The following is a 52,960-nucleotide window of genomic DNA, read 5'->3' on the forward strand; positions in this document are numbered from 1 at the left end:
CTGTCCCTGCAGGCCGTCATCCCCTGGGGTCCCAAAGACGCCGCCTAAGCCACGGGCCAGACCGCTCCGGCGGTCTGGCTCTTTCTCGTTCCGGGGGAACTTGTCCTCGACTGGTGCACTATTGGTGTCCGAAGGATGCGGTATATTTCGGACGCGGACGCCGACGCGGATAGTCAGACTGGATAGTCAGACCGGATAGGTCGCCGACGCGGCTTCGATCTTTCTGTTCAGTGACAGCGCGGATCGCAGGAACCCCAGGCGGAACCGAATGTCAGCATAGAAAACTGGGAGCCTACTGTGCGAGGTAAGCGCACCCCTTCTCTCAGTCGAGCAACCCGTGCCTGGGTCGTCTTGGCGAAGCTCCCTGGGGCGGCGAACTCGCCCTGCGCCGCAGGCAACGAAATCGCAAATCATCGTCATGCATCCCGGGGCAACGTCTCACGTGAGGATCACCGCCGCGCGCCTTTCCGTCGACCTGTTGGCCTTTCAGATCGCTAGCCCGGGGTCGAGCGGTCTGCAACGCCGGGGGCAGGTTTCTGGACGGCTGACGCCTTGAGCGCTGCCGAGGCATCGCTCACAACAACCCCGCCCCCGGCGTGCTCCATTTCATTCCGCCCCGTGCCGGGTGCAGCCCGCTCTCATGCCCCCGGTCTTTTCCACGATCCGTCCAACGACGATCAACGGAAAGGATCACACCATGACACTCGAACAATCCATCGACCTCGCCGAACTGCAAGCCGACATGGCCTTCGAGGACTACCTCGCCGCCTTCGACGAAGACGCCCATCCCGAGACCCTCGACAGCCTCGAGACCGAGGCGCTGATCGCCCGCAGCCGCTACGACGACCTGCGTTCTCTGGGACTGGGTCACTGACCCAGATACCCCTGCGGGTCTTCGGATCCGCAGGGGTCTGACGTCGACTCTCAGAAGCATCGTGACGCTCGCAGACGGTGCGACCCGCGCCATCCAGCGCGGGCCATTTTCGTGTTCCTGGCGCCCGATCCGTGACCGGCTCGAGCGTTTGGTTTGCCTGTCGTCGTGTGCGTCATGAACACAAGTTTCGGAAGCTTTTTCGACCTGGTTGTCCTGCATCGATGAGGGCGGGACCCGTACCATGTCGCGCCGCGCCGCGGGGTCTTGATGGCGTCTATTTCCAGCAAAAAGACACACTATGCAAAACGTAATATTGCGCAATGTGATGTATTGAAGTATAAGCGAAGGGGAGAAGGATGACGTTGGCAGGATATGGCCAATGTTTGCACATTTTGTCCGAGGGGTCTGACCCGTGCCGAGGCCAGCGAAAAACCTGAAGCTAGAAGAGCGCATCGAAGTGGCGCGGCGCTTCACGGCGGGCGAGAGCGCGAAGGAGCTGGCGGCGGCGTTCGGTATCTCTCCGCGCCACGTGAACCGGCTCGCGAAAGAGGAGGCGGGGGAGGGCATCGCGGTGCGCGACCCGAGCGAAACGGTCGCCTTCCGGGCCAGTCAGTCTGAGCTTGCTGTGTTCGATGCCGAGTGGTGCGAACGGGGTTTTGCCAACCGATCCCAGGCGCTCAATGCGGTGCTGCGCGGGCGGTGCGGTTTCCTCGATGTGCCCCGTGATCTGGTCTCGGAATTCTGCGCCGCATGGCGTCAGGCGAAGGACGTGAGCGACGCAGGATTGGTGCTCGCCAAGGCGGTGCATCGCGGTCGGCTGGAGGTTTCGGAGGCGGACCGCGCGGTGCTGATCGAACTCCTTGATCTGGCGCAGTCCATGAGCCGTGAGATGGGCCGGATGAAGGATGCGGCGCAGGCGCTGCGTGCTCAGGAGTGGCCGAAAAAGGAAGAAGGGCAGGGGACAGAGAGCGCGGTTCTGGAGGACGGCTCGCGCACGATCGAACGCGGATTGAGGCTCATCAGGAATGGCTGATCCGCTCGCCCTTTACGTCTCGGTCATGGGGCGGCTCTGGGAGGATGAGCGCATCCGGGGCCAGGCCGCGGCGCGGATCGACGCGCGGCTGGCGGGGCGTCGGCAGGGTCGCAGTTTCGCACGCGTCGGATCCCTGTCGGCGCGTAACGCGCTGAAGGCGGCCTCGGGTCAGAGCCGCGCGGCGGTCTTCAAACGGATCCGGGCAGGGGGCTGCAAGACGCGGGTGTCCCTCGGGGCGCAGATCTCCTACATCAACGACAAGGCGGTCTACACCTATTCGACGATGACCAATGCGCTGACCGACGCGGCGGTGCTTTCTGAAGAGCAGAAAGAGGACATCATCGAGGATTGGGCCGGCACCTGGCGCGGCTCGACCAAGCTCGGGTTCACCTCGCACATGCTGCTGTCGTTCCCGACCGACGTAACGGTCGATCAGGTGCGCGACATCGCCATGGACTGGACGGATCATTTCTTCGAGAGCGGCGAATACGGCGATCAATGGGACTATGTTCTCGCGGTCCATGATGACCGGGCGCACAAGCATGCGCACATCATCCTGAACAATCGCGGCCTCGAAAACGGCACCTGGTTCTCCTGCTGGGCTGAGGGTGTGATGTCGCCGCAGCTCATGCGCGAGAAGCAGGCCGAGATCGCTGAAGGCTATGGCGTCATGCTCGACGCCACCACACGGCTCGAGCGCGGTATTTTTGAGAAGCCCGCCGGGATCGAGGAGATCTACCGCGCCAAGGAAGAGGCTCGCCTGCCGCGCGAGATCGTCATGACCGCCAAGGAATCCGCCATCGCGCAGGCGCAGGTGGTGGGCTTCGCCAAGGACTACAAGAACCTCGCCGACCTGCTGGACCGGATGGACCAGCGCCACATGGCGCGCGCCGTGCGCGTCATGGCGGACGGGCTCGGTTCCGGCACGCCGTGGAACTTCACCGAAAGGACGATAGATATGAAGGACATCAAGACCGTCGGTGATGCGATCGACTATTCCGAGCGCACGATCGAGGCGCTGAGGCTCAAGGCCGAGGAACTGGACCCGGCCGAACGCGCCGCCTTCGAGGCCAAGGCCGCACCAATCATCGCGGACCTTTCGCAGATGGTTCCAGACCCAGAGCTACGGGCGCGGTTTGGCAAGCAGCTCGAGGAACCGTATCCGCCGGGGGCGGGCAGCGAGGTGCTGATCGCCGCGCTGCGGTCCGGCAATGACGAGGGCTTGCGCGATGTGCTCGAGCGCGCCGAAGAGGTGGGCATGGACACCGAGGAGCTGGTGGCCCGGATCGCGGCGGGCGGAACGCGGAACTACGGCATGGCACAGGACTGGGTCGAGCGCGACATGAACGCGGTGCTGGCGAAGGACGGCCTGAGCGTCGAGACCGCGAGTGACGACCAACTCGACGCCGCGCTCGAAAAAGTCGATGGCGTGATGGACGCGCTGATGGAACGGGCGAAGGAGATGGGTGTCGAGATCGGTCGGACTCTCGCGGACGAGGAAGAGGCGACACTGCCCCTCATCGATGAGGACGACCGGACGCCCAATTCCTACCTGCAGGACCTCGCCGACATGCTGCGGGACGGCAAGCTCACCGAGGAACAGGAAGAGACCGTCGAGCGGACCCTGCAGTCCGAGCTCTTCAAGGAGTTGGGCGAGGAGGGCTTGGCCGAGCTTCGTCGCGGCAACTACGAGGTTCTGGATGCGGTCCTGCCGAGCAAGCTCGACCAGATCACGGTCACGCAGGAATTCCTTGAGATGACCTTCGAGGAGACAGGCGACCAGATCTTCACCGACCGCGCCGCCGGGTTGCAGCAGGACAAGGCGACCGAGGTGGCGCGGCTGCGCGGCCAGCAGGAAGAGCTGGGGCGCGACCTTGGCCGCGACCGCGGTCTCGATGACGAGATGGAATTCTGAAGGGGATGACCACCATGACCAAGACACTCCCCCTCTGGGCCGCGCTTCTTTTCGGTGTGATCTGCGGCGCCGTAATCGGCACCATCGTTGCCGCCTTCTACCTGACCCTGGCCCTGAAAACCGGGTTTCAGAGTTTCGACATGCTTGCGCTCTGGAAGGCCAGCACCGGCACCCGCGCCGCACATCCGGATGCCTTCAAGGTAGGGTTTGGCGCTGTCGGCTTCGGAGCCATTGGCCTCGGCGCGCTCGCGCTGGCTTGGACCTGGAAGAAAGAGCGCGACGACTACGGATCGGCCCATTGGCAGACCAAGGCGGAGCTGAAGAAGAACGACATGCTGCAGGCCCCCGGTAAGGGCTTCGTCTGCGGCAAGCTTGGTGCCCCGGCCTCGAAGGCTGAGTTCATCTCCTCGACGACCATCCCGCATGTGATGATGGTGGCCCCGACCCGCGCGGGTAAGGGTGTGGGTTTCGTGATCCCGAACCTTCTGAGCTTTGCTGGCTCGGTCGTGGTGCTCGACGTGAAGGGCGAGAACTTCGAGAAGACCGCGCGGCTCCGGGCACTGAACGGAGACGAGGTCTATCGGTTCAGCCCGTTTGATTGGGCCAATGCTACGCACCGCTACAATCCGCTGGCGCGGATCGCCAAGGCCCGGACGTTCGCGCAGCGCTTCACCGAGGTCTCGATCCTGGCCGACCTCTTCCTCGACAAGGACAACAAGACGCTCGACACCTTCTCCGAGGCGGGCAAGTCGATCTTTGTCGCGGCCTGCCTGCTGGCGATCCAGCGCGGCACGCCGAACCTTGGGGAAGTCAACAAGATCGTCGCCGGGGGCGAGTACAAGAACGCGCAGTACAAGACTTATGCCGACGAGGCCGAGGAAGACATCCTGCGCGAGCTCTGGATCAACGCCGCTTCTGCCTCGTCGCGACTGTTGACCTCGAACATCCAAGCGCTGATGACCGCCGGTCTCAAGCAATGGGACAACCCGGCGGTGCGCTCGGCCACCGAGGCGAGCGACTTTGATTTCTCAACCTTCCGCAAGACCCCGCAGTCGCTCTACATCGCCGTGTCCGAGGATCACATCGCAACCCTCGCCCCGCTCCTGCGCCTGATGTTTGCCGACCTCATCGCCTCGATCCGCCTGAACGAGCCGGGCCCGGACGAGCCCTGGCCCGTTATGATGATGATCGACGAATTCCAGCAGATGGGGGCGATGCCGTATCTCGAACGCGCTATCCATTCGCTGGCGAGCTATGGCGGCCGCGTCGCGATGATCGCGCAGTCGCTTGCCTCGCTTGATCGCATCTACGGGCCCGAGGGCCGCGAAAGTCTCGAGAACGGGGCAGGGCTGAAGCTCTACATCACCCCGCGTGACCAGCGCACGGTGAAGGAGGTTTCCGCCGCGGTCGGCAGCACCACCCGCGAGGCGGTCACCCGGATGTATGGCCGCGACAAGGGTTTCCTCGGCGCAACCTCGACCTCGGCGCGTCTGGAAGAACGGCCGCTGCTTTCCGAGACCGAAGCGCGCCTGATGGACCCCGACGAGGTCATCATCCTCGCCTCGCCCCAGCACCCTATCAAGGCGAGCCGGATCAAGTATTACGACGATCCCTTCTTCAAGCAGATGCTGGCCCGCCAGGAGGGCAAGCCCTTCCCCTATCCACCGAGTGTGCAGGGCGTGGGACCTTGGGGTAGCGTGGATGGTGACGCAGCCCTCGCAGACGAACAGGCGAAACCAGCCGAACGCGCGCCTGTCCGGGATCGCTCGCAGCGTCGCGAAGCGCGCGCGATGAGCGTGATGGCGATGGAGGCTGGGCGCGGGCAACCAGAGCCAGAGACGTTGGAACGGGAAACAGCGGTGCCGAAGGAATGGGAGGCAGCGGTCGATCGGCAAGAGGATTTTATTGAGGAGTTGTTGGGTGGATGACCGAAGCTATCGTGCAAGCGGCTTTGGTTGATCTTCTGTGTTGCGTGAAGCGGATGACTCATTGCAGCCTCCGGTAGCGGCAAGGCCATAGTAAAGCGTACCTGCTAATGACTTCTCCACAGCCGCTGTCTGGCAGAGTTGCTCAACAAACAAAAAGTCTTTCACCCGGTTAAGCAGTCCGAAGCTCACATATCGCGCAAGAGCAAAACAGGAGTCGACAAGTAGAGCTTGGAAATGCGGGCCGTTGAGTTCACCAACAGCGAGGTGGGCGAAGTGTCTATGCTACTTGCATTGCCCACCCAAATCCTTCCCGACCAGGAGATCGGCAATGGTACTGCCGACGGCGTTTATGACACCGGCATGTGCCACGATGCCATCGCTGCTAAGAGAGCCGCCACAGTCTTGTTATCTCGCAGGAGCATCGCGCCCTGGAAGCCGGACACCCCTCGGGCTGGCGCGTTCAACGAATGCCCTCCGCACATCAAGGCGTTTAGGGCGCACGACTTGGACACGAATAAGCGGTTACCAACGCAGAAACCGGGAAGAGATTAAAATGCAATGTGTGACAAAGCTAGGCCAGTAGCTGACTGTACTGGATTTGGATCGCAAGGTCACAGAGTTCAGAATGTTTGTTGCTGTCATGTACGCCTGCGATGCGCTCGGTCTACGTGTCGTTGAATTCGTTGGATATGCCGGTTCAGGGAAGAGGAGCCTCAGCCATCATCCGACTTTAAGCAACCGCACACCTCAAAAAAACATGATCAGTATTCATCAAGCAAGCACGTTAGGCCACACCAACATGCTGCAGACTATTCAGCGGGAAACAGAAGTTTTGCAATAGTATTGTCCAAAAGCTGTGTCTGCACGTTATCAGTTAGTTTGCCATTGGACTGAAAAATGCTGCCTGCTGTGCCCAGGCGAATATTCTGAGAAATAACATTTGCGCCGAGAGTGAGAAACAGCTGTTGAAGAGCGGGATGGCCGCGAACAGACCCCACACCGCGTGAAGAAGCACCGCATATCGCGACTGGCTTGTTGTTAAATGCCGTGCCGCCTAGGCCATCTTCCAGAACAAGCCAAGAAATCAGGTTGCGAAGCACAGACGAATAAGCACCGGTATACTCATCCGAACCGATAATAAAGCCATCTTGTATTCGCAGTAAGTCGCGGAACTTTATGACTTGATGCGGCATCTCGGGCCGTGAGGCATTCGCACCATCAATATTCGGCGCATCAAAATCCATAAGATTAACAAATGTCATTTCAACTTTGCCCGGTTGATGCGATTGACTCAGATCAGCCACGGCCTGCACCAACTTGGAATTGATTGAATCCTTTCGACTGCTCCCTGAAAAGGCCAGTAATTTCATCATATCACATCTCCAACATTCTTAAGCCCGCAACCTAGTGGGGGGCAAGATCGACAATTTTGGACCCAACCAGACTTGTTCATTTACCGAACAAGAATTGAATCGCCTCAACGCTCCCAAGTTGTCCGGTCCACCGTCCATGACATCCTTGCGTCTCTAGAGGTACTTGACACCGAAACGTGCTCATGTAAAGAACAATGTACGATATTCGATCAACGTTCGGTAAGCGAACATATTTGCATGAGGAGATGCGCTGATGGTAGACCCTGAAGAAGTATCGGCTAAACAGCCGACATGGCCCGCTAAAGATGGAGCAACGCGTGTTCCGTATTGGGTTTTTCAGCGCCAAGATGTTCTGGAAGCAGAAAATAAGAAGATTTTTCAGGGCCCTGTTTGGAATTTCCTGTGCCTTGAGGCCGAGCTCGTAGAGGCAGGAGATTTTGTTGCCGTCTTTGCTGGTGAGACTCCTGTCATTGTGACGCGTGACAAAGATGGCCAAATCTACGCATTCGAAAATCGTTGCGCGCATCGTGGTTCATTGTTGGCTCTAGAGGATAGAGGGAACGTTAAAGACTTCACGTGCGTGTATCACGCTTGGACGCACAGCCTTCAGGGGGATCTGATTGGAGTTGCCTTCAAAGATGGCATCAAGGGCTGTGGCGGTATCGCAAGTGACTTTAAAATGGAAAATCAAGGCCCACGCAAAATGCGGGTATCAGTGCTACATGGGCTTGTTTTCGGAAGCTTCGATGAAGATGTGGATGATATCGAAGATTACCTGGGAGAAGCGGTTCTTGAGCGCATTGAGCGCGTTTTGGGAGGGCGGAAACCCGTTGTCCTTGGCAAATTCACACAAATTCTCCCCAACAACTGGAAGCTCTACGTAGAGAATACAAAGGATAGTTATCACGCCAGTATTCTCCACACCTTTTTTACGACTTTTGAATTGAATCGCCTGTCGCAAAAAGGCGGGATCATCGTGAATGAAACCGGTGGATGTCATGTGAGTTATTCTTGCGTCGACCATGGTGGTTCTTTGGACGAAGTTCAAAAAAATGCATATAAAGACGAAAATATCAGATCCGATTCCGATCTGAGTTTGACTGATATGACGCTTTTGGAAAGCTTCAAGGAATACGACGACGATATTACGCTCCAGATTCTGTCTGTTTTTCCAAATTTCGTTTTGCAGCAAATCCAAAATTCAGTTGCTGTTCGTACCGTATTGCCCAAAGGCACAGACAGCATGCATTTGAAGTGGACCTATATCGGGTTCGAAGACGATACTCCAGATCAGCGGAAGGCCCGTCTCAAACTTTCCAACCTAATCGGACCGGGGGGGTATGTCTCCATGGAGGACGGCTGCATTGGTAATTTCGTTCAGCGCGGAACAAAAGGGGCCGCAGAAGAAAGTGCCGTACTTGCGATGGGTGGTTACTCAATCGAAACGAGTGAAGATCGAATTACTGAGGCCGCAATTCGTGGTTTCTGGACCGAGTACCGTGGGAGAATGGGCCTATGAGCAGCATGAAAAAACGAGCTGAATTGACCAATCTTATCGGCATGGCTCAAGCCCAATATGCGTATACGATCGACGATGGTGACTTCTATGACTGGCCAAATTTTTTCGCCGATGATTGCTTTTATCAGATCACATCTGCGGACAATTTTGCGCAAGGCCTTCAGGCTGGCTTGATGTGGCTAGATAGCAAGGCAATGCTTCACGACCGAATTCTGTCGTTATTGGAGGCCAACGTCTACGAACGTCACTCCTACAGGCACATTCTCGGGCAACCGAATATTTCGAGCATAGATGGTGACGAGGTGGAATCAGAAACATCGTTTATGGTTGCACGGATTACCCGCGAAGGTCCGACTGACCTTTTCGCCACGGGCCGATATGTCGACCGTTACAAAGTATCCGAAAACGGCGCAAAAATCATGAAGCGTATTGTTGTTCTCGATAGCAGCTATATTGATACGCTACTTGGGTTTCCGCTGTGAGATTGTCGGACACTAGGTCTGTGCTGCTAACCATCGGCGATCCCAATGGTATTGGACCTGAAATTGCGACGAAAGCTGCAGCCAGCTTGTACCAGGATCCTGTTTGTCGCCCAGTATTGCTGGGCGATGAATACATAATTTCTCCTTTAGCAGATTCTTTGGGATTCGGTGTTCAAACCAACCGATCTAAGTGGGGAAGCGATGAAAAAACGATTGATCTTCATCCAATCGAAGCGATGCCTACAGCGGAGTTCATACCAGGAAAGGTAAGCGCCGCTGCAGGGCGAGCTACAGTTGCCTATGTCGAAGCTGCATTAACATTGTTGTCCGATGGCTTTGGACGAGGAATTGTTGGATGCCCCCATTCGGAAACAGCTGTCAATTTATCGGGGCGAAAGTTCTCGGGGTATCCGAGCCTGTTGGCAGATCTATTGAAAACCGGCCCTGACAGCATCTTTCTGATGCTGGTTGGAGGAGGTCTGCGTATTGTTCATGCCACATTACATGAGGGCATAAGCGGCGCACTGAATCGGATAGATCCAGAACTAGTAGTAAAGGCGGTCGTCGCCGCCGATGCAGCACTACGCGAATTGGGAGTGGACAAGCCGAAAATTGGATTGTTTGGCATCAATCCTCATGCAGGAGAAAATGGACTTTTTGGGGATGAAGATGATCGTATCATTGTCCCCGCAATACAGAAATTGCGTGAACAAGGCATTGATGCACATGGTCCCGAAGGTGCCGATACTATGTTGGCAAGAGATGGATATGATGCATTCGTCGCAATGTATCACGATCAGGGGCATATTCCAGTCAAGCTGCTAGCCGGTAGAAAGTCTACCGCTCTATCAATTGGAGCTAACACCCTGTTTTCAAGCGTAGGACATGGCGCGGCTTTCGACATCGCGGGCAAGAACTGTGCCGATCCTGAAGCAGTCATCAGGGCTGTAAGACTCGTTGGAGGTGCAACATGACCCACAAAATTTCCGTTTTTGGTGAGGATATCAGTTTTGAGTGTGGAGAGAGTGAAACCGTATTAGACGCTGCTGAGCGGGCGGGCTTCTCTATCCCATATTCTTGCCGGAAAGGCGTCTGTTCGTCTTGCGAGGGCGTGATTACATCAGGTGAGGCCGTTGTCCGTGGGCAGGGTGTCTGCGTCGGGCCCGCCAGTGGTGTTCTTTTGTGCCAGGCCAGACCGCGCACAAATCTGGAAATTGTACCGAGAAATATCAAGAAGACAGACCCAGTTTCTCGCAAGATATTCGAGGCGAAAGTCCGGAAAATTGAGCAACCAACGCCAGACGTGTCAGTTATCAATTTGAGATTTCCGATTGGTAACCGTTCCGTCTTTCAGGCGGGCCAATACCTTAGTGTACTAATGCCTGATGGCGATAGCAGAAATTATTCGATGGCTAATCCACCTCATCAGAACGACGGTGCTGAATTGCACATTCGCCATGTTTCCGGCGGGAAGTTCTCACAAACGGTTCTTGCCAATCTTGAAAAGGGATCGATCCTATCTGTTGAGCTTCCATTTGGAAATTTCACATTAAATGAAAACACAGAGGTCCCTGCAATCCTGATCGCAACAGGAACGGGATTTGCGCCGATCAAGTCAATCGTCGAACACCAGATCAGAGAGGGTGGATCGCGTCCATTGCATCTGTATTGGGGAGCAAATACCGAAGCCGACATTTACCTGCGTTCGCTTCCTGAAATGTGGGCGGCGAAGCATGATTGGTTTACATTTACGCCTGTTCTTTCTGAACCTCCGAGTGCCTGGAAGGGCCGTACTGGCTTCGTACATAAGGCCGTTCAATCGGACTTTCCGGATATGTCGGATTTAGAGGTCTATGCATGCGGTGCCCCGATGATGATTGATGCGGCAAGTAAGGATTTCTGTGCGGAGTCCAAGCTGGATAGAGCAGCTTTCTACAGCGATGCGTTTGTGCCGTCGGGCGAACCAGCGGACGACCTACCTGCATAGTCAGAGACAAACATACACGCGTCACAACTGATAAATTCACAAAGGCTAAATTCCAAGGGAGGAGTGCGCCATGAAATTTCAACAGCAATTTGAGAGCAGATCTCACTCATATCCAGTACCAGTTGAAGGAGTGCCTTCGTTCGACTTTGATCCCTACGCATCAGAGGTGCTTCGGGACCCATATCAGTATTACGAGATGCTGCGAGAGGCGGGGCCAATCGTCTGGTTGGAAAGATACGGGGTTTATGCAGTGGCGAGGTACGATAGTGTCCGCAACGTATTGACCGATCCGGAAACATATTGCTCCAGTGCGGGCGTTGGACTTACCAATTTTCATACGGAAGAGCCCTGGCGACAACCGAGCATCATTCTGGAAGTCGATCCGCCTGAACATACAAAGACCAGAGCTGTATTCACGCGTATTCTCTCCCCGCGCGCCTTGAAAAAGTTGACTTCTACCTTCGAAGCACAGGCGGAGTTGATGGTGGATCGGATGATTGAAAAAGGCGTCTGCGACGGCGTTAAGGATTTGGCCGACGCGTTCCCCATCAAAGTTTTCGGAGACGCGGTTGGCGTTCCAGCGGAAGGACGTGAGCATCTACTGCCCTATGGCGATATGGTCTTCAACGCGTTCGGACCCGCCAATGATCGATTCAAAGAATGCCTCGCAAATCTGGGGCCTGCAACAGAGTGGATTACGAAGGCCTGTCAACGCGAAAACCTCACCCCTAACGGATTTGGCGCAGAACTTTATGCCGCAGCTGACGCCGGCGATATTTCCCATGAAGATGCAGGAATGCTCGTGCGCACAACTCTCTCGGCCGGGTTGGACACAACAATTTTCACAATGGGGAACGCACTTGTTAATCTTGGCCGAAATCCAGACCAGTGGGCCCTATTGCGCGATGATCCGACAAGAGCGCGTGCAACAATTGAAGAAGTTTTGCGCTTTGACAGCACGTTCCACTCTTTCTACCGCACTACGACAAGGGAAACCGAATTAGAGGGCGTTCCTTTAAAAAAGGAACAAAAGGTACTGGTCTTCATTGCTTCAGCAAATCGCGACCCTCGCCACTGGGTGGAACCAGATCACTTTGACGTAACGCGCAAAGCCACGGGTAACATGGGTTTCGGAGCAGGGATCCATGGCTGTGCAGGTCAAATGATTGCCCGAATGGAGGGTGAGATCGCGCTGCGGACGCTAGCGTCTAAAGTCGAGTCCATCGAATTGTTGGGAGAACCGGTTCTTCATTTCAACAACACCGTGCGCGGGTATACCAGCATGCCAATGCGCGTAACGGCAAAAAGACACTAACGGAGGGGAACATGCCTACAATCACCTATCTACTCGCCGACGGGACCAAAACCGATATCAAAGTGGATGTCGGAGCAAATGTAATGCGTACCGCAATTGATGCAGACATTCCCGGAATTGTAGCCGAATGCGGTGGCGCGGCTATGTGCGCTACATGCCATGTATATCTTGAACCAGAAACAGAATCGGTTTTCACCGCGATTAGCGACGTTGAGGAAGAAATGCTTGAGTGCGTTGCGGATGATCGTCAACCAGAAAGCCGACTGAGTTGCCAACTCAATGTTCCTGCAGGAGTAGATCGAATTACAGTTCGGTTGCCGAAAACTCAAAGCTGAATGTTCGAAATTCCTGATGAGAATAAGTAGGAAAAATCAATGATCAACAAGAAAAAAGTAGCGATTGTAACCGGTGGCGCTAGCGGTATCGGTTTTGCGTTCACTCAAAGTCTTGCTGCCTCTGGATATGCCGTTGTGATCGCTGACATGGTCGGAGCGGAAGAAGCAGCTAATAGACTTAAAGGCAAAGGCTTTGAAGTGATCGGCGTTAAAACCGATGTCACTAACGTAGACGATACAAACGCGATGGTTTCCGAAGCAGTCAGCCATTTTGGCGGTTTGGATTTGTTGGTGAACAACGCGGGTATATTTACCTCTCTGAAGCTAAAGCCATTCGACCAAATCGAACCCGCTGAATGGATGAAAGTTATGGAGGTCAATACGCTCGGCCCGTTTCTTTGTGCCAAAGCAGCACTTCCAGAACTTCATAAGAGTTCGGCCGGTCGGATCGTGAACATCGCCTCAACTTCTCAGCTTAAAGGTGCTCCGTTTATGCTGCATTACACGTCAAGTAAGGGGGCTGTTGTGGCGTTTACCCGATCGTTGGCGCGCGAGTTGGGCAAAGACAACATCACGGTGAATGCTATTGCGCCCGGATTTACACTCAGCGACGGAGTGCTTGCGACCGGCATGGAAGAAATCATGGGCGAGGTGGTCAGAAAGTCCAGCCGCTCAATCCCGCGTGATCAGGTGCCGAATGACCTTGTTGGTGCCTTGCTTTTTCTTGCAAGTGATGGTGCGGCATTCATCACCGGACAGACTATCGCTGTAGATGGCGGGAGTTTTTTCCTTTGAACTACGCATATTCAGATCTTTGCCTTTATATTGATGGCCGCTTCATTGGCTCCGATGAACGGTCCGGGGAATCGGTTTACAATCCAGCTAATGGCCAGATTCTTGGGCATTTACCTCATGCAACAACCGAAGATCTGGACTTGGCGATTGCTGCAGCGGATCGAGCGTTCCAGAAGTGGCGATGGACTTCACCGATTGAACGCAGCCGTGTATTGCGAAAAGTTGCAAGTTTGATCCGTGAACGATCCGAGGATATTGCTCGTAATCTCACACTTGACCAAGGCAAGCCACTTGCTGAAGCACGCGTGGAGATTTTAGGGGCGGCAGATCATGCGGATTGGCATGCTGAAGAATGTCGTCGGATATACGGCCGCGTCATCCCGTCCCGCGACCCAAGCGTCCGTCAGACAGTTGTTCGTCAGCCTGTTGGTGTTTGCGCATCATTTTCGCCTTGGAATTATCCGCTCAATCAAGCTCTTCGAAAGATCTGTGCTGCCTTAGGATCAGGATGTACCATTGTCCTCAAGGCATCCGAGGATGCGCCAAGTGCCGTCGTAGCGCTGGCGCACATTTTTCACGACGCAGGATTGCCCGCAGGCTGCCTTAATGTCGTTTGGGGCGTGCCGGCTAAGGTTTCAGAGCATCTGATCACGTCGCCTAAGGTTCGTAAAATATCGTTTACAGGGTCAATCCCCGTCGGGAAGCATCTTGCAGCAATGGCTGGCGCACATATGAAACGTGCTACGATGGAACTAGGAGGGCACTCTCCTGTTCTGGTTTTCGATGATGCCGATATCGATAAGGCGGCGACTCTGTTGGCCGGCTACAAAGGACTGAATGCGGGACAAGTGTGCATGTCGCCAAGCCGGTTCTTCGTTCATGAAAAGGTAGCGCAAGAGTTTGGCGAGAAATTTGCTGCAGCATTTGGCTCCCGCGTCGTAGGAGATGGCATGCACAGCGATACCACAATGGGTCCCCTCGCCCATACTCGACGTGTAAGTGCTATGACCGAATTTGTTTCCGACGCCACTGCCAAAGGTGCAAGCATTTTGACAGGAGGTACGGCTATTTCTGGTCCCGGAAATTTCTTTCCACCGACAGTACTGATGCACACTCCTGACACAGCCAAAATCATGATCGAAGAGCCGTTTGGTCCTGTAGCACCCATCTCTACTTTCAGTGAAACGGATGAAGTGCTCTCACGGGCAAATGCTTTGCCTTTCGGACTCGCATCTTATGTCTTTACCAAGTCACTCCGTACATCTCACTATGTGACTTCAAAATTGGAAGCAGGAATGGTGAACGTAAACCATTTCGGAATTGCGTTGCCGGAGACGCCTTTGGGAGGCGTGAAAGACAGCGGCATGGGCAGCGAAGGCGGTAGTGAGACATTTGATGCCTATCTTGCCACCAAGTTCATTTCCGAAGCAACAGAGTAGGAACTTGGAATGGAGAAGCAGATACTCATTGTAGGTGCTGGGCAAGCGGCATGTTCTCTAGCAGGGAAATATCGCCAACTGGATAGTGATGCCGTAATCACAATTGTAGGTGATGAGGAATACTTGCCTTATCAACGACCGCCACTATCAAAAAAATTTGTGACCGGAGAAATGAGCGTTGAGAGTTTGTTCCTTCGTCCCAACGCTTGGTACGAAAGAAACAACATCTCTCTTATCTCAGGCCGCCGCGTCGTTCACATTGATAGAAATTCTAAACAAATCCAACTCGATGACCGGCGTATTCTGCACTATGATATGCTTGCATTGACAACTGGCACGCGTCCCAGAGTCCTGCCAAGTGAAATAGGCGGCGATCTCAAGGGCGTCTATCTAGTTCGTGGCATTGACGATGCTAAAGCTCTTGCAACCGAGATGACGGTGGGGCGGCGCGCCTTGGTAATTGGGGGCGGCTATATCGGACTGGAAGCTGCAGCGGCATTCAGGAGCCAAGGACTTCAGGTTCGAGTCGTTGAGATGGCTGACCGCATCTTGCAGCGTGTTTCTTGCGCCGAAACATCAAATTACTTTCGGAAACTCCACCACGAAAATGGCGTACAGATTTACGAAGGCTTGGGCGTGGAGCGTCTCATCGGTGACAATGGCCGTGTGGTCGCCGCTGAGTTTTCGGACGGTAGCACTATGGAGGTTGACTTCGTCATTGTTGGTGTAGGCGTTGTGGCTAACGACGAACTGGCGTGCGAGGCCGATCTGGAAGTAGATCAAGGGATACTTGTAAACGCTTTTGGTCAAACGAATGACAAGGACATTTTCGCAGCGGGAGATTGCACCCGCTTCAAATACTTAGGTCATATGATAAGGTTAGAGTCGGTGCAGAATGCTGTTGATCAAGCCGAGTCAGTGGCAGCGAATATGGCTGGAGTGGAAACGGCATATTTTCCGTTCCCCTGGTTTTGGTCAGACCAATTCGATGTAAAGCTTCAGATTGCAGGTCTAAATCAAGGCTATACTGATACAGTGGTTCGCAAAGGAGCGAAGCCTAGGAGTATGTCAGTTTGGTATTTCTCTAATGGGAGGCTTATTTCTGTGGATGCGATTAATGATCCTCGGATCTTCATGATTGCCAAGAAAATGCTTTCCTCGAATAGGTTGGCGAGTATTGAGCAATTAAGAGATCATGATTTCGATCCAAAATCGATCTTAGTATCTTAATATATTGGCCTGTTCGAAAGCGTGAGGTCGTAAATGGAGCAGACTACCGTTTTAGAAGTGCGGATCGGCATGGCCATGCCGTTTGGGCACAAAAATGAACCTAGCGCCATCATAAAGAATGCAGTTAAGGGTAAGGTTTGGTTATCCAAATTTGGATTGGTAGGAGATGAACAAGCCGACAAAGTCAAGCATGGTGGTCTAGATAAAGCACTTCATCAATACTGCTCCGATCATTATAAACATTGGCAAAGGGTTGTGCCGTTGGCTGAGAACTTGGCGCCTGGTGCATTCGGGGAAAACATTGTCGCGGATATTCATGATGAAGCCAATGTTTGCCTAGGTGATTGTTTTAGAATTGGTGGAGCCGTCGTACAGGTTTCGCAGCCTAGACAGCCATGCTGGAAACTCAATGTGAGGATCAATAAAAGCGATTTCGCCAAACTCGTACAATCGTCGGGGCTGACTGGATGGTATTATCGAGTCCTCGAAGCCGGCTGGATTTCGTCAGGAGACTCGATTTCCCTGATTCAGAGGCCGAATCCAGATTGGACGATTCAAAACGTTCATCGGGCAGTGTATCTTGAAACAGCAAAATTTGATCACCTCAAGGAGCTGGGGACCATAAAAGAACTATCCGCCTCGTGGAAGAAGTTGATTTTAGCTAGGTTAGAAAATCGTAGCATTGAAAGCTGGTCTTCTCGATTTCGAGACTGAGCGACGCTTCCTAAAATCGAAGCAAACTTACTCTAAATCAACAATTAATTTCTTGGAAGGGGCGAAATTCCTTGATTGAGGTATTCAATTATTTTGGTTTTTTGAGTGTCTCAAGTGCGCAATGAGGTCTTCTTGTTGTGAGTCGGAGTCCCGTATGAGGTCGACTTAATTGCAAGAAACTTCGATCAAGTAACAATTTTCCGTTCTTAAAAAAGAGATTCTCTCGAGATTTGAATGGTTTCGGCACTTCAACATTAATAATTCGCCCACCACCTCCTCCCTGTGGGCGAATTTCGGGCGGTACCGATGTTGTCGGTGCCGCCCTTTTCCGAAAGAGCGATTGAACAGTAAAGAATGTGTACGAGACAGCTCAACCCGTGACTTGGATATCTGCAGGCATCCCATTCCGGCGATCTCGCGCCGCTCTAAGATTTCTACTCTACACCTCTGAATGTAACGTATTTCGCGTGGTGATATTTCGTGCAACGTGTCCGTTTCACGGGCATGAACTTGCGGGACCGTGTTGCACTGAACATTCAAGACTTGAGACGCGCCCGCGGCCTCAGCCAGGAGGAGCTTGCTCATCGGGCCAATGTGAGTCGCGGCCATATGGGCAAGGTCGAGAACGCCAAGTTCGCGGCCTCCCTCGACCTTCTCGAACGCATCGCCCGGGCGCTCAATGTCGACCCCGAAGTACTCTTCGCGAAGCGCTAGTCCGTTTCCTTAGGCTTTGATCCAGTCCCCCAACGCGAGGGACATAACTGCAAGAACGGTACGAGTGGCGCGGGTACATGGCGAAGAGAAAGACAGGCTGGCCTTTCCAGGAAGGGTTTCTGAACGACGGGGAGCAGGAGATCCACCTGTTCACCGATTACCGTTGGAATGATGGCTCGGTGAGCCGCCACTGGCATGTCGATCCGGAACGCTTTGATGCTTGTCTGGCCGAGCTACGCCCAATTTCCCTGAAGCCCAGTGATAGCTCAGATCAGTAAGAAAACCACTCCGAGTGGCCCATGTTGCTCTCGTAGTCGCCGTACTCGACCATGATGCTGCGGGAATAGAAGTGCCAAAGACCGCCACCGCTTGGGTAGGCGATCTCCTGACCGCTTTCCGAGATGAATGTCGCGGGCCAGGGCGTGTGGGAACCGTAGACCCGCTGGATGTAGCGGCAGGTCCGGTTTTCGCGATCGCAGGAACGGATCGACCAGTCCCACTGACGCGGCTCGTCGCGCGGCTCGTAGGAGCGTCCGGTGAACCAGATCACATGGGTCCGGTTCAGCCATTCGTATTCCGGCAGATTGGTATCTAGCTCACCCTCGCCGCCGGGCCCGCCCAACTCGACCGGCACATGGGCAAAGGTGCAGACCCCGAAGGGCGGAAGGCTCGGCCAGGGCGTGATACGGCGGATCATGGTGCGATAGGCGCGAGCACAAACGGCGCTCGGGGGGAAACCACCCGCCATACAAAGCATGATGGCGCAATCGATGTCATAGGCCTGCGCCTTCTCAGGGGCTCCGAACACCGCCATCGCCCCCATCACAGCTGCCATCGCCTGTCGCTTCATGTCGCTCTCCCGCAAAAGTTGAGCAGACTATCGCTCAATATGTAATTTTATGCAATATGGCGTATTGACTCCATATGACTTTATGGCCTTAGTGTCGTGAAGTAGAAGGGCTCTCGTGGGGAGAGTCCGAACATGCCGATAGCGCGCAACCAGATCCTGATCACCATCGATGGTGTCAAAGACTTGTCCGAGAAGGGCATCGCGTACCGCTGCCGGTATGAACTCGTGGGGTTCACGGACGATGGCAAGCCGCGCTACCAGTGCATCTACCTGCGCGAGGGCGAGCCGGAAGCCATTCTGGTCTCGACCCGGATCACCCCGCACGGGCCAGAGCCGCGGTATTTCAACATATGGCCGGGGCTCTTCAAACATCATCTCGAGTTCGGTGACGGGCGCGATCTGCGCTTTGGTCCTGAGTACAGCATCACCCTCGAGGAGCGCGGCTGACGTCATCGCCTTCGGCCGCGACGGGACAGCCCGGACATCCGGCTGGACCTTTCATGGCGAGCGGCCTGTATGGGCGGGGTTGGATGATCGCTCTGAAGCCGAAGTCATTCTGGCCTCATTGGACACCGCGCCGCTGTCCGGTCGCGACGACATCCTCTTCCTGATCCGGACGACTGCTGACCGCCACCAAGGGAACCGTGCCCTGCGCCAGGTTGGTCTGGGTGCCGACGACTGGCAGGTCCTGTTCCACGCCCTGGTCGAAGCTGAAAGCAGCTACAATCCGACTGCCGTGAGCCCCAAGGGTGCCTATGGTCTTGGCCAGCTGATGCCGGACACGGCACGTGCCCTCGGAGTCGATCCGCGCGATCCCTCGCAGAACCTCGACGGCGCGGCGCGCTATCTGCTCGCGCAGCTCGCCACGTTCAAAGACATCGACCTGGCGCTGGCAGCTTACAATTCCGGACCGCACCGGGTGGTCGAATATTCCGGTGTCCCGCCTTTCACCGAGACCCGCGACTACATCGCGCGCATCCACCGGATCCGGTCCCGACTCGCGGGTACACCTGTTTCCGCGCCGAACATCCGCGTCGCTGCCCGGGTGCCTGCGCGCGCTCCGGTCCTCATCGATCTTCAGTAAAATAAGGGAACTTCGCATGCTCAGACATCGCCTCAGCCGCCTCTTGCCTGCCGCCACAACCCTGGCGGCTTTCGCAACGCCCGCTCTCGCGCAGGACTTGTCGCCTATCCAGACCATGCTGGAAACCGTCGAGGCCGCGCTGACGGGTCCGATCGGGATCGCGGTCGCCACGCTCGCGGTCATCGGCACCGGCTTCATGTGCATGATGGGGCGGCTGAACTGGGGCTGGTTCGCCTCGGTCATCATCGGGATCGTGCTGATCTTCTCGGCCGGCACCATCGTCGACGGCTTCTCCTGAGGTTGGCCGATGACTTTTCCGCACACTCGCATCCTCCGGTCGTCTCGAACGCGTTTGCACTGCAAACGCTGCCTCGAGACGTCCTACGGATTCTTCATTTCAGCTAAGCGGGAAAGCATCTAGTTGGCAGAACGATCCCCCCTCTTTCTGGGCCTCGCCCGACCGCCCAAGTATCTGGGTCTCCCTGTCGGATACCTGGTGGTGCTGGCGACCGGGGTCGTTCTGCCGTTCATCTGGACCAAGTCGATGGTGTTTTTCCTGATCGGCCTTGTCGCCTATCCGATCCTCTGGTTCGTCGCCGACCGTGAGCCGCATTTCTTCGAAGTGCTGCGCGTCTCCTTTGGATCAGTGCGCCCGACGAAGAACCGGGCCCTGCACGGAGGCGACAGCTTTGGCGCTTGATGCGGGCACACTTTCCACTCACGGAACTGTTCTCCTTAAAGCGGGCGGCGCGGAGTTCGCGCGGGAGAGCTATCTCGCGGAGCACTTGCCGTATTTCGCGCTCGCGGATGACGATGTGATGGTGCTGCGCGAGGGCGACCTCTTGGCGACCCTGCGCCTTGATGGTCTGAACCCGATGACTAGCGAAGACGCCCGGCTTGATGCGCTGAAGCGCGCGGTCGCCGCCATCGTCGCCCAGACCGGCAACGCCTTCGGTTTCTACATCCACCGGATCTCCGTGCCGCAGGATCTCGGGATGCGCCCCATCGAGGGAGACAGTTTCGCAGCCGCGATCGACGCGCGCTGGCGGGCCCATGTCAAAGACCTCCGCCCCGCCAAGCGCCAGCTCTATCTCAGCGTCATCCGGCGCCCGGACATCTCCGCGCGCATCCCGCTTCTGCGCGCTCTGGCCCGCAAGGCCTGGGTCAAGGATCGCGCGACACGCCTGCAGGAGCTGACCGAGGTCATGGGCTTCTTCGAGGTGGCGCTTGCCTCGGCCAATCCAGTCAGGCTCACGAAGTCGGACGGTGAATGGCTGGGCTATCTCAATACGCTGAACGCAGGCAGCTTCTCCCCCATCGCCTTCGGGCAGAGCGCCCTGCCCCTCTCGCATACCCTGAGCAACTGTCGCGCGACCTTTGATGGCGATGTCGTCACCCTGACCGACGTCGTGACCGGTCAGGTCAAATACGGCGCGCTCTTCTCAATGAAGTCCTATCCGGCGCTGACCGACGTCACGCTGCTCGACGCGCTCGACCTGCCGCTCGACATCGTGCTGACGAACTCCTTCAGCCCGATCCCGAACAACATCATGGCCGAACGCATCCAGCGCATCATCCGCCAGATGCACGCCTCCGACGATGCGGCCGTCTCCTTGCGCGAACAGCTCGGGCAAGCAGCCGACGACCAGGAAGCGGGCCGCATCGCCTTTGGCGACCATCACCTCTCCATCGCGGTCTACGCCCCGGACCGCGATACGCTCGAACGCGCCGCCGCCCAGATCAAACGCGTTGGCCAGGAGATCATGTCGGTGATCGTGCGCGAGAACATGGCGCTGAAAGCCACGTATTTTGCGCAGTCGCCCGGCAATTTCGGCTACCGGGCGCGGAAGACGCCGATTTCCTCGATCAACTTCGCGGATTTCGCGGCCCTGCACGGCAGCGTCGAGGGGCGTGGGCCGGACCAGTCACCCTGGGGCCAGACCATCTCGGTCCTGCCGACGGTTGGCACCTCGGGCTATCGGTTCAATTTCCACGAGGCGGGCAGCCCTGGCAAGGAACCGACCGTTGGCCATACCCTTGTGCTGGGGCGCACTGGCACCGGCAAGACACTGACCACTGCTTTCCTCGCAGCACAAGCGCAGCGGGTCGGCGCGCGGCTCTTTTTCTTCGATAAGGATCGCGGGCTTGAGATGGCCGTCCGCGCCCTTGGTGGACGCTACAACGAAATCCGTGCCGGGGTGCCCACGGGGCTCAACCCACTCGCTACGGAGACCGACGAGCGCGGCCGAGCCTGGCTCTCGGACTGGCTCGCGACCCTTCTCACACGCAATGGAACCCTCTCGGGCGAGCAATCTCGCCATATCCAGAGCGCCGTCGGCCAGAACGCCGATGCGGGCGCGACCTTGCAGCGCTTTGTCAGTTTCGAGACCCTGTTCAAGTCGCTCGATGACGACGGCGAGTTGCAATCCCGCGTCGCCGAATGGGCGCCAGGTGGGCGCTATGGCTGGGTCTTTGACGAGCCCGAGCGCGGCGCAGGCCTCAAGCTCACGGGCGACATCGTTGGGTTTGATATGACCGAGATCCTCGACATGACCTCCGAGCGCATGGCGGTGCTCTCCTACATCTTCCGCCAGATCGAACGCGTGGTCGAGGATCGCCGCCCCACCATCATCGTGCTCGACGAGGCCTGGAAGCTCTTGGACGATACCTATTTCGGGGCGCGGCTGGAAAACTGGCTGGTTACGCTTCGCAAGATGAACTGCGTCGTGATCATGATGACGCAATATCCGAGCCAACTGCGCGACAGCCGCGTCGGCAAAACCATCGTCGAGACGGTGCCGACGCAGATCCTCTTCCCGAACGATCGTGCTGCTGTCTCCGATTACGATTTCCTGCGCGTGAACGCCAAGGAGGCCGCGCTCCTCGTCCAGCCCACCATTGGCCAGCGCATCGCCCTTGTCCGCTCGGCGGGCGACAGCGTCTTCGTCGACGCCGACCTCTCCGCCTTGGGCAACCTCCTTCCCATCCTTGGCGGCGGCGCCACAGGCGAGGCGCGTGTGCCCGCCGATTGGCGCGCCAATCCCGATTTCTGGAGACATGTGATATGAGTTTGAAACCTCTCCTCGTGCTTTGCGCCGCCGCAAGCCTGCTGTCGGCTTGCGAGAAATACACCGAGAAAACCTCGCCCTGCTTCGGACGCAATGGCGAGCCGCAGGTGACGCGGTCCGCGCTTTCCTTCTCGACCATGGGCGCACCGGCTCAGGAGACGGCCAAACCCGACTGCACCTTCGAGCCCCTGCCCCGTCCGGAATGAGCCGCGCCGCGATCATATCCGCCGGGCTTTGCCTTGGCCTCGGCGCCCTGCCCGCACATGCCCAGGGAGTGCCGACACAGGACAATTCCGCGATCGGTCGCGCCATCGCGCGGGTGACGGCGCTGGTCGAAGATCTGGGCGTCCAGCAGGACAAGGATCGGACCGAGTCCACGCTCGCCGATGTCCAGGCCGACCAGTTGCGCGTTCTCGAAGAGATGACGGCAGCGATCACCGGTCCCGGTTTCGATATCCGCGCGCTCGAGGGCAATGCGGATTTCGGGGTGGCGGCGGTCTATCCGAACACCGATCCGAGCCCGATGAACAGCCGCCTCTTCGGCGAAGGCCGTGAGACCGTCGAGATGATGATCGTCGAGGTCGCGGGCGAATTCGCAGGCGCCCCCGGTGTGGCCCGTGCCGGGCTCTCGGCCACCCAGTGGCGCTGCCTCTTCCAGGCCCTGATCAAACAGGAAAGCCGCTTCAACGTCGCCGCCGAAAGCCCGGTCGGGGCCTATGGCTTGACCCAGCTCATGCCCGGCACCGCCTCCGATCTTGGAGTCGACCGCTATGACGTGAAAGACAACCTGCGCGGCGGCGCACGTTATATCACCACCCAGCTCAATCGGTTCGGCAATATCCCGCACGCGCTTGCAGCCTATAACGCAGGCCCGGGCCGGGTCATCGAATATGGCGGCGTGCCACCCTTTGCCGAAACGCAAGGCTACGTGCGCAATATCTCGAAGTTCTACAACGAGTATCTCGCCGTGGTGGGCGGTGCCGATGTGCTTGGCACGCTCTCACCTTCAGACTTTGCGCTCGCCGAATATGCCAGCATCTCCGAGGCCGGCGTCTATTACGCCGCCGACAGCTCCGCCACCACCGAACAGGTCATCAACCGGTTGCGCGCGATCATCTTGCAGATCGATGCGCAGCCCAATGCCAAGGCGGCTTGGGAACTCAACACCTACGCCAAGGCCGAGATCGGCCGCATCCTCAACCTCCGCGTCCGGCTGATGGCCGCCAACCAGCAGCGCGAGGCGGCCTATGCGCAGCACCTCGTGGCCGACCGGCTGGCCGAGCGCGACTTCATGCAGATGGGAGTTCCCGAATGAGACACCTTCTCCTGACCGCCGCGGCGGTCACAACACTCGGGCTCGCTTCGCCCGCTGCTGCCCAAGGCGTCCCAACCTTTGACGGCTCGGCATTGCAGCAGTTCGTGGCCCAGCTCGAGCACATGGCCGAGGACCTGAATGTCCAGATGCAGCAGCTCGCGACCATGCGGCTGGAACTGGAAACCCAGCTGTCGCAGCTGACGAACCTCGAGGCGCAACTGACCTCGCTCATTGAAAGCAGTGGGCTCGGAGAACTCTTCGCCACGGTCGAAGAATTCCGCGCGCTGCGTGGCAAACTGGTGGCCCCGCTCAATACCGCGCAATCGCTGGCGAGCGGCGATTTCCTGAGCGGCTTCAATCCCGGCGCGGAACTGTCGGCCTCGGTCGAACGGGTGCTGTCGGGCAGTGGCTTCACCTCGGAGCGCCTGAGCACGCTCTCAGGCTCCGACCAGCCCGCCGACAACCGCATCGCCACCTCAGCCGGGGCCAGTGCCATGCTGTCGGTCGCAGCGCAAGAAAGCCATGAAGAGGCAGGCCACAGCCTCGAACGGCTCGAGACAATGGTCGGGCTCATCGACGATCAGGACGGGCTGAAAGCCGCCGTCGATCTGAACACTCGTGTCACCGCCGAGCTCGGCATCATTCTAACCCAGATCTGGCGGCTGGAAGCAGCGCAAGGCGTGAGCGCCGGCCAGCTCGGCGTCGTCGATGCCGCAACCTTCGCGGATGAGCGCAAGTTCCGCTCGATGGCGGTGGATCCATGAGAATGTCCATGACCCGCAGGTTGGCGCCAATCCGGTCTCTTGGTCTCGCAGCACTTGTCGTGAGTGCCACACCCAGTGTTGCGTTGGCCCAAACCCCGACCACGCAGCCATCCGGTGACACACCCTTCAGCTCGATGGCCATCGCGCGGGAAGCAGAGGACAATTGCCGCATTCCAAAACCGCCCGCCGATCTGGCCGAGACCGCCTATCTGCGCAACGGCTACCGCGCGATCCTGCGCATCCTTGTTGCTGAAGAAGCCCTCGCCTCGGAAACCTGCACCTGCCTGCTGGATCAGTTCACCTGGGATCAGGCGCTTGACGCCCTGCCCCGGTTCCAGACCTCGGACAATCCGCGCCTGCCTTTCAAGGTACTCGATCTCTACGCTCAGGCCGATGCGCTCGAGGCGCAAGTCGTGGAGGCCTGTGCCGAGTAGATGGGCGTTATTCGCGACATCCTGAGCCAGGTCGACGCCGCGGTGGATACCGTGGCGCAGGACGGCTTTGTCTCCTCGGCGGGTGCCGTCGGCGACGTGATCTCCGCCGGGGCCGCACTCCTTGTCGTGCTCCTCGGGATCAATGCGGTCATGCAACTCCGCCCCCTGCCCTTCGGCACCGGCTTTGCCTTCGGGATGAAGGTGGCACTGGTGGGGATATTCGCGCAAAGCTGGGACAATTTCAGCGTCATCTATGACATCGTCACGCGGGTTCCGGACTCCGTCGGTGCCTCGATCCTGGCGCTCACCGGCTCGGGCGACGAGGCCGGGGTCTATGAAAGCCTCGACAACATGGTTGCCCGCATCACCGCCTATGGCGATACGATCGGCGACCGCGCGGGCTGGGTCTTCGGCGCAGTCTTGGGCGCAATCTTCTTCGTCCTTTCAGCCGTCTTTGCCGCCGTCACCGCCGGGATCATCGCCTTCGCCCGCATCGTCTTCGCGCTGATGATCGTCATCGCCCCCTTCATGATCGTGACCTCGCTCTTCAAGCCGACCCAGTCCCTCTTCGAGGCCTGGACCCGCGCCACCATCGGCTATGCGCTCATGCCGGTCGCGGCCGCCGGGGCCGCGGGCATCATCGTGGCGATCGCCGAGGCCATCGGGGACGCCTCCGCCGATCCCGGTGACGTCGAAACCGTCAGCCTCATCCTGCCCTTCCTCGTGATCCTGATCCTCAGCGCCGGGATCATGGCCTCGGTCCCCTACATCGCCTCCAACCTCACAGGCGTCGTGGGCATTGCGTCCAATGCCGTGGGCCTGACCGGGCTTGCACGTCAGGGCTTTGTAAACACACGCCAGTACGGCACGGGCGCAACCTCGCGCCTCGTCACCGGCAAGTCTCCCCATGAGCTGAACCAGATGGCGAACGCGGGTGTGGTGAAGACCGGCGAGATGATCCGGCAAAGCCCCGGCGCGCTTCTCTCCGCCGCCAAGGCCTTCCGCAAACCCTGATGTGAAAGACGATTGACTTGAAGAAGCTTGTGACCAGTTCCCCCGCGCCCGATCGCGATGCTTTCGAGGCGGATTTCATCTACGGGCCAAGACGGCGCGAACGCTTTGCCTGGTTCGTCGCGGCGGCCGGCGTTTTGGCCGGCGTGGCCGGCATGGTCGCGGGCGCGAGCCTTTTTCCCCTCAAAACGACCGAGACCTTCGTGGTCGTTGTGGACAAGGAAACCGGCGAGATGGATCGGGTCGCCGCCGTCCAGGCGCTGACCCTTTCCGAGAGCGACGCCATTATCCAGGCCAATCTCGTGGCCTATGTCGACGATCGAGAGACCTATGACCTGACCGATGGCGAGCAACGCATCAACTCGGTGCTCGACCGCTCGGATGGCGACGCCGCTCGCACATTGCGCGATCTCTGGTCCTCCACCAACGAGGACTACCCGATCACCGTCTATGGACGCGACGCCAAGATCGAGGTGGTGATCAAGTCGGTCAACCAGATCGAGCGCGGCGTGGCCCAGGTCCGCTTTACCCGCACGCTGCGCCGTCCCCGCGACACCCGCACCGTCACCCGGTCCTATGTCGCCACTGTCGGCTATGACTTCCAACCCGAAACCCGCCAGCGCCTTCAGGATGTCTGGGCCAACCCCTTGGGCTTCGTGGTGACCTCCTACCGCGTCGACGCCGAGACCTTGGAGAACTGACCAAGATGAAATCCCTGCCCGCGCTCCTCCTGGCGCTTGCCATGCCCGTTGCAGCATTCGCCGAGGCCACGCCGCAAGGCGGTCCGCTCGATATCCGCATCCGCACTGCTGTCTACAATGAAAACCAAGTCTACCGGATCGAGACCGATCTTCGGCATTCGACCACGATCCATTTCGGGGCGGGCGAGCGGTTTGAAGCAGTGATTGTCGGCGACACCGAAAGCTTCCAGGTCGATCCAATCCCCGAGCTTGGCAATGTGCTGACCATCAAACCGCATGTGGCCAATGCCTCCACCAACATGACGGTCATCACAAACCGCCGCACCTATTCCTTCCATCTGCGCGAGGGCTCGATTCCGAACCGCACCGGCATGTTCTTCGAGGTGCGCTTCCGCTACCCCGACGAGGAACGCCGCGCGGCGGGTGCAACCCAGCCCAAAGGCTTCGAGGCACCGCGCAACTATAACTACCGCGTCTCGGGCGAGGGGGATTTCCGCCCCAGCCATATCTACGACGACGGGCGCTACACGTATTTTGTCTTCCCGGAGAATGGCCGCCAGCCCGCCCTCTTCAAGGCAGATGACCAGGGCCGCGAGCGCACGGTGAACTGGACCCAACAGGGAAACACGGTCCGGGTGCTCGGGGTGAACACCTACTGGACACTGCGCATCGGCGGCGAGGCAATTTGTGCCTGGCGCGACGAGAGCGCGATCTACGTGAGCAACTGACCATGGCCGATCAAACTCCTCCCGATCTTCAGGACCGCCTTGACCAGTTCAGCCAGCGCGGCAAATCCAAACGCCGCGGCAACAGCCTCGGGGTCGGCGCGCTCGCCGCTGCTCTTGCCCTCGGCGGAGCCGGGGTGGCGTATTTCCTGGCCACTGGTCTGCAGGAAGGCGACAGCGCGCTTGAGACCTCCGATGTCGAGACCTTTCAGGACCGCCGCCCCGGCACCGGCGGGCGGCTGGAGTTTCCGCCTGACGAAACCGAGCAACGGGTCAATGAGGCGCTGATCGCCGTCGAGGAAGCGCTTGATGTGCCTGCGGCCCCTGCCCCGGAACCGAGCGCCGCGGTGCTGGCCGAGATTGCCAAGCTGCGCGAGGCCCTCGCCGCCAGCCAGGCTGCGCGCAACTCGGAAATCCAGTCCGCCGTTGCGGACCTGCGCGAGGCCTTCGACGAACAGAAGGCGGCGCTTGAAGCACTTATTGTGGAGAAAGAGGCCGAGCTTGCCAACCTGCAGCGTCAGACCGAGACTCGCATCGAAGGTTTGCAGGCCATGCTCGATGCCGAACGCGCGCAGCGCGAGGGGCTCGAGGCCGAGCTCGACCGCGAGGGGCTGATCGCCGATCAGCGCCTTCTCGAAGAACGCCGCCGTCAGGAAGAGGAGCAGCGCCTGCGCGAGGCCGAGCGGGTTGCCGAGGAGCTTCTGACCGCGCAGATCAAATCCCCTGCCGTGGTCTACGCCGATGGTCCACGAGGTGGCCAAAGTGGCGCGGCGGTTGCCGATCCTGCTGCCGCTGGCACTGGCGGGCCGGTCCGCTCGGGCAATGAGCAGTTCCTGCAAAGTGCGCGGCCGCTCGAAGTGCAGGAGGCCGCGCGTCTCACCCATCCTGAGCGCACCCTGACCCAAGGGTCCGTCATCCAGGCCGCGCTTCAGACCGCCATCAATAGCGATCTGCCTGGCTCCGTGGTCGCGGTCGTCTCCGAGCCGGTCCCGGCGTTTTCCGGGGACCGGATCCTGATCCCCCGGGGCTCCCGCCTTTTTGGCCAATACCGCTCCGGGATCGAGATGCACCAGAAGCGCATCCTGATCCTTTGGACCCGTGTCCTGACACCGGACGGCACCTCGATGGAAATCGCCGCCGTGGGCGGAGATCAACTCGGTCGCTCGGGGCTTACTGGCCTCGTCGACACCAAGTTCGCCGAGCGCTTCGGCGGTGCGGCGCTGATTTCCGTGATCGGGGCGGCACCGGCCGTGGCGGCGGAGAGTGCTAACAACGAAACCACAAGCATCGTCCTTGGCGATGTCGGCAGCGACCTTCAGGATGCCGTCGGATCGGTCATTGCCGACCAGGTTTCGATCGCACCGACGATCTATGTCGATCAGGGGGCCTCGGTCACCGTGCTCGTGGACCGGGATGTGGTGATTTACTGATGGAGCAGGCATCACCAGCCTCATACCTCGAACGCTATCTCGACCCGTTCCGCGACCTCCTGAAGCGCGACGACGTTGTCGAAATCGCTATCAATCCGGACGGCAAGGTCTGGCTCGAGGTCGCAGGCGACGCCACCATGCGCCACGAAGGTCAGACCGTGGATCGCACCACAGCCCTCAACATGGCCCAGACCATCGTCGGCGACGCCAAGGCCCGCGTCTCTGAAAAGAACCCGCTCGTGTCCGGCAAGGTGGAATATGCAGGCCGGCCCCTCCGGGTCCAGGTCGCCGTGCCGCCCGCCATCGATCGCGGGGCCTCGATCACCATCCGTCTCTTCGCCGCGGGCAACGTCCGGGACTACGCGCCCACCTATCTCTTCGGCAAAGCCGTCTCGCTCGACGCGCTCCGCGCCGAGAAGATGAAGAACATTGCCAGTCTTGCCGAAGAGAACCTCGAGGCTGCCCTACAGACCCTGGTCGAGGCACGGCTCAACGTCCTGATCAGCGGCGGCACCTCGACCGGCAAGACAACCTTTGCTCGGCACCTCCTGACCCATGTGAGCGAGCACGAGCGGCTGATCACCATCGAGGACGCCTTCGAGCTCTTCCCCGGCCAACCCAACACCGTCGCCCTCCTGGCCGACCGCGGTGCCGGGTCGCAACGCAGCGCCAACGCCCTCCTTCAAGCCTCCCTCCGCATGCGCCCCGACCGCATCATCGTTGGCGAGCTGCGCGGCGCCGAGGCCCTGACCTATCTCGAAGCGATCAACACGGGCCATGGCGGATCGGTTTCCACCATCCACGCGGAAACCGCAGAGCTCGCCATCGACCGGTTGGCGATCATGGTGCTGCAGGCTGGGACGCCGCTGACCTTTGCCGAGGTGCGGGAATATATCCGGAAGTCCATCGATGTAATCGTCCAGCTCGGGCGGGTCGAGGGGAGGCGGGGGATTACGGAGTTCTATCTGCCTGGATCGCGAGACGTTCCGACAGAGCGAGCGTAGAGCGAAAATACCCTATTTCGTCTATGACAGGCACAGGTGTTCCCGTAATTTAGGAACATTAGTAAGAGTTGTTAAGGTGTATTGCCTGAAAAGGTTCACGATTTGAAAGGACGAATTGAGGAGCCTTTAGATTACTAGAGGCTTCGCAGCCAAATTTTAAGGCAAGGTAGGCGACATTGGGACCAAAAGTTTCAGCACAAGTTTAAGCGGGATGCGATGCATCAGATTACAGTGCGGGTATTCGGGAATTGAGACCTCGCGACGTTTGGGTGGCGGTACGCACCTCAACCCGATTAGCTTTGGGTTACCGATATTACCTAGATCATGACTTATGAAGGCTTGCTGTACATGTGCGTCGTCAATGACCTGTTCTCACGCCGTGTGGTTCGCTGGGACGCCTGTTGTGTGTGAAAGAACACTGAACTGGCTCTGCAGGCTCTATTGATGGCCGTATAGCGGTGTAAGCCAAACGGTGAAGCCTCGGTAGGCTCGGAGCAAGGCCCGCAATTCACAAGCCGGAAGTGACAGACGTTCTTGTACCAGCGCCGCCTAGACCCGCGCATGAGCCGACCTGGAAACAGCTATTACAACATAGTGGTCGAGAGTTTTTTCCAATCTTTGAGACGAGAGCGGATCAGGCGACGAGTATATCAAACACGCGATGAAGCAAGTCGTTACATGTTAGACAACATCAAGTATTTCATGAACTAAAACGACCGCACACGAGCAACGGAATACTGCCGCCCATTGATTTCGACATCAAGCAGCAGACCTGAACTAAGCAGGTGTATAGAAAACTAGGGGCATCTCGGTTCTTGTAAAGAGTTGCTTAGTTTCCTGTTAGAGTGACTGAGAAAGTCTACTGGCGTGCATTTGCAGAGTTGGTAGGTACTCTTCCTGTAACTTTTGCGTGCTGATCCTCGCGCTGGAGGCGCTCATGCTCATAGCTGCGACTACGTTTCCTTGGTTGTCTAGAACTGGTACAGCCATAGAGACCATTCCCTCTTCAAGTTCATTGACGGTGATTTCGAAGCCAACGTTCTTGACCTTTTTGATTCTCTCGGAAAGCTGATCTTTATTAGTTATTGTTACTGGCGTAAGCTTTTGGAGCTTATTTTTGTTCAAGTATTTGGTTAGAATTTCATTTGACTGTGCCGCTAAGAGGACGCGCCCTGTGGCGGAAGCGTATGCTGGCAGACGTCCACCTAATTTGGCGAGGCTGGAAACTATTCTTTCAGCTTCAGCACGAGCGACAAATACCGCGTAACCTTCCTCGAAAATTGCTAGCGAAATTGATTCGTTCAATTCGTCCCGAGCAGCCTCAAGATGTGCCTCCGCCAATTGGGGCAATGAGGCTGACTCATAGTAGGCTGCGCCGAGGCGAAGCATTCTTGGAGTTGGTCTATATTTGGACCCCTGTCGAAAGAGGTATCCAGCATCAGCAAGTGTGAGCAGGCAGCGCCTAGCGCTCGCCCGTGACAGACCCGCCAACTCTGCTGCACTGGCGACTGTGAGGTGCTCGTGATTCGACCCGAAAGCCTCGATAATTGTTAAGCCTTTGGCCAAGCCTGCCATGCCTTCTGGGGCGCGAGCTTTCGAAGGTGCAGGCTTCTTAAAGTTTGCGCCATCTGTCATTGGAAATTGTTTACCTGCTGTTTTGGTGTGATCAAACCACTATTCCGAATGCGGGGCTAAAGTAAGAAACCCATTGATTACCGGTTGATGCTGATCTCTATTTTTGTTCATAGGCACAGTTCGATTGCACCAATTGGTTGATCGCCGAGGTTACTCTTCCCCGTAAGGACTTATCATATGACTCCAGTGAAGGGCATGCCAAGAGCAATGTAGCCGTTGCTCTGCACGCCAACTCTGGACCACCCGAGGCTGGAGTTTTCGGGGTTTGTTCGCGATGATGGGCTGGTTGCGCCGTCGGGAAAGTGCAATAAGTTCGGGGCGTTGCATCCGATTTCGCAATGCAGTCTGTCGTCGCTTTAGTGTCTACGCCAATTCTCCAGCATTTTACCTGCATCTGCAAGGCTCTTGAACCAGTGGGGGGTGAGATGGTCCCTATTTCCCGGACAGTTTTGCGGCGCTGCTAAGCTTGCCTGTTGATCATGCCGCCGCCTGGAGGTCAGGGCCCTGATGGGCCTCGACCGGTGTTCTGCCGCCGAGCGCGGAATGCGGGCGCTCGGTGTTGTAGAAGTCGATCCACTTGCCGATGCCTGTCCGGGCTGCCGACCCGGTTTCGAATGCGTTCAGATAGACGCATTCGTACTTCAATGACCGCCATAGCCGTTCGATCATGACGTTGTCCATCCAACGACCTCGGCCGTCCATGGAGACTTTCACCGTCGCGTCGTGCAGGATCTGCGTGAAGCGCGGACTGGTGAACTGGCTGCCCTGGTCCGTGTTGAAGATCTCGGGCCTGCCATGCAGCCTGAGCGCATCCTCCAGCGCCTCGATGCAGAACTCGGTATCCATCGTGTTCGACAACCGCCAGGACAGAACCCTGCGCGTGCCCCAGTCCATGATCGCGACCAGATAGAGAAAGCCGCGCCGCATCGGGATTTAAGTTATATCGGCACACCAGACGTGGTTGGGGCGTGTGATCACCAGGTCCCTGAGCAGATACGGATACTTGCGGTGCTCCGGATGCGGCACCGTCGTCTTTGGCTTCTGGTAGACGGCCCGCAGGCCCATCCGCGCCATCAGCCGCCGGACGCGCTTGCGTCCGACGCAATAGCCCTGCTTACGCAGGTGCCTTGCCATCTGACGGCTGCCATAGAACGGCGTCTCCATGAACTGGGCATCGATCAACTTCATCAGCGCCAGGTTCAGCGGCGTCTCCGTCCTGCCCGGGCCATACCATGCCGACCGGCTGATCCTGACCAGAGCGCATTGCCGGGTGATCGACAGCACGAGGTGCCACGGATCGATCATCTCTCGCCTCCGGGCCATGCTCACCGCCCGGAGGCTTTCGCTAAAAAATCCCGTTCCACAACGAGCTGGCCGATTTTGGCGTGCAACTTCTCGATCTCGCCGTCCTTCTCGGCGGCCTTCGCCTCGGCTTTGCCCGAGAAAATCCCGGACATGCCCTCGAGCGCCTGCCGCTTCCAGGTGTCGATCAAGGTCTGATGCACGCCATGCTTTGCCACCAGCTCGGCGACCGTCAGCTCGCCACGGATGGCCTCGAGCGCCACCTTCGCCTTAAACTCGGCTTTCGTTTGTCAGCCACGCTGTTCTTCCTCGTCATCGTTGGCGGCAAGCTTAGCAGTGTGTCCGGTTTTCAGGGACCACCTCACTCAGATCCAGTGCCGGACAGAAGCATGAGTGAATATCGACGACTGTTAGAACCCAGGGCAATGCAACCACACTTGAACCAGGTCTTCATTAAGGCTCGCTCTTGCCCCACGCGGAGCGTTGACAAGCGCGGCTCCAGTCAATATGGTTCGCTAATAGAACGTCGTTCGCTTATCGAACGTACGGAGGGGACTAAAGTTGCCCAAATAAAGGACTGGGTGCTTGGTGCGAAAAAACCGTGGAGGACGCATGAGGAAGATTTCGCTAAAGAAAGCTGTATTTGCAGCTTTTGTGGGAGTAGTTGGGACGTTGACAGTCGGCACCGTCGCGACGGCACAAGAGTTTACTCTGAAACTACATCAGTTTTTGCCTGCCCAGGCTCACGTGCCCAAGAATGTCTTGGACGTATGGGCCGACAATGTGGAGCGCGATTCCGGCGGCCGCATCAAAATTGAACGGTATCCTTCAATGCAACTCGGAGGCAGGCCTCCTGAATTGATCGAGCAAGTCACAGACGGCGCAGTTGATATCATTTGGACTGTAATCGGCTATACCCCTGGTCGTTTCCCGCGCACCGAAGTTTTTGAACTACCCTTCATTCTCCCGAACGCCGAAGTTGGATCTCGCGCCTTCTACGAGATGTTCGAAAACGAAATGAAGGACGAAGAGTTTAAGGATATGCATGTCCTGGGCGTTTGGACTCATGGACCGGGATCCTTTCATTCGTCCAAGCCCATCGTGAACTTGGAAGATCTGAGGGGGATGAAGATTCGCGGTGCGTCTCGCACGGTCAACATGCTTCTCGAAGAACTGGGCGCAACGCCGGTAGGAATGCCAGTTCCGGCCGTTCCTGAATCTTTGTCGAAGGGCGTGATTGATGCAGCGACTCTACCTTGGGAGGTAGTTCTAAGTTTGAAAGTTCCAGAACTTGTACACAATCACACGGAGTTCACAGGAAACGCTCTCTACACTGCCACGTTTGTGTTCGCCATGAATAATGCAACCTATGATGGTCTTCCTGACGATTTGAAGAAAGTGATCGACGACAATTCGGGCTTTGAATTCTCTGCCTGGGCTGGAGTTACTCAAGAAGCCTACGCGTCACCAAGCCGCGAAATTGCTCGAGAGATGGGGAACAGTATCGTAGTTCTGGATGAAGAACAGTCAAAGATCTGGAGAGATGCTGCGCAACCTGTCTACGACAAATGGGCTGCTGACATGGACGAGCGTGGTTTTGACGGCTCCGCTTTGATTGAAGAGGCAGAAAAGCTCATAGCGAAGTATTCTGCTGAGCAAAAATAAAGCGCGAAAAAAATATCTAGGGGTCAGGTGCGTCGAAGTGCCTGGCCCTTGAAGCGATGAATGAAACGGTTCCATGCATTGAGCGCGGCGCTAAAAATAAAATTCCTGTTGGGAGGGCCAGAATTGGCGACATATAGGTTCTTTGAGCAGCTATCAAAAGCTGCGGCAATATTTGGTGGTCTTGTATTGATTGGCATCACCATTTTGACATGTGCGTCTATTGCGGGTCGGGCAATGATTGGCCTAGGCCTAGGTCCAATCAAAGGTGACTTTGAATTGGTTGAGGCTGGTGTAGCAATAGCTGTATGTGCGTTTCTTCCTTGGTGCCAAATGCAGCGAGGACATGCGACCGTCGATCTTTTTACGAATATGCTTCCCATTGATGTAAATCGTTGGATCAATCTGATTTCTGAAGCGCTGATGGCGATGGCGCTGGCTGTGATGACTTGGAAACTGTGGGACGGAATGGCAAATAAATTCGAATATGGCGATACAACTTTTATCCTCGAGATGCCTGTTTGGTGGCCCTACTTGGCTTGTTTCATTGTTTTGGTTCTCGCGTGTGTCGTTGCGGCATATCTTGTATTCGCAAGAGCCGTAGAGGCTTCAACCAAGACCAACATCATTTCTGGCTCGGGAGCGGTCCATTGAGTGTTCTTGAAATAGGAATTTGGTCGTTTCCTGCCCTTCTTGTCCTAATCTTTCTCCGCATTCCCATCGGTCTGTCGATGTTGGTTGCCGGAGTGCTCGGCTCGTATCTAGTCACTGACAGTTGGTTGCCCATCTTGTCGAAAATGAAAAATGAGACTTACTCAACATTTTCAAGCTATTCGCTGTCTATCGTGCCGTTGTTCTTGCTTATGGGCCAGTTTGCAACTTTGGGCGGAATGTCGCAGGCGCTGTTTAACTCAGCCGAAAAATGGGTAGGGCACAAAAGAGGCGGCGTTGCTATGGCCGCTATTGGCGCTTGCGCTGGTTTCGGTTCGATTTGTGGTTCTTCCTTGGCCACGGCTGCTACAATGAGCCAGGTCGCTCTACCGGAACTGCGCCGGCACGGGTATTCTGGACAATTGGCTACAGGCACTCTGGCCGCCGGCGGGACGCTTGGGATTTTGATTCCTCCGTCGTTTGTTCTTGTTATCTATGCCATTCTGACGGAACAGAATATTGCAAAGCTATTTGTTGTGGCGTTTATTCCTGGGCTCCTCGCTGCTTTAGGATATATGATCGCAATTTCAATCTATGTTAGACTATTCCCCGAAACTGCCGGATCGAGGGAGAGAGCTCCCTATTCAGAAAGATTTCGATCGCTGATTGAGGTTTGGCCGGTAGTAGTGATTTTTCTTGCAGTAGTAGGAGGAATCTACTCCGGTTGGTTTACACCGACCGAGGGAGCTGCCGTTGGTGCCGCAGGAACTGGTCTTCTGGCTTTGATCAATGGCGGGCTAACTTGGAAGACACTTGTGTCGTGTCTGCTGTCAACAGCATCCGCAACAGCCATGATTTTCTTCATCGTTTTTGGTGCAAGTATCTACAATGGCTTTTTAGCTTTGAGCCAAGTTCCTGTCGAACTTGCGAATTGGGTAGTAGAGCTAGGGCTGAACCCGTGGGCAGTCTTGGTCTTGATTCTGTTGGTCTACTTAGTTTTGGGGTGCGTCATGGATTCTCTGTCTATGATTTTACTTACGATCCCAATTTTTTTCCCCATAGTCTCTGCGCTTGATTATGGGCTGGGAGCTGAGGAGTTTGCACTCTGGTTTGGGATCATTGTTCTTATCGTAGTGGAGGTGGGGTTAATTACACCACCGGTCGGTATGAACCTTTTCGTTATCAATTCTATGGCAAAGGAAACGCCTCTTTCTGCTACGTTTAGAGGTGTCGTGCCTTTCATTTTGTCCGATTTGATTAGGACTGCGATATTGGTAATGTTCCCCTCAATTACATTGGTGCTTTTGCGAATGCTTTACTGACCGTTGGCGGGATAGACTTCGCCTTTCTCAACTTAGTCTTCTTCCGCCTAAGTCGCACTTAATCTCGCAGAGCAGTGAAGTGAATGAAAATTCGGAGATTAACAGGTTAGCCGGAGTATGGAGCCCACATTACTTTGTGGGCTCCATACAAAATCCGAAGTCGATGTTGAGTAGCAGCTTAGGTTACTTCGCAAAAATTCAGGCATCCTGCCGTTGCCTAACTTTGCTAGGTAGCGGCGTACGACCTTCGGCAATGAAAAGTTGAAAGATGATCGACTCGAACGATGCCTTAGCCGTTTTCGAGGAATTTGGAATACCAAAGGAGGAATTATGCCTAAACGTACCTTTGTTTTGGTGCCGGGAGCCTGGTTTGGTGGCTGGGTTTGGCGCGATCTGGCTGAGCGACTGCGTATGCAGGGGTGTATCGTCACTACCCCAACACTAACCGGTCTAGGTGAGCGCTGTCATACTAATTCCAATTCTGCCGATCTGACCCTTCATATTGAGGATGTAGTTTCGCACATTCAAATGGAAGGGCTAGACAATGTTGATCTATTGGGGTGGAGCTACGGAGGTATGGTTATCTCCGGGGTGCACTCCAGAATCCCTGAAAAAATTAGATCTCTAATATTTTTCGATGCATTTATGCCTGATAACGGTATGTCGCTGGTAGATATGATAGATATCGATAAGCGGGAATTGTACGATACGGCACGAGGCGCAGACCAAAAAATTCCTCCCATTTCTATGAAGGCTTTCGGCGTTAACGATCCAACAGTACTTGAATTTGTAGAGCCGCGGACGTGCTTGCAGCCTTGGCGTACGTTTTTTGAGCCAGTTAGTGTTTCGCCTGACATCGGTCTAGTTTCGCAGTCTTATATACTTTGCACCAAATGGGGAATAGTTTCGCCTATGACTCGTTTTCTGCCTTTGGCGCTTACGCGCAAGGCGAATGTAATTAAAGTCAAAGGTAGTCATCTGGCAATGCTGACCGAACCAGATGAAACACTTGCTGCCGTACTATCCACTCCTTAAGGCGCCCTAAACCGATTCATCACATACATTTAGATTTGCTCAGATGTACCGCAGAAATCTCATATTATAGATGGCACAGTTTGCGGGCTAGCGCTGTAATTGATGGGCTACCGCTTCCGCGCAAGATGCCGATCTTTTGTGGGGGCAGTCAGTATCAGTTATAGAATCGCAAATTTCGTTTTCAGCGTGTGAATGCTCTGGAGGAGTGCCAAATTCATTCGGCTAACATTCTAGGGTGGAGATTTTCCTCCGAATTGTTGTTGTGAGGTACGTGAAAACAATGCAAATGGTTGCTCGCCAAAGATGGCTATCTAGAGCCTCATCCATTCTGCTGCTCGGTGGAACCGTTTTCACTCTCGCAGATTTGTTAAGTGAAAATCACTTGTTTGCAGGAGCTGCGATGGTGTTGATCGTGTCTCACATTCTATTGTGCTGGCATTCCGTGCGATCGAACTCCAAAATTATGTTCCTACTCGCCATCCTATCTGGGTTGTTATTGATTCTTGCCGGGGGCGAGGTGGAAAGCCTTGCCCTTGCTGCGAGCCGCGCGCTCTACCTTCCAGCGCTGCTGACCGTCATGGCGATTCTGCGGGTGGCTGCGACACGTTCGAAAATCGTTAGCACCGCTGCGCACTTCCTGGTCACCCAGTCACCTTCACGGAGGTTTGCGCTTTTGGCAAGCGGAAGTCATATCTTTGGCATCTTGCTGAACCTTGGTGGTATCCAGCTTCTGTTAACGATTGCGTTGGCGCAGCGTAACCGTCTCGCGCCAACGCACGATATTGGAGAAGTACAGGGCCAGAGAATTACAAATGCAGTACTCCGCGGATTCGGAGCGACGATTCTTTGGTCGCCTATGGGCCTCGCGATCAACATGCTCATCCCAATGATGCCGAGCATCGATTACATTTCCTATTTGCCATATGGTCTCGGTCTAACTGTGATATTCTTCGTCCTAGGTTGGATCTTTGATCGCCTGGAAAACACGGTTCACCCTACATTTGTGCCACCGACTCATGAAGGCGCTGGTTTGGCGATGGTCGCGCTTCTCGGATTAGTTCTCTCTATCACGGGGTTATCGGCTGTTTCGGAGGCGCTGATCGGAATTCCATTACGTGCGGCAATTCTAATTGTTATTCCCTTAGTAGCGGTCCTTTGGGTGCTACTAACTGAAAGGCAACCCTTCTCTAATAGCCTGACATCCCTCGCCCGCGAAGGTTTCAAAGCGCTCCCGGATTCCACCAGTGAAATTTGCCTGATTGGGGCCAGTGCCTTTCTTGGTTTTACTGTTGTTGAAATACTACCAGACGATCATCTTCGAAAGCTGTTTGAGAGTGTTTCAATTAGTCCTGGCGCAGTGGGATGCATTGTTATTCTTCTTATGACAGCGGCTGGCCAACTTGGTTTATCGCCGATGGTAAGTGCGTTGGTTTGTACCGGTGCAATAATCTCATCAGGAATTGATGTGCCCGATCTGATATTGATGATAGCTGTCATGTGTGGCTGGTCTGGTACCATGCTCATTTCTCCATTTGCATCACCATTGGCGATCGCCGTGGCCTTGACTGGCAAGCCCGCTCATGAGGTTGGGCTGAAATGGAACGGCAGCTTTGTGGTGTGCTATTATTTGGTAATAATGATAGTACTTTTGATCGCAGGCGCGATGACCTGAGCTAATGGGATGAACAGCCTTCCCACCAACCCGCTGCTAGAGTGTCGGACTAGGTGGAGAGAGGAGAATCTGATGGCCATGCTTTCCTCTTTACTTTTTAATGTCTGGCGTAAGACCTGGGAGGCTACGCCGCATCTAAAGCGCTCTATAGCTAGTGGAAGCTTTGAAGTTACAAAGGTCTTTTTGCGCGGATAATGGCCGGCGTCGTTCAAGGACACGACGAGGACAAGACCTCAAAGTTCGCTGTAACCTACCTGAAGATGCTCCGTTGCGCGACCGGTAGGGTCTTTAAAAGAGGGAGCGATGCCACCTTATCTGTCGCACTAAGGGCGGCGTGGACACAAAACTTAATTCCAAACCCAAAGCAACGGACAGCCTGCGCGAAGTACAACCAGCGCCGCAATTGGGCCGAAAGCACGTTCGGCAGGCTCAAGGATTGGAGGTGTGTGGCGACGCGCCATGACCGAAGTCACAAGGTTTTCCTCTCCGCTATCGTTCTCGCACTAGTCGTCATCTACTGGTTTTGGATTTTGACACTAAGCCAAGAACTGAAAGTGTCACTTGAGAAAGTCCGAGAAAGGGAAGCCCGGGTGCCGGGCTTGAAAGGATAGAGAGAGCCTCATCCGGGTCCGGCATGACAAGGACCCTGATCATGGCCAAGACCACAACTCGCCCGAAACCCGCCACCTCCAAGAAGACCGAAGCATCCGGATCGGCCGCGCCTGACGGCGCCGCCGACATCCGAATGATCCCGCTCGATCAGTTGGAGCCGAGCCCGCTCAACGTCCGCAAAGTCGCGGCAAGCGCCAGCGATGATGCAGAACTCCTCGCGAGCATCCGCGAGACGGGCATCAAACAGAACCTGGTGGTTCATGCGTTGTCAGAGACACGTTTTGCGGTAGATGCCGGCGGTCGCCGCCTCAAGGCGCTGAAACAACTCGCCGAGAACGGTGTGATCCCCGCAGACCACCCGGTGCCCTGCCTCGTCGAAGATGAGCGCAACGCTGTCCTCACCTCCGCCACGGAAAACCTCCAGCGCGCTGCCATGCACCCGGCAGACCAGTTCGAAGCTTTCGACAAGATGATCGCTGAAGGCCGCAGCGAGGACGAGATTGCGCTGAAATTCGGCGTCTCCGTCGACCTGGTGCGCCGCCGTTTGAAACTCGCTCGTGTCGCGCCCGAGATCATCGAGCAGTTCCGCGCAGGCGATCTGACCCTCGAATGCGTCATGGCGTTCACGCTGACCGACGATCATGATCGTCAACTGGCGGTCTGGAACGCGGTGAAGGGTAGCTATCACATCCATCCTCAAAGCATCAAACGCCAGCTGACCGAGACGGCGCATTCGGCGAACTCGGCCTTGGGGCGTTTTGTCGGTATCGAGGCCTATGAGGCGGCGGGTGGTGTTCTGCTGCGTGATCTCTTCGATGATCGTGCCTGCGCCCATATGGAAAACCCCGACCTCCTCGAGCGCCTCGCTATCGAAAAGTTGCAGGCTGCGGCCAAACCCTTCGAGGCCGACTGGAAATGGGTCGAGGTGCATCTCTCGGTGGATTATGGCGCGTTTCGCAGTTTCGGGCGGGTCTATCCGCAGGATATCGACCCCGATCCGGACCTGCTTGCCGAGGAAGAGCGTCTCATCGCGCGCGAGGAAGAACTGGCGGCGCAGAATGACGGTGAGGATTGGACTGACGCCGAAACCGAGGAATATTACGCCATTGAGCCGCGCCTGCGTGAGATCGAGGCCCTTCAGCGCGAACGGCAACCCTATGCGGACGAAGATCGCGCTATTGCCGGTGTCGTTCTGACCATCGGTCATGACGGGGCGCTTCGGGTCGAGAAAGGCCTCGTGCGACCGGAGGATATTCCGGCCGCGCCCGAGCCCGACGATACCACCAAAAATGCGGATGGCGCCCCCTCCCCTGCCCGGCCACAGGTGACGCCGCCGACCTCCTCCACGCCGGTGCCGAGCTCCGACCCGGCCGCGACGTTGCGCAAAGCCGATGGGATTTCGGCGAGCTTGGCCGATGATCTGCGCGCAACGCGCCAGCATATCCTCAGGGCACATCTCGCGGCGGATTTCGAGGTGGCGTTCGATGCGATGCTCTACGCGCTCTGCGAACAGGCTTTGGGGCGGTCCTACAACAACGAGGCGCTCGACATCTCGATCCGTCCCTTCCAGGTGCAGAACCGCGAGGTGCTGCATGCAGATACTGTTGCCCAAAAGATGCTCGAGGCGCTGGAACAGGATCTCGCTACTGACTGGATGACGCTGGAGAAACCCCAGGACTTCCGGGCGATGTCGGCGCTGCCCATCGCGGACAAGCAGGCGCTGTTCGCCTGGGCAACGGGTTTGGCGGTCAAACCGCAGCTGTCCTCCGACAATCGCCCCTCCCCGATCATCGAAGAGATTGGTGCGCGGCTTGATGTCGACGTCGCGGCTTGCTGGCGCCCGACGGCGCAGAATTACTGGGGTCGGGTCAACAAGGGCCATGCGGTTGCCACGTCGCGCAAGTTGATTGGTGACGACTACGCCGAGGATCGCAATCGCGAGCGCAAGGGCGATATCTCCGCCGCGATGGAGCGGGCTTTCGCGGAAACCGCCAGCGAGACGGAAGGTTTCGACGCCGCGACGGTTGCAAAGACGACGCGCTGGCTGCCCGACGGGATGGTGTTTGCCGGTGCGACTGAGGCCGACGCCAAAATGATTGGCGATGCGTCCGAGGCGGAGGAAGGCGACGTGCCCGCCGCAGACGTACTGGCCGAGGCGGAGAGTGAGGAACCGTCGTCCTTGCCCGCCTTTCTCAGCGGGGACGCGGCCTGACGACGCGAACACCGATCTGATTACCACATGAACTTTGGGCCGTCCTCACATCGAGGGCGGCCCTTTCCGGCTGGCGGGTTGCCTACAGCCGATATCGGATCGGCTGGCCCGTCCCCGGAGACATCCCATGACCACCACCCTTGACCTCGATCCCGTTCGGGAAGCAGCACTGATCGCCACGCAGAATGATGCGTTTCGACGTTCCATCCTCGGAAACACTACTGTTGCCGATGCCCCGCAGGGCCAGTTCGTGATGACACGCGGCGTCGCGGCGCTTGGGCCTGACGCCCAACTGGAGCTCACCCGCCGTGTTGCCGCGTTTGACGGGTTCGATGCCGACAGCGACCCGCAGGGCTGGCATGAGATGGGGGTCATCGAGTTTGAGGACATGACGGTCTGGTTCAAGATCGACTTGTATGACGTCGATTATCAGTACGGTTCGCCCGAGCCCTCCGATCCCGAACAGACGCGTCGCGTGCTGACCCTGCTTCTGCCGTCGGAATACTGAACGCTCACCGCATCTCCAACAGTGTCCCGGAACGCCCTCACCTCGAGGGCGGTCCTTTCGTGCTGCCGGGTTCCAAGGGGCGCGATGCCCGCGTTCCGCCCGCCGCAGGAGACCAGAAATGGCCAAGACACTCGATTACCAGATCACCCTCTATCCCGCGCATCGCGATGGCGCCTTTGTTGTTACCCAGTTCCAGATGCTGGGGAGCTACCCCGAAAAGCGCATCCAGGCCGCTGGCATGGATGACCTGATCGACAAGGTGACGCAGTTCGCGATGGAGCATGGCGAGAGTTGCAGCGCTTCGGTGCGCTGCCTCGCCCCGCGCAAACCGCCTGGGTTCAAGCGCGCGACCGAGAACCTTTATTTCAACCTGGTTGACCGGACAGCTGAAAACCGCGGCGACGCGGCGGCCTGAAGCCCGCTTGAGGAAACCACCAGGGCGGCCTGGCTGAGCGGTCGCCCTCCCCTCTCCCAATTCCAAAGGACCAAAGACATGACACAAGCGACTGATTTCTACGCGCAGATGCTCGAATCTCAGAGACCGGCTGCTGAACAGCGGGTCGAGACCCGTGCGGCGCTTCTCTCCGAGTTGCGCACCCTCGGTGCGACGAGCATCGAGGTGCAATACGAAGGCTACGGAGATTCCGGCAACGTTGAGGATGTCGTGGTGACGCCTGATGCGATCACCCTGACGGAGGAGTTGCGGCGCCGGGTCGAAGACTTCGGTTGGGATTTTGCCTATGCTCTGAGCCCAGGCTTCGAGAACAACGAGGGCGGCTACGGCGAACTGACCTGGTCGCTCGAGGCGGACAAGATCGATGTCAGCCACTCGAACCGCTATATCGCGTCTGCGACCACCGAACACGAGGGACTTTAACACATGGCACATCCCCTCCATCACGCCGAAAGTTCGGCCCGAAAGTTCGGTGGAGTTCCAGATGATTACCAGCATGTGCATGACTGGTTTGACTCATCCAAAGAGCACCTGGCCCTCTTTGTCCACCGAGCCTACCGCCATCATACGGCCGGAATCTATGATGCCCAACGGATCTTCGGACACAGCCTGACCAACAGCGCGGGCCGGGTCGTCCCGATCCGCTGGATTGGCGAGCAGCATGTGCGCGAAGACTGCCAGGGGCGCATCCCGTCGTTGGCGGACTGGCTCGCCCGCATTCAGCCGGAGCCGTGGATGGCCAATGGCCGGATAGACAACGATCCGACGCAGATCGGCAGCGATCCGCGCGCGGTCTGGATCGCGGCGGTGGCCAATCACCAGACCATTCTCGGGTTTGAGGATTGGCTTCTCAAGGTCTCGGTCGAGCACGTCCAGCATCGCCTGAACCGCGACGCCGCCTGATCCGTCGAGCGGCAAACTCACCAACCACCTGACCACGTCGCAATCGACCCGCTCGAGCCCCAACCGGCTCGGCGGGTCGATTGCGTTTCAAGAAAGGATAACGACATGCACGACCCTGTCTACGAGGAGGCCTACCAAGGCCACACCGTCAAGATCTACCATGACACCGACGCCGAAAGCCCGCGTCAGTGGTCCAACCTCGGCACATTGATCTGCTGGCATCGGCGCTATCGGCTGGGTGACAGCCACCAGTTCGACGGTCCCGAGGCGTTCCTACGCGATCTCGCTGGTGTCTCAGACCAGAGCGACCTCTCGATGGACCAGCTGCGCGACCGCGCCGAGTCCAAGTCAGTGCTACTGCCTGTGTTCCTCTATGACCATTCCGGTCTCGCGATGAACACCATCGGGTTCCACTGCCCGTGGGACTCCGGCCAGGTTGGCTATGTCTATGTGACGCTTGAGGCGGTCCGGACGGAGTTCGGTGTGAAACGCGTCACCAAGGCGCTGCATGAAAAGGCTGAAGATATCCTGCGCGCAGAGATCGTCAGCTACGACGCCTATCTCAGCGGCCGGGTCTACGGCTATGTCATCGAGCGCGATGGCGAGGAAGTCGACGCCTCCTGGGGGTTCGTCGGCGACTATGAGACGGGCTGTTTGCCCGAGGCGCGACACGCTGTGCCAGTACCGTCGCCGGGTCAAACACCCCAGTCCGCTGCCGCTCAAGCGCAGGCTCTCCCTTAGAGGCGGGCAAAGGTAACACACAGTCCATTTATTGCGAGAGTCCCAAGTGACCTCGCATTGCTGCAATGCAGAAATGTCATGGCCCGGCTATTGTGCGGTCGCAGCATGACCACTATGCTTCTAATGTGATTGGTTCTCTCCTCCTCCCTGAGCCGATCTAAGCTAAACGGCGGCATACACCTCCTCCCGGATGCCGCCTTTTTCTTTTTCAGAGCTCTTCCTGAAGGTTGTCCGGATACGTACGGCCGCCGATCGGTCGACGACGGACCTGTTTCGGATGCGCAGGCCGCAAACCGCCCAAGACTTAGGCGAGCTGGCAATGCCTCAAGCTGACAAGGGCTTACGCGGCAGCGCCCACAGACCCATCCCCAGATTCTGGGGACAAGTTTCCGCTGCAGGGCGGAGATCAGCAATCCCATGAAAGAGCGAGAGGCAGGGCGGGAGGGGTGACCCCTCCCGGGCGAGAGAGTGCGCACGGAGCTTGGGGCCAACCCTCAACCCCGGAGATTGCCGATGAACGCTCACCCCCATTCCGTCCCGCTTGCCGCCGAGCCCGAAGCCCCTGCCCTGTGCGAGGCTACAGGCTTTGCCCAACATCTCATGCAGGCTGCGACAGCCCTCGTTCCCCTGTTCGAAGCGGGAAGGTCTCTCGACGCCGCTGCCCTGCGCACCGCGATGGAGGATGCCTTCCGCGCCAGCGACACGAGCGGCGCCTGGGTCTGGAAAGACGCCTATGAGGCCGCCGAGATCGCCCAGATCTATATGCTCTCGCGCTACGGCGCATTGATGCAGCGCCAGGCGGCCTCGCCGCAGGCCTTCCTCACAATGATCGAACGTCTCGCCGGCCTGGCCCCGTCGCACACGCGGCGCTCGGAAGACAGTATCCGTCTGCAACAATTCTCGACCCCTCTGCCCCTTGCGGCCATTGTTGCGCAGGCGGCGGGGGTTCGGGCCGACGACCTGGTCCTCGAGCCATCCTCTGGCACCGGCATGCTGGCAATCTTCGCACGGATATCTGGCGCTCGCTTGGCGCTGAATGAACTTGCGGAGACCCGCCGCGCCTTGTTGGGACTGCTGTTTCCCGATGCCGCATTGTCAAACCACGACGCCGCTTCAATCGACGACCGCCTCGACCGGTCCATCGTGCCCTCGGTCATCGTGATGAACCCGCCGTTTTCTGCGGCCAACCATGTCGAGGGCAAGTTCTTGCAGGCCACCAGCCAGCATGTGCTCTCCGCACTAGCACGCCTCGCGCCGGGCGGACGTCTTGTCATCATCACTGGCGAGAGCTTCCGCCCCTCCACGAGATCTTTCCAGTCAACTTTACATCGGATCGCACAAAGCGCAGACGTGGTGTTTTCCGCCGCGATCGACGGCAAGGTTTTCGCGCGGCACGGCACCACGATCGACACGCGGCTCACAGTGATCGACAAACGCCCGGCTGGCGCTGAAGAAACTGAGCCGGTCGCCATCGAGGCCGCCTATCATCCGATCTGCGCGACCACGGGCGATCTCCTCTCCGCAGTGCTCGCGCATTGCCCGGAGCGGTGCAGCCCTCCGCCCTGCCCCACCAGCGCGGCCTTGGCGGTGCCGAAACCCGCGGCGCGGACCAACCTGAACGCCCTGCGCAACGCCGCCCGCCAGGAAACCCGTGCCCTTGCCGAAGAACGTGCGAGGCATCCATTTGACGACATCGCGACGGCACCGCTCGACTATCTGCCGAAAGCCTGGAGCGAACCCGACGGCGCGCTGCAGGACACGGTCTACGAGGCCTATGACCTGCAGGCGATCCGGATCGACGGAGCGGCGGAACATCCGACAGCACTCGTGCAATCCGCAGCCATGGCCTCGGTGCCGCCGCCCGTGCCGAGCTACCACCCGCTCCTGCCAAAGAGCCTCGTCGAGGATGGCCTTCTCTCCGCGCCGCAGCTCGAAAGCGTCATCTACGCAGGCAATGCGCACCAGACGCATCTCAAAGGCTGGTTCAAGCGCGGCGAGATCGAAGGCCAGCTGATGGCGGCGGCCGAGGGTGACGAAGGCGTCTTCCGCCTGCGCAAAGGCTGGTTTCTCGGCGATGGCACGGGCTGCGGCAAGGGGCGGCAGATCGCGGGCATCATCCTCGACAACTGGCTGCAGGGGCGCCGCCGGGCAGTCTGGGTCTCGAAGAGCGACAAGCTCATCGAGGATGCGCGGCGCGACTGGATGGCGCTCGGTGGCCGCGAAAGCGATATCGTGCCGCTCTCGAAATACCGCCAGGGGAGCGACATCCTTCTCCCTGAGGGCATCCTCTTCGTCACCTATGCAACGCTGCGCTCTGCGACACGCGAGGGTAAAGCCTCCCGCCTCGACCAGGTCACGTCCTGGCTGGGCGAAGGGTTCGACGGGGTCATCGCTTTCGATGAAAGCCACGCAATGGCCAATGCTGCGGGAGAAAAGTCCAACCGCGGCGACAAGAAGGCGTCCCAACAAGGTCTTGCGGGGCTCGCACTGCAGAACGCTGTGCCTGATGCGCGCGTCGTCTATGTCTCTGCCACCGGTGCGACGGTCGTCGGCAATCTCGCTTATGCCTCCCGGCTCGGGCTCTGGGGCACCGGTGATTTCCCCTTCGTGACACGGGCCGAATTCGTTGCTGCGATGGAGGCCGGCGGCATTGCCGCCATGGAGATGATCTCGCGCGACCTGAAGGCACTCGGGCTTTATCTCGCGCGGTCCCTCTCCTATGCCGGGGTCGAATACGAGATGCTGGTGCATGAGCTGACGTCCGCGCAGATCGCGATCTATGACAGCTACGCCGATGCCTATCAGATCATCCACAACAACCTTGAAGCCGCGCTTCAGGCCTCGGGCATTTCCTCCGAGACGGGCACCTTGAACGCCCAGGCGAAATCCGCCGCGCGCTCGGTCTTCGAGAGCAACAAGCAGCGTTTCTTCAACCACCTCATCACCGCCATGAAGTGCCCCTCCCTGATCCGTTCGATCGAGGCGGATCTGGCAGCGGGTCATTCGGCGGTGATCCAGGTGGTCTCGACCAGCGAGGCTGTGATGGAACGTCGGCTCGAGGAGATCCCGACGTCGGAGTGGGAGGACCTGCAGGTCGATTTTACCCCGCGCGAGAATATCATGGATTACCTGATGCACTCCTTCCCGACGCAGCTTTTTGAGCCCTACACCGACGAGAATGGCGATCTGCGCTCGCGCCCCGCCCGCGATGGCGATGGCAATCCGATTATCTGCCGCGAGGCGGAGCGGCGCCGCGATGATCTGATCGAGCATCTTGGGGCGCTCGCTCCGGTGCAGGGCGCGCTCGACCAGATCCTCTGGCATTTTGGCGCGGACGCCGTGGCCGAGGTCACGGGCCGCAAGCGGCGTATCGTGAAAACACGCGAAGGACGCCTCAAGGTCGAGAACCGACCCGCCTCCTCAAACCTCGGCGAAACCCAGGCCTTCATGGACGACGCCAAACGCATCCTGATCTTCTCCGATGCGGGCGGCACAGGGCGCAGCTATCATGCGGATCTTGGATCCAAGAACCAGCGCCTGCGGGTGCATTACCTGCTGGAGCCGGGCTGGAAGGCCGACAATGCGATCCAAGGGCTCGGGCGCACCAACCGCACCAACCAGGCGCAGCCGCCGCTTTTCCGGCCTGTGGCGACCAATGTCAAAGGTGAGAAGCGGTTTCTCTCCACCATCGCGCGCCGTCTCGACACGCTTGGGGCCATCACGAAGGGGCAACGCGAGACCGGAGGTCAGAACATGTTCCGCGCCGAGGACAACCTCGAGAGCCCCTACGCGCGCGCTGCGCTGCGGCACTTCTTCTACAAGCTGCGCGCGGGCAAGATCGACGCCTGTTCTTACGCGAAGTTCGAGGAGATGACCGGGCTGACGCTCGATGAGGCGGATGGCACCATGAAAGAAAACCTGCCGCCGATCCAGCAATTCCTGAATCGCTGTCTCGCGCTCCGCATCGACATGCAGGACGCGATTTTTGAGGCCTTCGGCGGGTTTCTTTCGGCGATCATCGAGGACGCGCGCCAGGCCGGCACGCTCGATGTGGGCCTGGAGACCCTGCGCGCCGAGAAGTTCGAAATTGTCGACCGCAAGGTCATCTTCGAGCATGAGGCGACCGGGGCGACGGCCACCGCCTTGACCGTGGAGCGCACCGATCGCAACGATCCGCTGACCTTGCCTCGTGTCAAACAGATCTGCTCTGAGTCGATGGGCGCGACGCTGTGCTGGAACTCCTTCTCGAAACGCGCGGCGCTGATGGTGAATGCACCTGCCTTCATGGATGAGGACGGTGTGCCAATCCTTCGGGTGAAGCTCCTGCGTCCCATGGCGGCCGAGATCCTTGCCCTGACCGAGTTCTCGAAATCGCACTGGGAAGAGATCGAAGATGCGATGTTCGAGCAGCTCTGGCGGGCCGAGGTTGAGGCGGTGCCCGAGTTTACCACCTCGAAGATCACGCTGATCTGTGGGTTGCTCCTGCCAATCTGGGACCGGCTGCCCGCTGACAACATGCGCATCTACCGCCTGCAGACCGAGGATGGCGAACGCTCCATCGGCCGCTTGGTCAGTCAGGAGCAGCTTCTGAACGTCTACGCGCGGCTCGGGCTCGACTGCCAGATCGAAATGACGCCTCAGGAAGTGCTCAGCGCGGTCATGGAGGCGAAGACGACACTCAGCCTCCTTGGCGGCTACCAGCTGCGCCGGTCGCTGGTCATGGGACAGCCGAGGCTCGAACTCATTGGGGCGTCAAGCACGGCCCTGACCGCACTGAAGGCGATGGGCTGTTTCACCGAGGTAATCCAGTGGAAGACACGGGTGTTCATCCCCGTCGACGGCATCGAGGTTCTGGCACGGGTACTCGCCGCGCATCCGGTTGGCGCAAGCGCCGCGGAGGCCACTGCATGAGCGCGCGACGCAGTATTGCAGAGCTCTCGACCGATCTCTCCAATCATACCGAGAGTTTCTGCCGCCAGTATTTCCCCGAGGGGCGCAAGCAGGGCAATTATTGGCAGGTTGGCGACACCTCGGGCGAAAAGGGTCAAAGCCTTGTCGTCCGGCTCCAGGCCCAGGGTGGGCGCAAAGCCGGATCCTGGACCGATTTCGCGACGGGGGAATATGGCGATCTGATCGATCTCCTGCAGCAAAGGCTTGGGTCGGCCACGCTCAAAGAAACGCTGAGGGAGGCCCGGGCCTTCTTGGGAGAGACCCCCTGCCCTGCCGTGCCTCGTGAACCCGGAAGGGCGGAGCGCCCGGATGCAGCCTCCAGCAAACGCATCACGCGGGCATGCAAACTCTTCGCCGCCGGCAAGCCGGTGCTTGGCACTTTGGCCGCCAGCTATCTGCAGGGGCGCGACATTGCGCGCTTCGGTCCTGCGCTGCGCTATCACCCGCGGGTCTTTCTGGGCCCCGGCGCGGACGACCCCGATCTGCCGCAAAGGGCCCCTGCCCTGCTCGCGAAGATCACCGACAATCGCGGGCAGATCACCGGATGCGCACGCTTCTATCTCGACCCGTCCACCGGCAGTTTGGCCGAGATCGAGAGCCCCAAGCGGATCCTGGGGAAGCTTCACGGCCATGCCATCCGCTTCTGGTCCGGCTCACCTCGCAGCGATCTCATCGTCGGCGAAGGTCTCGAGACCACCCTCTCGGTCGGTACGGCTCTCCCGGAGTTCGACCTCGCCTCCTGTCTCACCGCCACCCATCTCGGTCTCTTCATCCCGTCGTCAGGCGTCAAGCGTATCTGGATCGCGCGGGATAAGGACGAAGCTGGACGTAACGCATCATCGAGATTGCGTAACCAACTGGAAACGCTTGGAATTGCCTGTGGTGATCTCGTGCCGACGATGGGGGATTTCAACGACGATCTGCGGGCATTTGGCAGTGATGCGCTGCGCCGGTCCCTGCTCGAGGCCATGAAAGCTCAAGGTTTGGAGATCAAGGACGGGTGACCGCCAACCTCACCGGGGATGTCCGACCGGGCAAAGGTTCCGACGGTTCGATCTGATCCCGTTTGGATAAGGGGAGCGATGGGCCAGCGGGTCGGGGCTGAGTGCCCCTCGCCCGGGCAGCAATGCGCCGCGCACCAGAAAATTCCCCTGCCCCTTCGGGCCATTCCTCGCGGGACAATTTTCCGGCCCGTGGCGCATTCTCCGCTTTGCTCCGATCCTGACGGATGCGGCCCGGTCGCCGCCGGTCCAGGTATCGCCCCATCCAAATCGGGTCAGATCAAACAGAGGAACCTGACAATGCCCCATCAGACAGACATCCAAGAGGAAACCGGCGTGACCTCCGCCATCCTCGACCACCTCGCACTTCATGGCGCAACGCCCGGGCCCGGCGAGACCGATCATCGCCCCCTCCCCCAGCCCAACGAGGTCGAGCTCGCTATGGCGACGCTCTTTGACACCACCATCGGCCTCCTCACCGGCAGCCAGTTGGAAGACAATCTCGAAGAGATGCTCTGGTCCCTGACCTCGATCTTCCATCGCCGGCTCACCCATATCCAGAAGCTTCACGATGACAATGAATTCGAGGTCCGGGAAAGTCTGGCAATCCAGGACGGCTCCGAGGTCGCCTCGGTCGAGCTTGAGCGCCTCCAGATGATCGGGCTCAAACTCTGGGACCATCGCGACGCCTTCGAGCAGATGCGCGATCTGGCCGTGGACCATTTCTCGGCCGCCACCGGTTCGCCCTGGCTGCCCCGCACCGGATCCAAGGTCTCGCATCGCGGCCTCACCTCCGCCGTGGTCGACAGCCGGGCCTATCTCTCGGCCAAGCGCCGTAAGGAGACCGAAGTACACTGCCCCGAAGGCACGCGGATCGCTTTCTCGGGTGGGGATTATCAGGCCTATGATCTGATCTGGTCCGTCCTCGACGCCACGCACGCCAAATACCCCGACATGGTGCTCCTGCACGGGGGGACGCCCAAGGGTGCCGAGATGATCGCGGCCCGCTGGGCAGATACCCGAGGTGTAACCCAGGTGGTCTTCAAGCCCGACTGGAAGAGCCACGGCAAGGCCGCCCCCTTCAAGCGCAACGACAAGATGCTCGAGACCATGCCGCAGGGTCTGATCGCCACGCCCGGTTCGGGGATCACCGAGAACATCGTCGACAAAGCCCGCAAGCTCGGGATCCGCATCAAGAGGATCGGGGCTTAGGCCCCGGTTAACGTGCCGCGTAATAGATCCTGCACGACAGAAGGCTTCTTTGCGATCAATGCCAGCAGAACCTGAGCCGGGCCTGTCGGGTGTCGGCGCCCGTGTTCCCAGTTCAGCAGCGTGCCTTTCGCGACGCCAATGCTCTTGGCGAACTCCGCCTGGGACAGGCCAGTCCGTTGCCGAACTTGGGCGACATCGACCTCAGCAACGGAAACTTCATGGACCTTCGCGCCGGCCAATTCGCCATCTGCGAAGGCCAGCGCCTCTCCCAGTCCCTTGGACACGGATTCAAATGCACTCATGTTGTGTCTCCATATTTCGCGACAAGCGCTTTGCTCATCTCTACCGCCGCGGCCTGCTCAGACTTCGACAGGTTGGCTTTCTCATTCTTGGCAAAGACCGTAATCAGAAAGATCGGCATATGGGTCCCGCCAAAGACATACACCGTCCTGAAGCCGCCGCTCCTTCCGCCCCCCCTCTCTCGGGATTCGGACCTTCCGAAGTCCGCCGCCAAGAGAGATGCCCGCTTCCGGATTGGCGGCGATGAAGTCGATCGCGGCCTCTCGCTCCTGGTCCGACATGATTGCCTTGGCGCGCCTCTGAAATTCGGGCAGTTCGACCACTGTTTGCAATCGTGTCATCTCTTGTCCCATATAGGTTTTCGCGGCGTATGTGTCAATGACGTATAGTATGCGCACTGGAAGGGCAAGTGGGCAACTGATGCTAGAGCTAGGCAGCAGTATGCTCTGTCCGTTGGTTGCGGCGGCCCTTGACGAAATATCTTGTCGCATTTTCTGACCGAACCAACTAGCCGGGCTGTCATTTGGGGTTATTGGATGGTTGCGGTGTCTCGTGGCGACCCGTCCTTTCGTTCCACGCTCTGTTCGCCTGCAGCACTCCTCCGCATCGTGGGCGCTTCAGCAAAGACAATCGGCGCGGTAGTGATCCTGACGGACGCGGTTTTGACATCTGCACTGTGTCTTACCTCCGGTGAGTTCGAAGGGAGCCAGGGCCCACGCGGCATCTCCCTCGGCTGTTCCCCTACCTTC

The 52,960-nt window shown here is 58.0% G+C and carries 49 protein-coding genes and 1 pseudogene; 44 read left to right on the forward strand and 6 right to left on the reverse strand.

Annotated elements, in window-relative coordinates; translation table 11 throughout:
- The first annotated feature begins 697 nt into the window (after positions 1–697).
- From B30_RS22425 to B30_RS20160, 4 genes are all read left to right on the forward strand, one after another.
- The gene (locus B30_RS22425; RefSeq protein ID WP_232616948.1) at positions 698–874 is read left to right on the forward strand and encodes a hypothetical protein; all 177 of its coding nucleotides are present in this window, start codon (positions 698–700) and stop codon (positions 872–874) included.
- Between the two features lie 412 nt (positions 875–1,286).
- Entirely contained in the window at positions 1,287–1,907 is a 621-nt protein-coding gene (locus B30_RS20150) for a helix-turn-helix domain-containing protein (RefSeq protein ID WP_040403070.1), read from the forward strand.
- Complete coding sequence (locus B30_RS20155; protein ID WP_009574083.1) at positions 1,900–3,822, forward strand: relaxase/mobilization nuclease domain-containing protein; 1,923 nt, start codon at positions 1,900–1,902, stop codon at positions 3,820–3,822. The genes B30_RS20150 and B30_RS20155 overlap by 8 nt, the downstream gene beginning before the upstream one ends.
- Positions 3,823–3,836: 14 nt before the next feature.
- Positions 3,837–5,750, forward strand: a complete 1,914-nt coding sequence (locus B30_RS20160; RefSeq protein WP_009574084.1) for a type IV secretory system conjugative DNA transfer family protein — start codon at positions 3,837–3,839, stop codon at positions 5,748–5,750.
- Positions 5,751–6,559: 809 nt separating this feature from the next.
- Here B30_RS20160 and B30_RS21595 read toward each other — a convergent pair.
- The gene (locus B30_RS21595) at positions 6,560–7,123 is read right to left on the reverse strand and encodes an NADPH-dependent FMN reductase (protein WP_009574086.1); all 564 of its coding nucleotides are present in this window, start codon (positions 7,121–7,123) and stop codon (positions 6,560–6,562) included.
- A gap of 253 nt (positions 7,124–7,376) precedes the next feature.
- On the opposite strand from B30_RS21595, the gene B30_RS20175 reads away from it, so the two are divergent.
- The 12 genes from B30_RS20175 to B30_RS20225 all read left to right on the forward strand — a co-directional run bounded on the left by B30_RS20175 (position 7,377) and on the right by B30_RS20225 (position 17,931).
- Positions 7,377–8,642: an aromatic ring-hydroxylating oxygenase subunit alpha gene (locus B30_RS20175; RefSeq protein WP_009574087.1), complete on the forward strand. Its 1,266-nt coding sequence runs from the start codon at positions 7,377–7,379 to the stop codon at positions 8,640–8,642.
- Positions 8,639–9,124 (forward strand): aromatic-ring-hydroxylating dioxygenase subunit beta, encoded by a 486-nt coding sequence (locus B30_RS20180; protein WP_009574088.1) that lies wholly within the window; start codon positions 8,639–8,641, stop codon positions 9,122–9,124. The genes B30_RS20175 and B30_RS20180 overlap by 4 nt, the downstream gene beginning before the upstream one ends.
- A gap of 20 nt (positions 9,125–9,144) precedes the next feature.
- Positions 9,145–10,098 carry a PdxA family dehydrogenase gene (locus B30_RS21885; protein ID WP_198430647.1) on the forward strand — a complete coding sequence of 318 codons (954 nt, stop codon included), beginning with the start codon at positions 9,145–9,147 and terminating at the stop codon, positions 10,096–10,098.
- Positions 10,095–11,111: a 2Fe-2S iron-sulfur cluster-binding protein gene (locus B30_RS20190; protein ID WP_009574090.1), complete on the forward strand. Its 1,017-nt coding sequence runs from the start codon at positions 10,095–10,097 to the stop codon at positions 11,109–11,111. The genes B30_RS21885 and B30_RS20190 overlap by 4 nt, the downstream gene beginning before the upstream one ends.
- Positions 11,112–11,181: 70 nt before the next feature.
- On the forward strand, positions 11,182–12,426 hold the full coding sequence (locus tag B30_RS20195) for a cytochrome P450 (protein WP_009574091.1): 1,245 nt from the start codon (positions 11,182–11,184) through the stop codon (positions 12,424–12,426).
- An 11-nt stretch (positions 12,427–12,437) separates the two neighbouring features.
- Complete coding sequence (locus B30_RS21890) at positions 12,438–12,761, forward strand: 2Fe-2S iron-sulfur cluster-binding protein (protein ID WP_009574092.1); 324 nt, start codon at positions 12,438–12,440, stop codon at positions 12,759–12,761.
- Positions 12,762–12,800: 39 nt separating this feature from the next.
- Positions 12,801–13,556, forward strand: a complete 756-nt coding sequence (locus B30_RS20200; RefSeq protein WP_009574093.1) for an SDR family NAD(P)-dependent oxidoreductase — start codon at positions 12,801–12,803, stop codon at positions 13,554–13,556.
- The gene (locus B30_RS20205; RefSeq protein ID WP_040403074.1) at positions 13,553–14,995 is read left to right on the forward strand and encodes an NAD-dependent succinate-semialdehyde dehydrogenase; all 1,443 of its coding nucleotides are present in this window, start codon (positions 13,553–13,555) and stop codon (positions 14,993–14,995) included. Before B30_RS20200 ends, B30_RS20205 begins: the two co-directional genes overlap by 4 nt.
- 9 nt (positions 14,996–15,004) lie before the next feature.
- Positions 15,005–16,225: an NAD(P)/FAD-dependent oxidoreductase gene (locus tag B30_RS20210; RefSeq protein ID WP_009574098.1), complete on the forward strand. Its 1,221-nt coding sequence runs from the start codon at positions 15,005–15,007 to the stop codon at positions 16,223–16,225.
- 33 nt (positions 16,226–16,258) lie between these two features.
- Positions 16,259–16,939: an MOSC domain-containing protein gene (locus B30_RS20215; RefSeq protein ID WP_009574100.1), complete on the forward strand. Its 681-nt coding sequence runs from the start codon at positions 16,259–16,261 to the stop codon at positions 16,937–16,939.
- A 504-nt stretch (positions 16,940–17,443) separates the two neighbouring features.
- Positions 17,444–17,653 carry a helix-turn-helix transcriptional regulator gene (locus tag B30_RS20220; protein ID WP_009574101.1) on the forward strand — a complete coding sequence of 70 codons (210 nt, stop codon included), beginning with the start codon at positions 17,444–17,446 and terminating at the stop codon, positions 17,651–17,653.
- 77 nt (positions 17,654–17,730) lie between these two features.
- A complete protein-coding gene (locus B30_RS20225) occupies positions 17,731–17,931 on the forward strand; it encodes a hypothetical protein (RefSeq protein ID WP_009574102.1) in 201 nt (66 codons plus the stop codon).
- On the opposite strand, the gene B30_RS20230 is transcribed toward B30_RS20225, so the two are convergent.
- Entirely contained in the window at positions 17,925–18,503 is a 579-nt protein-coding gene (locus B30_RS20230; protein ID WP_009574103.1) for a hypothetical protein, read from the reverse strand. The genes B30_RS20225 and B30_RS20230 overlap by 7 nt on opposite strands.
- A 132-nt stretch (positions 18,504–18,635) precedes the next feature.
- Here B30_RS20230 and B30_RS20235 point away from each other — a divergent pair, with 132 nt between their 5' ends.
- From B30_RS20235 to virB11, 14 genes are all read left to right on the forward strand, one after another.
- The gene (locus B30_RS20235) at positions 18,636–18,950 is read left to right on the forward strand and encodes a hypothetical protein (RefSeq protein ID WP_009574104.1); all 315 of its coding nucleotides are present in this window, start codon (positions 18,636–18,638) and stop codon (positions 18,948–18,950) included.
- 79 nt (positions 18,951–19,029) lie between these two features.
- A complete protein-coding gene (locus B30_RS20240) occupies positions 19,030–19,587 on the forward strand; it encodes a lytic transglycosylase domain-containing protein (protein ID WP_009574105.1) in 558 nt (185 codons plus the stop codon).
- Positions 19,588–19,603: 16 nt separating this feature from the next.
- The gene (locus B30_RS20245) at positions 19,604–19,885 is read left to right on the forward strand and encodes a TrbC/VirB2 family protein (protein WP_009574106.1); all 282 of its coding nucleotides are present in this window, start codon (positions 19,604–19,606) and stop codon (positions 19,883–19,885) included.
- A 123-nt stretch (positions 19,886–20,008) separates the two neighbouring features.
- Positions 20,009–20,287 carry a type IV secretion system protein VirB3 gene (locus B30_RS20250; protein ID WP_009574107.1) on the forward strand — a complete coding sequence of 93 codons (279 nt, stop codon included), beginning with the start codon at positions 20,009–20,011 and terminating at the stop codon, positions 20,285–20,287.
- Complete coding sequence (locus B30_RS20255) at positions 20,277–22,655, forward strand: type IV secretion system protein B4 (RefSeq protein ID WP_009574108.1); 2,379 nt, start codon at positions 20,277–20,279, stop codon at positions 22,653–22,655. The genes B30_RS20250 and B30_RS20255 overlap by 11 nt, the downstream gene beginning before the upstream one ends.
- Positions 22,652–22,861, forward strand: a complete 210-nt coding sequence (locus tag B30_RS20260) for a hypothetical protein (RefSeq protein ID WP_009574109.1) — start codon at positions 22,652–22,654, stop codon at positions 22,859–22,861. Before B30_RS20255 ends, B30_RS20260 begins: the two co-directional genes overlap by 4 nt.
- Positions 22,858–23,970, forward strand: coding sequence for a lytic transglycosylase domain-containing protein (locus B30_RS20265; RefSeq protein ID WP_009574110.1), 1,113 nt, complete (start codon positions 22,858–22,860; stop codon positions 23,968–23,970). Before B30_RS20260 ends, B30_RS20265 begins: the two co-directional genes overlap by 4 nt.
- Complete coding sequence (locus B30_RS20270) at positions 23,967–24,734, forward strand: type IV secretion system protein (protein WP_009574111.1); 768 nt, start codon at positions 23,967–23,969, stop codon at positions 24,732–24,734. Before B30_RS20265 ends, B30_RS20270 begins: the two co-directional genes overlap by 4 nt.
- A gap of 8 nt (positions 24,735–24,742) precedes the next feature.
- Complete coding sequence (locus B30_RS20275) at positions 24,743–25,168, forward strand: hypothetical protein (RefSeq protein WP_009574112.1); 426 nt, start codon at positions 24,743–24,745, stop codon at positions 25,166–25,168.
- Entirely contained in the window at positions 25,169–26,182 is a 1,014-nt protein-coding gene (locus tag B30_RS20280; RefSeq protein ID WP_009574113.1) for a type IV secretion system protein, read from the forward strand.
- Positions 26,183–26,199: 17 nt separating this feature from the next.
- Positions 26,200–26,880: a virB8 family protein gene (locus B30_RS20285; protein ID WP_009574114.1), complete on the forward strand. Its 681-nt coding sequence runs from the start codon at positions 26,200–26,202 to the stop codon at positions 26,878–26,880.
- Positions 26,881–26,885: 5 nt separating this feature from the next.
- Positions 26,886–27,608 carry a TrbG/VirB9 family P-type conjugative transfer protein gene (locus B30_RS20290; RefSeq protein ID WP_009574115.1) on the forward strand — a complete coding sequence of 241 codons (723 nt, stop codon included), beginning with the start codon at positions 26,886–26,888 and terminating at the stop codon, positions 27,606–27,608.
- A 2-nt stretch (positions 27,609–27,610) separates the two neighbouring features.
- Positions 27,611–29,035: a TrbI/VirB10 family protein gene (locus B30_RS20295; protein WP_009574116.1), complete on the forward strand. Its 1,425-nt coding sequence runs from the start codon at positions 27,611–27,613 to the stop codon at positions 29,033–29,035.
- Positions 29,035–30,039, forward strand: a complete 1,005-nt coding sequence (virB11, locus tag B30_RS20300) for a P-type DNA transfer ATPase VirB11 (RefSeq protein WP_009574117.1) — start codon at positions 29,035–29,037, stop codon at positions 30,037–30,039. Before B30_RS20295 ends, virB11 begins: the two co-directional genes overlap by 1 nt.
- A gap of 840 nt (positions 30,040–30,879) precedes the next feature.
- Here virB11 and B30_RS20305 read toward each other — a convergent pair.
- Complete coding sequence (locus B30_RS20305; RefSeq protein ID WP_009574118.1) at positions 30,880–31,674, reverse strand: IclR family transcriptional regulator domain-containing protein; 795 nt, start codon at positions 31,672–31,674, stop codon at positions 30,880–30,882.
- 477 nt (positions 31,675–32,151) lie between these two features.
- A pseudogene (locus B30_RS21980) lies at positions 32,152–33,239 on the reverse strand (IS3 family transposase).
- 349 nt (positions 33,240–33,588) lie between these two features.
- Between B30_RS21980 and B30_RS20320 the strand changes: the two are divergent.
- The 14 genes from B30_RS20320 to B30_RS20390 all read left to right on the forward strand — a co-directional run bounded on the left by B30_RS20320 (position 33,589) and on the right by B30_RS20390 (position 51,911).
- Positions 33,589–34,641, forward strand: a complete 1,053-nt coding sequence (locus tag B30_RS20320) for a TRAP transporter substrate-binding protein (protein WP_009574122.1) — start codon at positions 33,589–33,591, stop codon at positions 34,639–34,641.
- Between the two features lie 60 nt (positions 34,642–34,701).
- Positions 34,702–35,292, forward strand: coding sequence for a TRAP transporter small permease (locus B30_RS20325; protein ID WP_009574123.1), 591 nt, complete (start codon positions 34,702–34,704; stop codon positions 35,290–35,292).
- Positions 35,289–36,611, forward strand: a complete 1,323-nt coding sequence (locus B30_RS20330; RefSeq protein WP_009574124.1) for a TRAP transporter large permease — start codon at positions 35,289–35,291, stop codon at positions 36,609–36,611. Before B30_RS20325 ends, B30_RS20330 begins: the two co-directional genes overlap by 4 nt.
- A 330-nt stretch (positions 36,612–36,941) precedes the next feature.
- The gene (locus B30_RS20335) at positions 36,942–37,646 is read left to right on the forward strand and encodes an alpha/beta hydrolase (protein WP_009574125.1); all 705 of its coding nucleotides are present in this window, start codon (positions 36,942–36,944) and stop codon (positions 37,644–37,646) included.
- A gap of 280 nt (positions 37,647–37,926) precedes the next feature.
- On the forward strand, positions 37,927–39,318 hold the full coding sequence (locus B30_RS20340; RefSeq protein ID WP_040403090.1) for a hypothetical protein: 1,392 nt from the start codon (positions 37,927–37,929) through the stop codon (positions 39,316–39,318).
- A 652-nt stretch (positions 39,319–39,970) separates the two neighbouring features.
- Positions 39,971–42,142 (forward strand): ParB/RepB/Spo0J family partition protein, encoded by a 2,172-nt coding sequence (locus B30_RS20350; protein ID WP_009574128.1) that lies wholly within the window; start codon positions 39,971–39,973, stop codon positions 42,140–42,142.
- 127 nt (positions 42,143–42,269) lie between these two features.
- The gene (locus tag B30_RS20355; RefSeq protein WP_009574129.1) at positions 42,270–42,650 is read left to right on the forward strand and encodes a DUF3768 domain-containing protein; all 381 of its coding nucleotides are present in this window, start codon (positions 42,270–42,272) and stop codon (positions 42,648–42,650) included.
- 118 nt (positions 42,651–42,768) lie between these two features.
- A complete protein-coding gene (locus tag B30_RS20360) occupies positions 42,769–43,065 on the forward strand; it encodes a hypothetical protein (protein WP_009574130.1) in 297 nt (98 codons plus the stop codon).
- A gap of 78 nt (positions 43,066–43,143) precedes the next feature.
- Complete coding sequence (locus B30_RS20365) at positions 43,144–43,527, forward strand: DUF6878 family protein (RefSeq protein WP_009574132.1); 384 nt, start codon at positions 43,144–43,146, stop codon at positions 43,525–43,527.
- Between the two features lie 3 nt (positions 43,528–43,530).
- Positions 43,531–44,007, forward strand: a complete 477-nt coding sequence (locus tag B30_RS20370; protein WP_009574134.1) for a DUF6915 family protein — start codon at positions 43,531–43,533, stop codon at positions 44,005–44,007.
- A 105-nt stretch (positions 44,008–44,112) separates the two neighbouring features.
- Positions 44,113–44,748 carry a hypothetical protein gene (locus B30_RS20375; RefSeq protein WP_009574135.1) on the forward strand — a complete coding sequence of 212 codons (636 nt, stop codon included), beginning with the start codon at positions 44,113–44,115 and terminating at the stop codon, positions 44,746–44,748.
- A 513-nt stretch (positions 44,749–45,261) separates the two neighbouring features.
- Positions 45,262–49,659, forward strand: a complete 4,398-nt coding sequence (locus B30_RS20380; protein WP_009574136.1) for a strawberry notch-like NTP hydrolase domain-containing protein — start codon at positions 45,262–45,264, stop codon at positions 49,657–49,659.
- On the forward strand, positions 49,656–50,702 hold the full coding sequence (locus tag B30_RS20385) for a DUF7146 domain-containing protein (protein WP_009574137.1): 1,047 nt from the start codon (positions 49,656–49,658) through the stop codon (positions 50,700–50,702). The genes B30_RS20380 and B30_RS20385 overlap by 4 nt, the downstream gene beginning before the upstream one ends.
- A gap of 297 nt (positions 50,703–50,999) precedes the next feature.
- Positions 51,000–51,911 (forward strand): DUF2493 domain-containing protein, encoded by a 912-nt coding sequence (locus tag B30_RS20390; RefSeq protein WP_009574138.1) that lies wholly within the window; start codon positions 51,000–51,002, stop codon positions 51,909–51,911.
- Here the strand turns inward: B30_RS20390 and B30_RS20395 are convergent.
- Together B30_RS20395 and B30_RS22430 are read right to left on the reverse strand one after the other, a co-directional pair.
- Complete coding sequence (locus tag B30_RS20395; protein WP_009574139.1) at positions 51,908–52,213, reverse strand: helix-turn-helix domain-containing protein; 306 nt, start codon at positions 52,211–52,213, stop codon at positions 51,908–51,910. The two genes, B30_RS20390 and B30_RS20395, sit on opposite strands and share 4 nt — an antisense overlap.
- Complete coding sequence (locus B30_RS22430) at positions 52,210–52,332, reverse strand: type II toxin-antitoxin system RelE/ParE family toxin (RefSeq protein ID WP_232616949.1); 123 nt, start codon at positions 52,330–52,332, stop codon at positions 52,210–52,212. The genes B30_RS20395 and B30_RS22430 overlap by 4 nt, the downstream gene beginning before the upstream one ends.
- Positions 52,333–52,960: the final 628 nt, after the last annotated feature.

Source organism: Celeribacter baekdonensis B30 (assembly GCF_000299875.1).
GTDB lineage: Bacteria > Pseudomonadota > Alphaproteobacteria > Rhodobacterales > Rhodobacteraceae > Celeribacter > Celeribacter baekdonensis_A.

Coding starts and splice junctions, on each gene's coding strand:
- B30_RS20385 (WP_009574137.1), top strand. CDS start 49,656: ATGAGCGCGCGACGCAGTATTGCAGAGCTCTCGACCGATCTCTCCAAT.
- B30_RS20260 (WP_009574109.1), top strand. CDS start 22,652: ATGAGTTTGAAACCTCTCCTCGTGCTTTGCGCCGCCGCAAGCCTGCTG.
- B30_RS20390 (WP_009574138.1), top strand. CDS start 51,000: ATGCCCCATCAGACAGACATCCAAGAGGAAACCGGCGTGACCTCCGCC.
- B30_RS20355 (WP_009574129.1), top strand. CDS start 42,270: ATGACCACCACCCTTGACCTCGATCCCGTTCGGGAAGCAGCACTGATC.
- B30_RS20320 (WP_009574122.1), top strand. CDS start 33,589: ATGAGGAAGATTTCGCTAAAGAAAGCTGTATTTGCAGCTTTTGTGGGA.
- B30_RS20270 (WP_009574111.1), top strand. CDS start 23,967: ATGAGACACCTTCTCCTGACCGCCGCGGCGGTCACAACACTCGGGCTC.
- B30_RS20370 (WP_009574134.1), top strand. CDS start 43,531: ATGGCACATCCCCTCCATCACGCCGAAAGTTCGGCCCGAAAGTTCGGT.
- B30_RS20215 (WP_009574100.1), top strand. CDS start 16,259: ATGGAGCAGACTACCGTTTTAGAAGTGCGGATCGGCATGGCCATGCCG.
- B30_RS20190 (WP_009574090.1), top strand. CDS start 10,095: ATGACCCACAAAATTTCCGTTTTTGGTGAGGATATCAGTTTTGAGTGT.
- B30_RS20305 (WP_009574118.1), bottom strand. CDS start 31,674: ATGACAGATGGCGCAAACTTTAAGAAGCCTGCACCTTCGAAAGCTCGC.
- B30_RS20340 (WP_040403090.1), top strand. CDS start 37,927: ATGCAAATGGTTGCTCGCCAAAGATGGCTATCTAGAGCCTCATCCATT.
- B30_RS20280 (WP_009574113.1), top strand. CDS start 25,169: ATGGGCGTTATTCGCGACATCCTGAGCCAGGTCGACGCCGCGGTGGAT.
- B30_RS20335 (WP_009574125.1), top strand. CDS start 36,942: ATGCCTAAACGTACCTTTGTTTTGGTGCCGGGAGCCTGGTTTGGTGGC.
- B30_RS22430 (WP_232616949.1), bottom strand. CDS start 52,332: ATGCCGATCTTTCTGATTACGGTCTTTGCCAAGAATGAGAAAGCCAAC.
- B30_RS20225 (WP_009574102.1), top strand. CDS start 17,731: ATGGCGAAGAGAAAGACAGGCTGGCCTTTCCAGGAAGGGTTTCTGAAC.
- B30_RS20200 (WP_009574093.1), top strand. CDS start 12,801: ATGATCAACAAGAAAAAAGTAGCGATTGTAACCGGTGGCGCTAGCGGT.
- virB11 (WP_009574117.1), top strand. CDS start 29,035: ATGGAGCAGGCATCACCAGCCTCATACCTCGAACGCTATCTCGACCCG.
- B30_RS20245 (WP_009574106.1), top strand. CDS start 19,604: ATGCTCAGACATCGCCTCAGCCGCCTCTTGCCTGCCGCCACAACCCTG.
- B30_RS20235 (WP_009574104.1), top strand. CDS start 18,636: ATGCCGATAGCGCGCAACCAGATCCTGATCACCATCGATGGTGTCAAA.
- B30_RS20290 (WP_009574115.1), top strand. CDS start 26,886: ATGAAATCCCTGCCCGCGCTCCTCCTGGCGCTTGCCATGCCCGTTGCA.
- B30_RS21595 (WP_009574086.1), bottom strand. CDS start 7,123: ATGATGAAATTACTGGCCTTTTCAGGGAGCAGTCGAAAGGATTCAATC.
- B30_RS20175 (WP_009574087.1), top strand. CDS start 7,377: ATGGTAGACCCTGAAGAAGTATCGGCTAAACAGCCGACATGGCCCGCT.
- B30_RS20325 (WP_009574123.1), top strand. CDS start 34,702: ATGAAACGGTTCCATGCATTGAGCGCGGCGCTAAAAATAAAATTCCTG.
- B30_RS20360 (WP_009574130.1), top strand. CDS start 42,769: ATGGCCAAGACACTCGATTACCAGATCACCCTCTATCCCGCGCATCGC.
- B30_RS20275 (WP_009574112.1), top strand. CDS start 24,743: ATGACCCGCAGGTTGGCGCCAATCCGGTCTCTTGGTCTCGCAGCACTT.
- B30_RS20230 (WP_009574103.1), bottom strand. CDS start 18,503: ATGAAGCGACAGGCGATGGCAGCTGTGATGGGGGCGATGGCGGTGTTC.
- B30_RS20395 (WP_009574139.1), bottom strand. CDS start 52,213: ATGAGTGCATTTGAATCCGTGTCCAAGGGACTGGGAGAGGCGCTGGCC.
- B30_RS22425 (WP_232616948.1), top strand. CDS start 698: ATGACACTCGAACAATCCATCGACCTCGCCGAACTGCAAGCCGACATG.
- B30_RS20160 (WP_009574084.1), top strand. CDS start 3,837: ATGACCAAGACACTCCCCCTCTGGGCCGCGCTTCTTTTCGGTGTGATC.
- B30_RS20155 (WP_009574083.1), top strand. CDS start 1,900: ATGGCTGATCCGCTCGCCCTTTACGTCTCGGTCATGGGGCGGCTCTGG.
- B30_RS20380 (WP_009574136.1), top strand. CDS start 45,262: ATGAACGCTCACCCCCATTCCGTCCCGCTTGCCGCCGAGCCCGAAGCC.
- B30_RS20195 (WP_009574091.1), top strand. CDS start 11,182: ATGAAATTTCAACAGCAATTTGAGAGCAGATCTCACTCATATCCAGTA.
- B30_RS20210 (WP_009574098.1), top strand. CDS start 15,005: ATGGAGAAGCAGATACTCATTGTAGGTGCTGGGCAAGCGGCATGTTCT.
- B30_RS20180 (WP_009574088.1), top strand. CDS start 8,639: ATGAGCAGCATGAAAAAACGAGCTGAATTGACCAATCTTATCGGCATG.
- B30_RS20365 (WP_009574132.1), top strand. CDS start 43,144: ATGACACAAGCGACTGATTTCTACGCGCAGATGCTCGAATCTCAGAGA.
- B30_RS20265 (WP_009574110.1), top strand. CDS start 22,858: ATGAGCCGCGCCGCGATCATATCCGCCGGGCTTTGCCTTGGCCTCGGC.
- B30_RS21890 (WP_009574092.1), top strand. CDS start 12,438: ATGCCTACAATCACCTATCTACTCGCCGACGGGACCAAAACCGATATC.
- B30_RS20350 (WP_009574128.1), top strand. CDS start 39,971: ATGGCCAAGACCACAACTCGCCCGAAACCCGCCACCTCCAAGAAGACC.
- B30_RS20295 (WP_009574116.1), top strand. CDS start 27,611: ATGGCCGATCAAACTCCTCCCGATCTTCAGGACCGCCTTGACCAGTTC.
- B30_RS20220 (WP_009574101.1), top strand. CDS start 17,444: ATGAACTTGCGGGACCGTGTTGCACTGAACATTCAAGACTTGAGACGC.
- B30_RS20375 (WP_009574135.1), top strand. CDS start 44,113: ATGCACGACCCTGTCTACGAGGAGGCCTACCAAGGCCACACCGTCAAG.